The organism is Aristaeella lactis, assembly GCF_018118585.1.
Lineage (GTDB): Bacteria > Bacillota > Clostridia > Christensenellales > Aristaeellaceae > Aristaeella > Aristaeella lactis.
This window is the reverse complement of record NZ_CP069421.1, coordinates 919,576-977,246: the sequence shown is the minus strand read 5'-3', so window position 1 is coordinate 977,246 and position 57,671 is coordinate 919,576. Positions and strand designations below refer to the sequence as shown.

Here is a 57,671-nt window from a genome sequence, read left to right as displayed (position 1 = left end):
TCGGAAGCGCCGGCGGAAAGAGCGGATACCCAGGGACCCATCTTACGGCCGCCGAGGAAGTATTCCTTTTCACCGCTTCCACGGCCTTTGACGAAGAAATAGACACCGATACCGATCATGAAACACAGGTAGACAATGAAGACAACCAGTTCCGTATTCATAAAAACACCACTTTCCGCAGCCGGAAGCCGCATACTGTATACATACAAATTATATCGGTAAACCAATACAGGGCAAGGGCTTTACCGTTTTTTTGATGTTCTTACTTGTGGATTGGAAAGATTTGGAGTAAAATATTCATAAATTCGTAATAACGGAAGGGGAGAATCGATGAAAAAGCTGATCAGTATCCTGCTCATCCTGATTCTCTGCCTGTCCTGGTCCGTATCAACCGCGGAAAGAAAAACCGTTGAAAAGGATCAGTTTTACCTGGGAGCAATGCGCGTGATCCGCTGCAAGGACTATGTTTCCCTGCGGGAGACACCTGATAAAACCGGCAAGGTGCTGGCGAAGGTGCCGCTCAACGCAATCGTGCTGTACTGCTCCAACAATATCAGCAAGTATACAGGCGGAAAATACAAAAAGCAGAAAGAACTTTATATCAAGTGTGAATATGACGGGCAGGAAGGTTATATCCTGAAGAAATACCTGGAACCTGCTCCCGATTTCGAACCGGCGGAAAGCAAAGCTGACAGCAACATCATGACCCGGGATGAGATCATTGGCGGCGGGGATATTGTGCTGGACTGGCATGAGTTCAACGTATCCGTGCTCGCTGCCTACCAGGTGAGCGTTGATAACGGCGAAAACTGGGAGCACCTGAGGGTTGGCTGCTTTATCGATGATGAACCGATCTGGGGCTATACCGAATCCGTGAAACAGGCCGGCGAAAACAGCAGCCTTAAAGCATTTATGGGCGGTACGGAAGACGAACCGCAGGTTTATGTATATGACAGCCAGTACGGCCTGATGATGCTCGACCTGATGGACGGAACGGAAGTCTGGAATATTCCGAAGACAACCTGCCCGCTTGGAGACGCGGCGGTTTATACCGTTGGACCGGACACAGGAATCCTGTATATCACCGGTACGGAAGGACCCGATCCGGTGGCCATTTCCACAGAGGGCAACATTCTCTGGCGTTCCGAGATCAACGATCCGGATGTATACGGTCCCATGTGGATCACGCTGAATCCGGAGGATATCGAAATCATCTATGAGAGCGGATACCGGGTCCGGCTCGCTTACAACGGTGAACGGCTCAGCGTCAGCGGAATCATGGAATAAGACACAAAAAAAGAAAGCATGAAGCGAAAACGCTTCATGCTTTTTCTTAACCCCAGATCTGGGAAAGGGCCGGAACAATCTGTTTTTTCCTGGACAAAACCTGAGGCAGGAAGACATGGTTTCCATGGAGATCATCCACAGCAAAGGCGCTTTTAATTGCCTCAGGATCACCGGAGAACAGAATCTCAGAACCTTCCTTCAGAACGTTGGTTATCATAAGCAGGGCCAGGTCATAATGACGGTCCTTCCGGATCTTATCCAGGGATTCGATGAACGCGTCCCGGTTTTTCAGGAATGGTTCGGAATCAACGGTGGTGATCTGCGAAATCGTCAGGGAATGGGTTCCCAGGTGGAATTCCTTCAGATCATAACGGACCAGGTCATCCGGCGACATATCCGCGGAAGCGCCCCGGGAGAAGATCGCCTTGCCAAGCTCTTCACAGTTGACTCCCGCGTGGCGGGCAAGGCGTTCCGCCAGCACACGGTCATGCGGCGTGCAGGTCGGGCTCTTGAACATAACCGTATCAGAGATGATAGCGGCTGCCATCAGCCCGGCCAGGTTCCGGGAAGGCATGAGGCCGTGCTCCTGGTACATGGCGGCTATGATGGAGGTAGTGGAACCGACAGGCTCATTGCGCATGAACACGGGATTCCCGGTCTGGATATCCGCCAGGCGGTGATGGTCGATGATCGCGATGATATCCGCCTGCTCCAGACCGGCGACAGCCTGACCCATCTCATTATGGTCCACCAGGACTACTTTTTTCCTGCGGGGACGGATCAGGTGATAGCGGGAGAGCGTTCCGACCACCTTGTCCTCCTCATCGAGAACAGGATAGGAGCGGAAACGGCTCTGGATCACGGTTTCACGGACATCATCCAGATAATCCGTCAGGTGGAAGAAACGGAGTCCCTCCGTGCAGGCAATCCGTCCCACCGGAATGGCCTGGAAAATCAGCCTTGCCGCGCGGTAAGCGTCAAAGGGACTGGCGATCAGGCAGGTGGAGGATGAACGGCCACGGTAAGTCTCCGCAAGGGAGGAACCGCAGAAGATCAGGCAGGACGCTCCGTTGCTGATAGCGAGATCGGCCATATCCTTCTGGTTTCCGCAAAGGACAACGGAACCAGGACGGATCTGGGCAGATTCACCGGGAAGGGCGATGATCACATCGCCGGAAATCTCATCAAAAATATCCTTTTCAGCGTTGATAACATGTCCTTCCAGAGCACTGAGCAGGTTAAAAACCGGGATAGAGGAAACATGGGGATTCACGATGGAATCCATATCGCTCTGGGCCATGGCGCCGGCGGTAACCATGCCGAAAAGCCGGCCGTCCTCCTCGATGATCGGAAGGGCGGAAATGCTGTCATTCTGGCTGTGGAGCACGTTCCAGGCATGGGAAACAGGAATGCCGGCACCGATCATGGGAGGGGTATCATAGTCAATATCCAGAACCTGGGTACGGACACTCCGCAGGTGAACGGGCGGCTGGAAGCCAAACCGGTTCAGCAGGAAAGCGGTTTCCGTATTGACATGGCCGTAGCGGGCAGCTATGTAATGATGGCTGCCGCCCAGGGCATTCTGAAGGGACGCGTAAGCCATGGCGGAAACAACGGAATCGGTGTCCGGATTTCTGTGACCTACCACATAAATGGAATCCATCGGATCCTCCTGTTATCTGTTCATGAGGGCAAACCAGTCTTTCATCTTGAGCAGCAGCGCTGCGTTGGAATCGGTCTTCTCCATCATGGAAACCAGCTGGGGAATTGCCACAGAGGAGGAAGTGTTTCCCAGCATGGTACGGATCAGGGAAAGGCCTTCCTTTTCGCGGCTGTCCAGCAGGATATCGGAATTCTTGGTATAGCTTTGCTGCAGGTTCAGGGAGGGTGTTACGCCGGCCCGGGCCACATTCTGGTCCAGGGTCAGCTCCATGTTGGCGGTACCCTTGAATTCCTCCACAACGGAATCATCCACCTTGGAACCGGTGGCGATATCCATGGCGGCCAGAACGGTGAGGCTTCCGCCTTCCTTGCAGGAACGGGCGGCGCCGAAGAGACGCTTGGCGCGGAAAAGACTGGAGGGATTGACCATGCCGGGCAGGCTGCGTCCCTGCTGGGCAGCTGCGGTGGTATAGATCTTCGCCAGGCGGGTCAGGCTGTCCACGATCAAGACAACGTCTTTCTTCTGTTCAACCAGGCGCATGGCGCGCTCCAGCACGATCTCAGACAGGCGGAGATGGGCTTCCGGCGGCTGGTCAAAGGTGGAAGCAAGCACTGTACAGGGAACGGAATCACGGATGACCGTGACATCCTCCGGATTGACGTCGATCATGAGCATGAGGACATGAACGTCCGGATAGTTTTCACAGACGACAGAGGCGAAATGCTGCATGATTTCGGTTTTGCCGGTCTGGGGAGGACAGAGCATCAGGCCGCGCTGGCCGAAACCGAGAGGCGCGATCAGGTCCACAAGGCGCATATCCGGAAAAGACTTGCCGTCTTTGCTTTCCAGGGAGATCCTGCGGCTGGGATAGACGGGCGTCAGTTCATCAAAAGCGGGACGATTGAAGGCTTCTTCCTCCGGAATGTCATTGACACTGGAAATATACAGAAGCGCGGCGTATTTATCGCCCTCACGCTGGGGACGGATCTTTCCTTTAATGAAATCACCGGTGCGCAGTCCGAAACGGCGGATCTGTGCCATGGAGACATAGATATCCTTGGTGGAGGGCTGGAAACTGGTATTGCGAAGGAAACCGTATCCATCGGGATGAAGTTCCAGGATGCCGCCGCCTTCTTCATAATCACCGGCGGCAAGCAGTTCCTCCAGCGTGGGAGCCTGGATACCGGAATCCTGCGAAGGAACAGGAGGGAAGGAAGATTCCTGATAGCGCTGCACAGGCGTCGATCCCGGGCCGAAGGAACGGGGACCGAAACCGGCTTCAGGCGCGCGCGCGATCCGCTTCTCCGGAATAGGGGAAGCGACAGGGGCAGCGGGCTGTTCTGTTTTTTCTTCAGAGGAAGCTGTATGCTGTACAGGCGGCTGGGCCGCAGCAGGACCGAAGCGGGGAGTAAATCCGCCCGGACGGGTGGGCTGTACATGCTGCTGTTCCAGCGTCATATGCTGTCCGGAAGGAGAAGTGTTCTGCCAGGCAGGACGGGGTGCTGTGCCCGGGGCCTGATAAGCCGGACGGGCGCTGTACCTGGGGGCGTCTGAATTGTGCCAGGCAGCCTGGTACTTAGGTTCCGCCAGTGTGCTTTCCTCATTGGCGGCCTGAGCGGGCTCCGCATCATCGGAAAGGACAGGAAGAAGCTTTTCGATGATTCCGGCCTTATCAATTCCGGAGCCGAGAACCACCGAATTCTCTTTCGCGAGTTTGCGCAGCTGAAGTACCGTCAGTTGATTGAGTTCATTGTAGGTCATTTTACAGATTCCTCCTGTGTATTGAAAGCAAAGATGACATCCCGCATAACCGCTTGTTCGACTTCGTGTTTCAGGCTGTAAAACAGATCATTATCCGGCAGGGTAAAGCCGGCGTTTTCCAGCGCGGAACGGACAGATGACGAAGGCAGGGTAAAGGTATTAAAACTGAGGGCGATCACGCCGCCGGGTTCCAGACACTTTTTCCAGACAGGCAGTCCGCGTTCCAGGAAGCCCTGCAGGGTATCCGTTTTACCATTGGCCCGGGGCGCGTGCTGGACGCCGTAGGGAAGATCCGCCGCAATAATATGCGCGCGGGACTTTCGGAAAAGGAAAGGGGAATCAGCTGTGTCCGAGCAGGCAAGCCTGAGCTGACGGGTATTACCGGACTGATAATGCTCCTTCGTATCAGCAAAAATGAATTCAGAGACAGGAAGGGAATGCCCCTTCGCTGTGACAGAAACGGAACGTTCCGTATGTTTCAGCTTGTGAAACTTCAGATAACGGGAAAAATAGGAAACGGCCTCACCAATCTCTTTTTTGTTAATATCCAGGCCCACGGCATTCATACCGGCAACAGCGGCGCAGAAACAACCGGTGGCTTTCCCGCAGAGGGGATCCAGAAAGGTGAGGGGCTGCTCCTGTCCATGAAAGGCGGAAAGGGAAACAGCTGTATTGATCATCATGCGCGTAAAGGAGGCGCTGGTTTTCCCTTTGTATTTCAGCACCTCCGGAAGATCGTCGGGCAGGTATCCGTCTGTGAGTACAGGCAGGGGTTTCAGCATATCACCGTGTTTTTCAGCCATGAAAACAACGGAGCTGTGACCGGAAAGAAATGTAAGCTCCCCATCAGAGAGGGGACGGCATTCAAAGGTCAGAAAACGGGAAGCACCCATGGTCTCTTCCCGGATTTCACAGGAAATACCAAGGGAAGAAAGCATGGCAAACAACTCACAACGGGAAAGAACAGAAAGACAATCGCGATAACGTATATTTGCATGTTTGATCAGCTCAAACGAATAGACCATGACATCCTCTTTTCTTCAGAAACTAATTTGTATTATAGCAGATGAAGTCTTGTATGACAAGGCTCAGAGAGGATATATTTCCATGCGCGAAAGCAAAAAAAGGCAACAAAAAAACCCTTCTCCGAAGAGAAGGGAGTTTTGCTACATCACCATTTGCGCTTACGGGCGGCTTCAGCTTTTTTCTTACGCTTAACGCTGGGCTTTTCATAATGCTCGCGTTTACGCACTTCCTGGAGAACGCCGCTGCGGGCGCACTGCCGCTTAAACCGTTTGAGCGCACTTTCCAGGGACTCATTTTCGCGGATACGAACCTCGGACACTTGTTATCCCTCCCCTCGCTCAATACAATGGCCTGCGGTATTAAAGAAAACCGAAAACCGTATATTATTATACAGCCATTAACCGGTATAGTCAACTTTTTTTCCGGAAAACGTTTCTCAGGCCATCTGTTCCGCCATCTTCCGGCCGCCGAGAATATGGAAATGCAGGTGATGGACAGACTGGCAGGCATCGTCGCCGCAGTTGGAAACGACGCGGTATCCGCCGGCCAGGTTTTCATGAGCGGCAATAACGCGAATGGCACGCAGGCATTCCGCCAGTTCGGTATCCGTGGATCCGGCGGTATCATCCAGGGAGCTTACATGCTTCTTCGGAATCACCAGGACGTGGACAGGCGCCTGCGGATTGATATCACGGAACGCATAGACATATTCATTCTCATAGACTTTCTGAGAGGGAATCTCACCGCTGATGATTTTGCAGAAGAGACAATTTTCCATAACGTACCTCATCCTTTTCATTCAGATTCTTTTATCAGCTCACCGCACATGACGCGGGAACCAGCGTTCAGAAGCCTGACACGAACGGGCACACCGGACCGGCAGTCCCCGTGTTCCAGGCGCACACGGATGTATTCGGGCGTGTAGCCTTCCCAGCATCCGTCAACCATCTCCTCAGGCAGAAGGTCTGTTTCCAGGCCGATCCAAGAGGAAAGGTAATCTTTCGCGACCCGTCCGCCGAGGGCAATCAGCTCCCGTGCCCGTTTTTCCTTTTCCGCAGAAGACAGCTGACCGGGCATATCCGCGGCAGGGGTTCCGGGACGGGAAGAATAGGGAAAAACATGGATACGGGCAAAGCCTATCTTCTCAATGAATGCTTTGGTTTCCGCAAACTCTTCTTCCGTTTCACCGGGGAATCCGGTCAGGATATCGGTGGTAAAGGCTGCGTGCGGAAACTCACGGCGGAGATTTTCCACGCCGCGCAGGTACTGGGTTGTATTATAGCGGCGTCTCATCCTTGCCAGGACGGTGTCACATCCCGCCTGGAGGGCCAGGTGGAACTGGGGACAGATCTTATCCGCCTTTTTCAACTCGGAAGCAAATTCAGGCGTAGCGATGACGGGTTCCAGGGAACCGAGCCTGATCCTCAGGATCCCGTCTGTTTCCTGGATCAGCCTGATGACATCCAGCAGGGTAAAGGAAGGATCCAGGTCTCGCCCGTAGGAGCAGAGATGGATGCCGGTCAGCACGATCTCCCGGTATCCCGCCTCAGCCAGGCGATTCACTTCCGCCTGTATATCATCCAGGGTCCGGGAACGGATGGGTCCGCGGACGGACGGGATAATACAGTAGGAACAGTGATTATCGCAGCCTTCCTGGATCTTCAGTACAGCCCGGGTGTGTTCCATCTGTTCCGTGATGGTCAGGTTTTCGAAGGGCTGGCCCTTTTTCAGCGGCTCCACGGCACAAAGGGGATGACAGGAACGGGACACCTGATCATACAGTTTAACCACTTCATTCCGGCGCTGGGTTCCCAGGACCAGGTCAGCTCCGAGGGAAAGAAGATCCTCACCGCGCTGCTGGGCCATGCATCCGCAGACGATCAGCCCGGCGGCAGGATGCTCCCTGCGGATACGACGGATCAGCTGCAGGGATTTTTTATCTCCTGTACCGGTTACCGTACAGGTATTCACCAGGTAAACATCCGCGTCACCATCCATGGGCACAATACTATATCCGCTGTGCCGGAACAGTTCCAGCATAGCTTCCGTATCATACTGATTGACTTTACATCCAAGGGTGTGGGCGGCGATCGTTTTCATGTTTATTCCATTTCTCCATAAAGCGCCATCAAAGACGCGACTGCAGCCAGGCCGGCTGTTTCCGTACGCAGGATTCTTTTGCCCAGCGTGACAGGGATAAAACCGGACTGATTCAGGACAGCGATTTCATCCCGGTCAATCCCGCCCTCCGGCCCGATCAGGATACCCAGTGAGGACAGGCCGGGATGGGATCTGCTGAAAGCCAGGGGACCGTGTCCTTCACTCTCTTCCCAGGGAACGATATTGACATCCGGGAAAGCAGGAAGGGAAGGAAGGGAAGAAAGCGTACAGGGTTCGGTGATCTCAGGGGTAATGCAGCGGCCGCACTGTTTGCCGGCTTCCCGGGCGATCTTACGCCATCGTTCCAGCTTGTGGGACGCGTCCTTCGGATTCAGCTTCACAACGCAGCGGCTCATGATGACGGGAACGATCCGTGTGACACCCAGTTCCACGGCCTTCTGGACGATGAAATCCATTTTGTCAGATTTAGGCAGGCCCTGGTAAAGGGTGACGGACAGGGCCGCTTCTGTGGATGGGAGTTGGGAAAGCAGTTTCACACAGACGCCGTCGCGGTCCGCAGATGTAATTTCCGCATCATAACGTTGTCCTTCCAGGAAAACCTCAACAGCCTGCCCGGCTTTCAGGCGCAGTACGGACAGGGCATGGCGCGCGTCTTCCTCCGCAAGGAAAACGAGATCTCCGGAAGAGCGGGCAGGATCCGTGTAAAACCTGTGCATGATCAGTTCCTCCTGGAAAGGAAAGCAGTCCATTCGCCTTTGGTTTCCCGGCAAAGGATCTCGTAACCGGCATCCTTCAGGGCCTGAGCGACTTCATCTGCCCTTACGCTGACGATTCCGCTGCAGAGGAAAAGGCCGCCGGGACGGATATGGCTCATGAGCGGGGCAGCGAAGGAAATGATGACATCCGAAATGATATTGGCCACGCAGATATCGCAGACATCGGAAACCCGATCCAGCAGGTTGCCCTGCTGAACGGAAACAAGATGGTCTACGTGATTGTGCTGTACGTTTTCGGCGGCAACCTTTACAGCGTCCGGATCGATATCGATGGCCAGGACATGACCGGCACCGAGAAGGGCGGCACCGATGGCAAGGATTCCGCTGCCGGTACCCACATCGATGATCTCTTCTCCGCCTTTGATAATCTCCTCCAGCAAGGAAAGACACATACCGGTGGTTTCATGGGTTCCGCTGCCGAAGGCCATGCCCGGATCAATTTCAATGACCAGGTCATCGGGCCTGGGATCAAAAGGCTCCCAGGTGGGTTTGATCAGAAGATGCTTACCGGCATAGAAGGGTTTGTAATACTTCTTCCAGGTATCCTTCCAGGCTTCATCATTGACGGAAACCGTATCCAGGAGAAGGGACCCCATTTCATCCTTGGCGAAGGAAAGTTCCGCCAGCCGGTTCCTGATCTTTTCCACCAGGGAAGGAAGCTGCGCGTTGTTCTCAAACCAGGCATGGACAAGAACGTCCTCCGGCATGGTTTCCAGGAGCTTCGGATCAATAATCTCCCAGATGCCGTGAGGCTTGGAAGGATCCGGTATATCCGCCTTATCCTCAATCATTGTTCCGGAAGCGCCGGATTCCATCAGGATATCCGAAACCGGTTCTGAACCGGCTGTTGTGGTATGAATGATCAGTTCGATCCATTCCATTTCTGCATTCTCCTTCCAGACGTATCACGGTGTATAGGTTTCAATACCGCGCAGTAGTTCATATTCATGGATATCCCTGCGGGTTGTGTACAGATAGCGGGAAATAACACTGCCGGACCTGAAATACAGGCACAGGAAGGGACAGTCCTCCGTAAAGAGGGCCTGGATCTCCATGGCCTTCTCACGGAAACCTTCCTGGCTTGTCTGGGAACGGTACTGCTCGCAAAGCTCCGTCATGCGGCTGCTCTTATAACGATTATAGTTACCGGTATTGCCGCGCATCAGCATGAAACCGGGATCAGGACAGACATCCATGGAAAAAGCAACAAGAGCCAGGTCGAAAGAACCGGCGCGGAGCTTTTCCTTCATGTTGGCCATGGTCATGGCTTCGACCTTGCATTCGATACCGATCAGGGCAAGCTGGTCAGCGATCATATTGGCGGTTTCAAGCCTTACATCGTTATCAGGTTCCTCATAGACATAGAAGCGCAGGTGAAGGTTCTGCTGCTTGCCTTCGCTGTCCAGACGGTCGAGAAAATGATTCTCGTCGTAGTCCTCCCAACCGTCCTCCGCAAGAAGCCGCCTTGCTTCATCCAGGTTCATGGAGTACTGGGAGTCAAGGCTGTCATTATACAGCCAGGTGCCGGGATAGAAGGGGAAATTGGTCTGGACGGCCAGACCGGAATAGATGCTGTTGATGATCTTCGTCCGGTCTATCGCGTACCGGATGGCTCTCCGGGCATTCAGCGTAAGTTCAGAAGAAGCATTGTTCATATACAGGCATTCCAGCTGATTGGTGCGATAGGACGTACTGATGGTTTTGGCACCGGTTTTATACTGGGATCCGGCTGTGGCACGGGTAAAAATGATATCATCCTGTCCGTATTCATATCCCGTGATGACATCCTGCTTGGTTTCATACAGCGTGACAACCAGCTCCCTGATGGCGGGCTTGCCTTTCCACCAGTTTTCATTGGCGTTCAGATAAATCGTTTTACTGTCGAGGTTGAAATCGGTAATGACATAGGGACCGCTTCCCATTGGATTGTCAGAGGCAACCTGGGACTCCGGCACAACAGGGAAGGTCATTTCATAAAGAATGCCGTAATAGGGACGTTTTGTACGCACCACAACAGTACGGTCGTCCTTGGCGGTAATGTTTTTCACAAAATAGGCAAGGTTGCTGTAGAAACCGTGATCGGTGATGTTTTCGTCATTGGCCTTGTCCAGGATATAATTGGCGGAAGCAACAACGTCATAAGCCGTAACAGGCGTACCGTCGGAGAAATGAATGTCCGGTCTAAGGGTAAAGGTCCAGTACTTTCCGCTGTTGCTTTCCTCCCAGCTTTCGGCCAGGTATCCCTGGGGAGTATAATTGTCATCGATTGTGATCAGGCTTTCATAAACCTCATTGTAAATTGTGATGATATCCCTTTCCAGCGGTTCAAAGGGACGGATGGTTATGGTTTTGGTGCTCTGGATCCCGATATTGACACTGGAACCTATACTTTCAGCGCGGATTCCGTCAAGGGGCAGCAGAAGCAGCACTGCCAGGATCCACAGGATCAGTTTCCGTGAAATACTTCGCTTTGTATATACCATAATCTCTTATCACTCTCCCTGCGTATAGTTTGGTGGGGCCTTCCGGAAGCCTGTCATATTCCAGGGTTCTGCCATCCTGGCTGTAAAGCGGATTGGCAAGCCAGCCGTTGATTTCCCCCTGACCCGCGTGATAAGCGCATATGACGCAGAGCGGGTCATTGTTGAATAAGGAACCAAGATAATTCAGGTACCAGCTTCCGAAACGGATATTCGTTTCGGGCTTTTTCATTGATTCAAAAGAATAATGATCAATCTTCAGCTTGTGCGCGATCCATTCCGCCGTATCGGGCATCAGCTGCATGAGACCGCGGGCACCGACGCCGGATTCAACCTCCGGACGGAAGGAGCTTTCGTTCATGATCACTGCCGCGATGAGGGACGGAGACACATTGAACTCTGAAGCGGAAGCAAGGATCGAATCCTTATACATGATCGGGTATTTCCGGTCGATGGCCTGCTGTTCCTCAATGTGTTTTTCCTTCTGGCGGACCAAATACGAGTTCATCAGCAGCTGGGATGTAAAGGAAACCAACAGCACAGCAGCCAAAGCGATCAGCGCGGCTGTAAGCCAGCGGGGAAGCACCCAGGAAGCTTTTCTTTCGGCGGGTTTGCGCCTGAAAGAATCCGGACGTTCCACACCGCCGGAAAGATCCGGAACAGAAAGACGGGAAGGGACCGGATCAGGCCTGCGAACCGCGGCGGCATTAACCGGCGCGATGTTTTCCGCGGAAGTCCTCCTGCGCCTTGCGGTGGTGCGGGTGCGGTTCATTTCTGTTTCCAGCAGTTCGGAAACACGGCTGAGCGTATCCTCAACAGAACCGGAATTGTCAATGACAACCTGGGCCAGATCCGCTTTCCGGTCTGAAGACATTACAGCACGCATGCGGGAAAGAGCCTCGCCGCGCGTGAAGCCGTCACGCTTCATCAGGCGCTGTAGCTGCATCTCTTCCGGAAGCCATACACACCATACCGTGTCGCAGTAACGGTCATATCCTTTTTCATAGAGAAGGGGCATGTCAAGAAAACACAGCGGAGAACCGGATGCCCTGACATCCTCAATTTTCTGCATGACAGAATGATGAAGAAAAGGGGCCATCACCTGATCCAGGCGTTCACGCGCGCCGGGATCAGAAAACACAAGCTGTCCCATTAAGCGGCGGTTCATGGAACCGTCGGGATTGATATAGCTGTCCCCGAAAGCGGAACGGATCGATTCCACGGCAGGACCGCGGGATGAAGTCAGTTCACGGGCGATTTTGTCACCGTCTATTACGGGGAAACCCTGACGGATCAGCTCACGGCTGACGGTGGTTTTTCCGCAGGCTATGCTGCCGGTGATACCGATCACTCGCATCCGGGTCAGTTCCTCCTGTAAATGAATTGAAAACCGGCACGGCAATGCAGGAACATGCCGTGCCGGTTAATGAAATCGGATCAGATCCTGGTGGAAAGGAGCTTTTTCTTGAGCTCGGCTTCCATGGAGTAGAGGGTCTTTTCTGCCTCGATCCGTTTCGCGTGGCCCTGGGACTGGATCTCCATCACGTCATTGATGGTGTCGATCAGGTCCTGGTTGGTCTGGATCAGGGTTTCAATATCGATGATGCCGCGCTCCGCTTCCTTGGCGGTCTGGATGGTGCCGATCTTCAGCGCCTGGGCGTTCTGCTTGAGCAGCTCGTTGGTCATGTCCGTAACAGCGGTCTGGGCCTTGAGCGCTTCCTGGGAATGATGCATACCGAGAGCGAGGACCATCTGGCTCTTCCAGAGGGGAAGGGTGTTGGACAGCGTGGACTGGATCCGTTCCACCAGGAGGCTGTCATTGTTCTGGAGAAGACGGATCTGGGGTGCCATCTGGATGGCTACCTGGCGGGTAAGCTTCAGATCGTAGAGTTTCTTTTCGAAACGGTCGCACTGAGCGGCCAGGTCATTGGCCTTCTGAGCGTCCATGGCGTCTCCGCTGGCCGCGGCCTTGTCCATCAATTCCTTGAGTTCGTTCTCGCGGATCTGCTTGAGCTTTTTATCGCCGGCGATGATATACAGGGTCAGCTGGTGGAAATAATCGCTGTTCTGGTCATACAGACGGTCGAACATGGCGACATCCTTCAGCAGCTGGGCCTGATAGCCTTCCAGGGAGGAAGCGATGTTTTCAACATTGACGGATACTTTATTGTACCGGGCCTGCATGCGGGTGATTTTGTCCTCCGCCTTGCTGAACAGCTTACCAAGGCCTTTCGGTTCTTCTGTATCTCTCTTGAAGCCTTTCAGCTCGGCAACCAGATTGACCAGCATATTGCCGACAGCGCCGGTTTCCTGGGTCTTGACGGCATCCAGGGCGGTCTGGGAGAAATCGGCGATTCGCTTCTGGGCATCGGCACCAAAGAGCAGCACATGATCGGGATTGGTAACATCCACCTTGCTGATGAAATCTTCAATAGCTTTCTTTTCGGCATCAGTCAGCTGGCTTTCATCCAGGCCGGGAGCCTGCTCTTCGGGGGCGACAGTCTGCTGAATGCTTTCGGCAGAAGATTCGGTCACTTCCGGGACAGGAGCGCTGGGCGCGAGGGAAAGCTGAGGCATGGGATTGGATTCGGACATGGTTTTTTCCTCCTTCAATAATCAGGCAGTACTTGTTATTCGGACTGTATGGCATTTCCGGACGCGGAAGGAATATCGGAAGACTCTGATTCTACAGGGAAGTTCATCACGGGAGCGGAAGAATAACGCATCTGCGCTTCGGCGGCGGTACGGGCGGATTCAACAATCTCATTTTCCATAAAGCCGTCACGTTTGAGCATCTGCTCCAGGACGTCGATATCCGTGGAGATATCGAGCATATTGTCACGGTGGAGGTTGTCAATCTGTTTCTGACAGGCGGTCAGGATGAGGTTCATGCCGTGGACGGTTGTTTCACGGGCTTCCTTCATCTCACCGTAGGAGACACCGCGCTGCTGCATGGTGCGGTAGTTGGCCAGCATTTTCAGCGTTGTGGGCAGATAGTAGTTCATAAACTTCCGGACCTGGGGCGCTTTGGAAGGCGTTTCGGACACGGTACGGAAAATCTGCTCACAACGAAGGGCCAGGTTGTCCATCTGCTCGGAAAGCTCCTGGTCGGGAATGGCGGCATTCTCCTTGCGGATGGTGTCGAGCATGTTAATGCCGGTGGTGATCACCTGATCGGCGATCTTGTCACCGGTGAGAGGGATTTTGCTTTCTTCAGCGCGCTTCCTGGCTTCCGCTTCGGCGGCAAGGCGTTTTTTGTTTTCCTCTGCCTGGCGGCGGGCGGCTTCATCCTCACGGATCTGGCGTTCACGATCCCGGCGGTTATGGGTTGTGGTGTCAAGACCGCTGCCCATAATGCTGGTGATCTTTCCGATGCCGAGGCCGAGCAGAACGCCGGCGATGATCCCGCCAAAGGAAAAACCACTGAGTGAAGAGAGAATGAGCAGTGTAATGATAAATCCGGCCCCGCCGGATTTCTTGTTGCTGTTAGGGTTCTTCTTGCTCACGTTTCCGGACTCCTTGCTTATATATCACAAGATATTATATCACATGAAAAATGTAAAAGAAAGAAAAAACCGATTAAAAAACGCTAAGAATTCGTGCCCGGATCACCAGCAGAAAGCGGGGTTTCCTCCTTCTGCCAGAGGTCATAATGATCCTGCTGCAGGGCATGGAGGAAGCGCTCGTTCGCGTCAGGATAAATCTGCCTGAGCCTGCGCATCAGTTCCTTCATCTCCGCCCGGCGGGTATTGCCGTCAGCAGGACAGGGGGATTTGACAACCGGAAGATCAAGTACTTTTGCCATATGTTTTACATGGCTTTCCGGAAGGTAAACCAGGGGACGGATGACGGTGATACCGGTCCGGCTCATGGTTGTTTTCGGGTGGAAGGTGTGGAAACGTCCTTCATAGAACAGGGACATCAGGAGGGTCTCCACAGCATCTTCCCGGTGATGGCCGAGGGCCAGCTTGGTAAACCCGTTTTCCACACAGGTATTGGCCAGAACGGCCCTGCGCATTTTGGCGCAGAGCGCGCAGGGATTCTTTTCCTTCCTGTAATCAAAAATGATCTTCCCGATCTCTGTTTCCTTCACGATAAAAGGAATCTCCAGCTCGTCACACAAACTACGGACACCGGAGAGGTCAAAGGGTTCCAGTCCCAAAGTTACAGTGATAGCCGAAACGGAAAAGTCCTTATGGGAAAACTTCCTGTAAAGGCTCATGGCATGGAGCAGAAGCAGGGAATCCTTGCCGCCGGAAACACCGACAGCGATCCTGTCACCAGGCTCAATGAGCCCGAAATCATGATCCGCCTTCCGAAGGCAGCCAAGCGTTTTTTTCATCGTAATTATTCCTCAAGGATTCGTATACTGTCATGCTGGGTGTGACAGAGGAAAACCGTTTTATAACGGGAAGAGAGCTTTTCGAAGGCTTTCCGGGCATCCCGGGCGGAACGGAACACACCGAAAACCGCGCTGCCGCTTCCGGTCATAAGGGCGGTCTGTGCCCCCTCGGTTTTCAGATCAGAACAACATTTCGCGATCTCGGGACGCAGGGTTTCAGAAACAGGCTGAAGCACATTGCCGATACTGGAGCATAACAGATCCAGGCTGCCTGTTTCCAGGGCATGCAGGGCTTTATCGGTGTCGGGATGACCACAGGAATCCTGTTTCCAGAGGCTGAAGACGCGGGCAGTACTGAGCCCCGGACAGGGCTGGATGACGATCAGCCAGTAGTTATACTGATAATCACAGCTTTGCAGAGATTCACCGATACCGGTAGTCCTGGTCAGGCCTCCGCGCAGGCAGAAAGGAACATCAGCTCCAAGGGTAAGGCCAAGATTTTCCAGTTCCTCATTGGTGAGACCGGTGTTCCACAAGCGGTTCAGCCCGTAAAGCACACCGGCAGCGTCAGCGCTGCCGCCGCCCATTCCGGCGCCGATGGGGATCCGTTTCTGCACATGGATACTGACACCGCCGGGATAACCGGAAGCGTTTTTCAGCGCAAGGGCAGCCCGGTAGGCCAGGTTGGACTCATCCGCACGGGAAGGCGGCCAGCCTCCGGTGGATATGGAAAGGGAAGACGCCGGCTCAAGGGTGATCTCATCGGCAAGCGAAACGGGCTGCATCAGCATATCCATATAATGATAGCCGTCCTCACGCACACCGGTGATATCCAGCGACCAGTTGATCTTCGCGTATGCTTCGAGAAACATCTTGCCCTCCGTGTTATCCATGCATTACAGGCCCGGCAGCGCAAAAACGGGAACCGGTCACAGCCGGGTAAATCCTTTCGCTTGCCAAGCACAGGAATAGGATGTACACTTACTGTATCACCAGAAAGGAGACATGGCAAGGTGAAGCATAATACACCTGTATTTATCAACCTGCTGGCAATCGCAAGGTATGAGCAAATGCCGGATTATCCGATCCAGTTCATGACGGTCGGTAATCTTTCCTATACAAATAAAGACGAAGCACAGCTGGACTACGCTGAATCACAGCAGGATGAGGAAACGGGGGAGATCCTGACTTCCGATATCTCCCTGTCCCTCCGGAACGGCAAGATCACCATGGAACGGAAAGGGGATTTTTCCAACACCATGGTATTTGCCAAAGGACAGCGGTTTGAAGGCGTATACCATACGCCTTACGGCGAGATGGATATGGCGGTTTTTACAAAAGAAGCGGCCTGCAAATTCGGCAAAACGGAAGGGAACATCCACCTGAAATACCAGCTGAACATCCAGGGAAACTATACCTCCACCAATGAGCTGCACCTGGAATACAAAGCCGGCAAACAGCATGCCGAGCCGGAGAAAGGACAGTAACAAATGATTATCACGGTTGCGGGCGCCGGAACCTGGGGAACAGCCCTGGGCAGGATACTGGCGCTGAACGGACATGAAGTACGGATCTGGAGCCGGTTTCCAAAAGAAACGGAAAGCCTGTCCGCGGAAAGAAAGCATCCGAATCTTCCCGGCTGCGTGATCCCGGACAGCATCTTTTTTACTTCGGATATCGCGGAAGCAGCCGCAGGCGCGGATTATATCCTGATGGCTGTGCCCTCTGTTTATACACGGGAAACAGCCCATGATTTTGCACCGTATATTGACGAAAAAGCCATTATCATCAGCGCCGCAAAGGGAATTGAAAAAGATACGCTGATGACCCTGACGGAAGTGATCGGCGATGAACTGTCCCGGGCCGGAAAGAACAACACGGTGACAGCCATCAGCGGACCGACCCACGCGGAAGAAGTGGCCAAAGACCTTCCCACGCTGATTGTATGCGCCTGCGAGGATCTGGAGGCCGCGAAAAAAGTGCAGCAGCTTTTTGACGGAACCTGCATCCGGCCCTATGTGAATCCCGATATCAAAGGGGTTCAGATCTGCGGAGCACTGAAGAACGTTGAAGCCATTGCTGTCGGGATCGCCAGGGGACTGGGTTACGGCGATAATACCTGTGCCGCCATGATCACAAGGGGAATGGAAGAGATCCGCAGGCTTGGCCTGGCGATGGGATGCCGGGAGAAAACCTTTTTCGGACTGGCCGGGATCGGCGACCTGATTGTTACCGCGACCAGCCTCCATTCCCGGAACAATAAGGCCGGTTACCTGATCGGCCAGGGCAGGACTGCGGAAGAGGCAGCCAAAGAAGTAGGGATGGTTGTGGAAGGCATGAATGCGCTGCCGGCGGCTGTGTCACTCTGTGAACAGTTTGGCATGGATATGCCGATCATCAACGCGGTCCGCTCCATCATCACCGAACACGCGAAACCCTCGGATGTTGTCACTGAACTCATGAACAGAAGCCTGAAAATGGAATAAAACAACAGACAGGAACAGACGCCTATGCATACACTGATCAACGACGGATGGTTTTTTGCCAAACTGCCCTGCGGCAGCACACGGAATGACGCGGAAAAAGCTTCCTATACACCTGTGGATCTGCCGCATGACTGGCTGATCGGCCAGAAAGATCTGTATGAATCCGCTGATGCATGGTATCGCAGAATCATTGACCTGCCCGAGCATCATGACCCTGTGGTGATCGTCCGTTTTGACGGTGTTTATATGGACTGCGACGTTCTGCTGAACGGGGAAACTGTCTGCACACACGCATACGGATATACAGCATTTGACGCCGACCTGACCGGGAAAACCCGGCCGGGCAGAAATCTGCTGGAAGTCCATATCAGGCACAGGAGCCCGAATACCAGATGGTATTCGGGCAGCGGTATATACAGGGATGTTTATCTGGACATCCTTCCGGAAGATCATCTTGTTCCTGACGGTCTCTATCTTGTTCAGGAGGCAGGGGAACCCTGGAATCTCCTGATCACTGCCGAAACATCAGGCAGCGACGGGATTCCTTTTACCTGTACGCTGCGGGATCGGGAAGGGAAAACAATAACGGAAGCTTTCGGTACAAGCAGCGGGCATAAGATCAACTGTACAATGAAGATACGTGATGCCCGTCTGTGGTCTCCGGAAGACCCTTATCTTTATGCACTGTCGGTCTGCTATGCAGGACAATGCCTTTCCAGAAGAATTGGACTTCGGTCTGTTTCTGCGTCTGCTGATAAAGGGCTGCTGCTGAACGGAAAGCCTGTCAAAATCAAAGGCGTATGCCTCCATCATGACCTCGGGGCGCTCGGCGCCGCGTTCCACAGGAAAGCGGCAAGACGGCAGCTTCAGCTGATGAAAAACATGGGCGCAAATGCTGTGCGGACTAGCCATAATCCGCCTGCATCGGCTTTCCTGGACCTTTGCGATGAAATGGGTATCCTGGTGGCAGACGAAGCATTTGATATGTGGGAAGAGCCGAAGACGGAATACGACTATGCCCGCTTTTTCATGGAGTGGCATGAAAGGGACGTTGCTTCCTGGATCCGCAGGGACAGATGCCATCCCAGCGTGATCCTGTGGTCCATCGGCAACGAGATACACGACATGCATGCAGACACGCGGGGCACTGAAGTCACCAAAGAGCTGGCCCGACTTGTCCGGCTGCATGATCCGGACAGACATGCCCCGGTAACCTTCGGATGCAACTATATGCAATGGGAAGGCGGGCAGCGGTGCGCGGAATACGTGGATGTTGTTGGATACAACTATGGAGAGAAGCTGTACAGCGAGCATCACCGTAAGCATCCCGGCTGGATTATCTACGGCAGTGAAACAGGCAGCGTGCTGTCCAGCAGGGGGATCTATCATTTTCCAGTCACCCAGAGCATCCTCAGCGAAAACGACAGGCAGTGCTCGGCGCTGGGCAACAGCAATACCAGCTGGGGCGCCGAAAGCCTGACGAAGATCATCATTGATGACCTGCACCATCCGTTCAGCCTTGGACAGTTTATCTGGAGCGGCATTGACTATATCGGCGAGCCTACGCCGTATACAACAAGATGCTGCTATTTCGGACAGGCGGATACCGCCTGTTATCCCAAGGATGCCTATTATCTTTTCAGGAGTTTCTGGCAAAACGAAAAGATGATCCATATCGGAGTCTCCTGGGACTGGAATCCGGGACAGCGGATCGATATTCCTGTGATGACAAACTGCCGGGAGGCTGAACTGCTGCTGAACGGAGTATCCCTTGGCAGAAAACGCCCCGATTTCAGTGATCCGAAGAAATGCCTGCCGGTCTGGACTATAAAGTATGTTCCCGGCGTACTGACAGCCAGGGGATATGACAGGAACGGAAACCTTCTCTGCGAAAACTGCCGGTATACCCCCGGCAATACCGATTATTTCTCCCTGCGGTGCGAGGATGAATTCCTGCTTTCAGACGGACAGGATCTTGCTTTTGTGTCTGTTGAGGCGCTGGACAGGAACGGACATCCGGTGGAAAACGCGAGGGATTATGTGAAAATCAGCGTTTCCGGCGGCGGCTGCCTGATCGGAACAGATAACGGTGACTCAACAGATGAGGACAGTTTCCGGGCTGACTGCAGGAGGCTGTTTTCCGGCAAGCTGCTGCTGATCATAAGATCAAACGGCAGCCATGAGGACACAACAGTCCGGATCAGGACGAAAGACGGCAGGGATACAAGCCTGGTCATTCCCGTTCTGAAAGCAGAACCGGTCCACGGTGTCTCTCATATACAGAAAGCTTTCGATTCTCCCTTGCCGGAAACAACGCCGCCGCGAAAGCTGGAGATCGTTGCGTGTGAAAGCACGGAACTGACATGGGAACATTCCGAATGCTCCTTCCGGTATTCTGTATATCCACCGGATGCGGACGCCTTCATCCGGTGGCAGGTGACCAATGCTGCCGGGATCGAAACACCTTACGCAACTGCTGAACAACGAGGCGAGAAGGTTACGGTAAAAGCTTACGCTGATGGCGCTTATTACCTGCGCGGGTTATGCGGAGAAGATGAAAGATGCGATTTCATCAGCCAGATCGAAATCAGCGCGACAGGCATGGGCAGCCCGGCAATGGATCCTTACAGCTATCTGTCAGCTGGTCTGTATGATATTCATGAAGGCGATATCGGGACAGGTAATGAAAAGGGAATCGCTTTTTCCCGGGACGGGGAAAGCATGGCCGGCTTCAGCCGGATTGATTTCGGAGATACCGGAACAGATACGCTTACCGCGGATATCTTTGCACTGAACGGAGAACCATATGATATCGAGCTGACAGCTGCTGCCCCGGACGGAACAGTTGTACTCAGGCAGGTCCTCAGGTATCAGAAACCCAGCATATGGAATGTGTACCAGCCTGAAACCTGGAAACTGGAGAAGCGGCTGAAAGGGCTCCTGACCCTGCGCTTCCGGATGCGGGATAAAGTTCATATGAAAGGCTTTGTCTTTGAAAAACAGCTGAAGAGTTATCTTTGCCATGAGGCCGGAAGCGCGGACCTGATCTACGGAGACCAATATGAAAGGAACGGGGACAGGATCACAGGAATCGGCAACAATGTTACACTGACGTGGAACAATATGGATTTTGACGGCGAGAGAAAACCAATCCTGGAAATCAACGGACGGACAGGACACGCTGTGAACACGATCTGTATACGTGTCAAAAATGAAGCTGGTGAGGAGACTTCCTCCATAGCTGAATTTACCCGTGAGGGTGAAGCAATCCAGTGTTTTACTGTTACCGTACCGCAGGGAATATGCAGCGTATCCTTTGTCTTCCTTCCGGGCAGCGATTTTGATTTTCATGCTTTCCGTTTTTACAGGAGGATCACTGGACAGACAGCAAAGAATAAGTTATGATATAAGTTAGCGTGTCCCAATAAACGGTGAAAGGAGCAGACCATGAGTTCAGGACTCAAGAAATTGCTGAGTTTTCTGTTTATCGCTCTCTCCATCACCGCTGTTTTTTTCATCGCGTTCAGCAATCAGGATCTTACCAACGCCTTTGACGCGATCAAACAAATGAATATTGTCTGGCTGCTGTGCATTTTTGCCTGCTGGCTGGTATATACCGTATGCGACGGTATGAACTACTGGTTCTACCTGCGGGGGCAGGGATTCAAAATCAGTATCGGCCGGGCTGTTAACGTTGCCCTGATCGGTTTCTATTATTGCAACATTACTCCCAGCTCGGCCGGCGGACAGCCGATGCAGGTCAATTCCATGCGGAAAGCCGGAATACCCGTCGGTTACGGTACCATGGCAGTGACCATCCGCTTTATCACAAACCAGACCATGACGTCTGTGATTGCCCTTGTACTGTATTTCCTGAACCGTGACTTTGTTCACCAGCAGCTTGCGGGAGCCATCTGGCTGGTCCGGATCGGATGGATGATCAATTTTGCCGCGGTTCCGCTGGTGCTGCTGGCTGCTTTCAAGAGAAACTGGGTTCAGCGGTTTGCTGAAATGCTGATCAATCTGCTGGACAAGATCCATGTTGTCCGGAACAAGGAAGCCGCTATATCCAAGGTTACGGAAGTGCTGGATACCTATCATACGGCCCTGCTGGACCTGATGCATTCCCCCGGGCAGATCCTGCTTCAGTTTGCCTGCTCCACCATTGGGCTGCTGGCACTTTTCGGAACACCCATATTTGTGTACTACGCTTTCGGACAGTCCGGTACACCATGGTACCAGGTGCTGACCATCAGCTGCCTGCTGTTTGTCAGCGCCAGCTATACACCCCTTCCGGGGGCGAGCGGAGCCCAGGAAGGCGGATTCCTGCTTTATTTCCGGGATATCTTCAAGGACGGTACCATCGGACTTGCCCTGCTGATCTGGCGGTTCTTCACCTTCTACCTGTACCTGGTCGTCGGCGTTTTCACCATCCTGTTGGAGAAGCTTATCCTGAGGCGGGAAGCCAAAAAGAGGGCAGCTCCAAAAGCATAAAACCCATATTGTTTCCATTTGTTCCGTACAGCAAAAAAACTTGTGTACGGACTTTTTTGTTTATACAATAAGATATCAAACAGGATTCTCCGGAAGGGAGGATCCATAACGGAGGCAGTAAAATGAAAAAGTGTATCATGGTCCTGTTGTCCCTGGTGTTTTTGTTCACCTGTACCGTCGTCAGCGCTGAAGAAACCGGCGTGGAAGACGGCGTGCTGACAGTCGCTATGGAATGCGCCTACGCACCTTATAACTGGGCCCAGCCGGATGATTCAAACGGCGCTGTGCCGATCAAGGGAACCAGCCTGTACGCCAACGGCTATGACGTTATGACCGCCAAGGCTATCTGTGAAGCCAACGGCTGGCAGCTTGAAGTGATGCAGCTGGACTGGGATTCCCTGATCCCCGCTGTGCAGTCCGGTATCTGTGACGCCGTCATTGCCGGCCAGAGCATGACCTCTGAACGAATGGAATCCGTCGATTTCGCCGGACCGTATCTCTATGCCACTATCGTATGTCTTACCACGAAGGACAGCCAGTTTGCCAATGCCAAGGGCATCAATGACCTGGCCGGCGGCACCTGCACCAGCCAGAGCGGAACAATCTGGTATGACGTATGCCTGCCCCAAATTCCGGACGCGAAGATCGGAATGCCTGCCGAATCCGCTCCTGCCATGCTGATGGCTGTTGCCTCCGGCACTGTGGATTTCGTCTGCACAGACATGCCCACAGCCCAGGGTGCCCTGATCGCTTATCCGGACCTGGTCCTGCTGGATTTCGCCGGAAGCGGCAATGATTTCGAAGTTTCCGAAGAAGAGATCAACATCGGCGTGTCTGTCCGCAAAGGCAACACCGCACTGAAGGACGCCATTGACGCTTACCTGAAGGACAAGACCGCTGATGATTTCAATGCCCTGATGGAAGAAGCCATTAAAATCCAGCCCCTGAGCGAATAAAAGCCTGCAGCAAGGAAGTAAGAATATGTCTGGCAATCTGTTAACCGATATAGGCAGCATTTGGACCAAATACGGTTCAGTATACCTGGACGGTATCGCGAACACGCTGATCCTGGCTACCACAGCCACACTGATCGGCTGCATCATCGGTTTTTTCTGCGGTATCCTGCAGACAATTCCATACGGACCCAATGACTTTATCGTTAAAAGATTTATCCTGAAACTGGTGAGGATCATCATCCGGGCGTATGTGGAAATCTTCCGCGGTACGCCCATGATCCTCCAGGCAGTATTTATCTATTACGGTCTTCCATATTTCTTTAAAATCAATTTTACGGATATATGGGTGGTCAGTATCCTCGTTGTGTCGATCAATACCGGTGCGTACATGGCTGAATCCGTCCGCGGCGGAATCATGAGTATCGACAAAGGACAGTTTGAAGGGGCCAAAGCGATCGGCATGAACCACTGGCAGACGATGCTGTATGTTGTCCTGCCGCAGACGCTGAGGAATATCCTGCCGCAGATCGGAAATAACTACATTATCAACGTGAAGGATACTTCCGTGATGTTCATCATCGGTTTCCAGGACTTCTTCGCGGTACATAAGATGGTTTCCGGAGCTGTTTTCAAGTATTTCCCGTCCGCATTTATGGAGATGAGCGGATACCTGTGCCTGACGCTGCTTGCTTCCTTCCTGCTGAGAAGACTGGAAAAGAAACTGGCGGGAAAATCCAATTATGAACTGGTAAACACAGACCAGCTGGTGATGACCGCCGGCACCTACAGCTATCCGGAAGACACGGAAAAAGGCAAAGTGTAAAAGGAGAGGAAAGATGAAAGAACATATTCTTGAGATCCGCCACCTCTCCAAGGCCTTCGGAACAAACGCCGTGCTGAAGGATATCGACTTTACCGTGGACAAGGGTGACGTAACAACCATTATCGGAGCCAGCGGAAGCGGAAAATCCACACTGCTGCGCTGTATCAACCTGCTGGAGACGCTGACTGCCGGGGAAATCCTGTTCCACGGCACGGATATCACAAAAGGCGGTTTCAACTCCTCCGATTACCGTGCCAAAGTCGGCATGGTTTTCCAGAACTTCAACCTTTTCAATAACCTGACAGTGCTGGAAAACTGCATGATCGGCCAGCAAAAGGTACTGAAGACCAAAAAGGATGAAGCTCGGAAAAAGGCTATCTATTACCTGAATAAGGTAGGTATGGCTCCCTATATCAACGCCCGGCCGGACCAGATCTCAGGCGGACAGAAACAGCGCGTTGCCATCGCCAGGGCGCTGGCCATGGAACCGGAGGTACTCCTGTTTGACGAACCCACATCCGCCCTGGACCCGGAAATGGTGGGCGAGGTGCTGGAGGTCATGAAGAACCTGGCAACGAAGGACAGGATGACCATGCTGGTTGTGACTCATGAGATGTCTTTTGCCCGGGACGTCAGCACCCATGTGGTATACATGGCTGACGGGGTGATCGAGGAGGAAGGGGAGCCTTCCAAGATCTTTACGAATCCGGAGAATGTAAAGACCAGGGAATTCCTGAAACGAATCCTCAACAGCTGACATTCTTTACAGGAAAATGAAAAGGGGAGCCTATAAACGGCTCCCTCTTTTTGCGGGAAAAGGGAACGAAAAGGATCGTCCCTTTTGTTCACAAAGGCAGGATTATTCTTCTTCCTTGCCGCGCATTTCGGTAAAGCGCTGGAAAAGAATATCCTCAAGCTCTTCATCAGGCGCGTTGTAAACGTCGTTGCCATCCTCATCCTGTTCGATCTTCAGGAAAAAGACAGCATCGTCCTCTTCCGGCTCAGCCAGGGCCAGATAGACATCGCCTTCATACTCCAGCGCGTCCACAAAGATGAAGGAAACGGTTTCCCCGTCTTCGCCGACCATCTCGATGATATCGCCTTCCGTAAGGGCATTGGGATCTTCTTCCGGATCAAAACCTTCAGGATTATTGATCATTTCATCACTCATGATTATGCCTCCTTGTTTTTATGTTCTTCCAGCCACTGCCGGAGAATGACCGAAGCAGCGATCATATCCACCTTCTGTTTGCGGCCCGCTCGGGAAACACCGCCTTCGATGAGCGCGTCCTCCGCTGAAACGGTGGAAAGGCGCTCGTCCTGGAAAACTACCTGCAGACCGGCTTTTTCAAGCTGGCGGCAGAAATCCCTGACTTTCTGCGCCTGGAATCCTTCAGAACCATCCATATTCAGCGGGAGCCCCGACAGGATACGGTTGGTATCGTAGCGCTGGCAAATGGAAAGGATCTTTTTGGTATCCGGTCCCCATCCAACACGCTGTATAACTTCGACAGGACTGGCGATTGTTCCTGTCGGATCGGATACCGCAACGCCGATCCGAACATCGCCGATATCCAGGCAGACAATTCTCTCATTCATATTCCGTGAAAAAGAAGCGTGCCTCCGGCGGCATCATACCGAACCGGAGGCACAGCTGTTATCAGTCGTGATTGCTGGAACGGCGGGGAGGACGGCGGTTCCCGTCATGACGGGAGAAATCTGTTCCGGAAGTATATTCAATATCATTCCTGATCAGATTGATGCGGCCCTGAGCGTCGATCTCATTGACCTTGACTTCGAGTTCGTCACCGATATTGACGACATCCTCAACCTTCTCCACACGCTTGTTGTCCAGCTTGGAGATGTGGATCATGCCATCCTTGCCGGGAGCGAGTTCCACAAAGGCACCGAAGTTCATGATGCGGACAACCTTACCGGTGTAAACATCGCCGACTTCGATATCCTTGGCGATACCCTCGATGATGTGGCGGGCCTTGTCAGCAGCCTGCTGGTCGGGGGTGGAGATGAAGACGCTGCCGTCATCCTCGATGTCGATCTTCACGCCGGTTTCGGCAATGATCTTGTTGATCATCTTTCCGCCGGGTCCGATGACTTCGCGGATCTTTTCGGGATTGATGGTGAAGCGGATGATCTTGGGAGCATAGGGGCTCAGTTCAGCCCTGGGCTGTCCAAGGGTATCCAGCATGATCTTCAGGATGTGCAGGCGGCCTTCCAGAGCCTGGCGCAGGGCCTGCTGCAGGATGGCGCGGTTGATACCGGCAATCTTGATATCCATCTGCAGAGCGGTGATACCGTTCATGGAACCGGCGACTTTGAAGTCCATATCGCCGAGGAAGTCTTCCAGACCCTGGATGTCGGTCAGGACAGCCAGTTTGCCGGATTCCTTGTCGGTGATCAGGCCCATGGCCACACCGGCAACAGGAGCATGGATCGGAACACCGGCATCCATCAGGCTCAGCGTGGAGCCGCAGACAGAAGCCATGGAGGAGGAACCGTTGGAGGAAAGGATCTCACTGACCAGACGCAGCGCGTAGGGGAACTCTTCCTCACTGGGGATCACGGGGAGCAGCGCACGCTCCGCCAGAGCGCCGTGGCCGATCTCGCGGCGGCCGGGGCTCTTGAGGCGGCCGGCTTCACCGGTGGCATACGGCGGCATGTTGTAGTGGTGGATATAGCGCTTGAAGTCTTCATTGCTGAGGCCGTCAAGGGTCTGGCCTTCGCTTACGGTGCCCAGGGTGGTCACAGTCAGGGCCTGGGTCTGGCCGCGGGTGAAGATGGCGCTGCCGTGGGTGCGGGGAAGCACGCCGACATCGCACCAGATGGGACGGATCTCGGTCACTTTACGGCCGTCAGGACGAATTCCCTCATTCAGGATCTTCGCGCGCATAACCTCTTTGTTAAGGTAATACAGGGCATCCTCGATCTCGCTTTCGCGCTCGGGGAAACGCTCCGCCAGAGCGGCGAGGGTTTCTTCCTTGGTCTGGGCTTCACGCTGCTGGCGTTCGGACCGATCGAAGGTATCAAAGGTCCAGACGCACTTGTCGTACGCGAACTCACGAACGGCGGCTTTGATATCATCACCGGTGGTGATCAGCGGAACAACCTGCTTTTCCTTGCCGATTTCGGCAACGATCTGCTTCTGGAAGGCAACCAGCTTTTTGATCTCCTCATGACCGAAGAGGATCGCGTCCAGCATGGTTTCTTCGGAAAGCTCCTTAGCGCCGGCTTCCACCATCATGATGGCTTCTTCGGTACCGGCCACGTAGAGGCTCAGGTCGCTTTCGGCGCGCTGGGCTTCATCGGGGCAGATGACGAACTGACCGTTGACACGGCCGACCAGAACAGCACCGGTGGGTCCGTTCCACGGAATATCGCTGACAGCCAGGGCAACGGAAGAACCGATCATGGCGGGGATTTCCGGCGGGACATCCTGCTCCACGGAAAGGATGGTCACGACCACCTGAACGTCATTCCGCATGCCTTTTTCAAACAGCGGGCGCAGGGGACGGTCGATCAGACGGCAGGTAAGAGTAGCCTTTTCAGAAGGACGGCCTTCACGCTTGATGAAGCCGCCGGGGATCTTGCCGACGGAATACTGCTTCTCTTCCACATCAACAGCGAGAGGGAAGAAGTCCACGCCTTCACGCGGGGCGGGGGCCATGGTCGCGTTCACCATGACAACAGTGTCGCCCAGGTGAACCCAGACAGAACCGTTGGCCTGTTCGCAGTACCGGCCGAACTCCAGCGTCAGGGGACGTCCGGCAAAATCCATTGTGTACTTTTTGGATTCCATACGTTTCACTCCTTTTGTTATTCTTTTCTCCGGAGCGCCGTATGCTATCATATGAAAACCCCACCGGGGATTTTCAAGGGATAACATACGAAACTCCGCGTTCCGGGATATCTTTTAAAGCCGCCGGAGAGTTTATCTTCCGGCGGCTTTAAAAAGCGACTTGGTGTACCGGGAAACGGTAATTACTTACGCAGGTTCAGCCTGGAGATCAGGGTACGATAGCGTTCGATGTCCGTTTTCTTGAGGTACTCGAGCATGTTGCGGCGGCGGCCGACCATCAGCAGAAGACCACGGTTGGAATGATGGTCATTCTTGTTCAGCTTCAGGTGCTCGTTCAGGTGGTTGATGCGCTCTGTCAGCAGAGCGATCTGCACTTCGGGAGAACCGGTGTCGCCTTCATGCTGCGCATAAGCGGCAATGATCTCGGATTTGTTCATGGGTTTATCCTCCTTATCTGACCGGAAAGTCCGGTATTTCCTGTCCGCCAATTGCCGTGAACCCGGATTATCGTTGGAGCTTCGATCATCTGAGCAGACGGTTCATTTACGAACAACGGATATCATAACAAAAAACCGGGGATTTGTAAACTGTTTACAGACGAAAAACTCATATTTTTCAACAAACAGGGCCGGGGATGTCATAACTGATACAAAGCGACACCGGTTTTGCCGTCAAATTCATCCACCATAACCGAAACCACCTCGCTGTGGCTGGTAGGGATGTTCTTTCCGACATAGTCAGGACGGATAGGCAGTTCCCGGTGGCCGCGGTCGATCAGGACAGCAAGCTGTATGGAACGGGGACGGCCGTAATGGAAAACAGCCTCAATCGCCGCACGGACTGTCCGGCCGGTGTAGATCACATCATCCACCAGGATGACCTTCTTCCCTGAAATATCACAGGGAACAGACGTGGCCCCGGCTTCAGGAAGATCGCTGACCTCGGTAAGATCATCCCTGTACAGGGAGATATCGATACTGCCCAGGGGAACTTCCGTGCCTTCAAAACTGCGGATGTTATCCCGCAGCATGGCAGCCAGGGGCATTCCTCTGCGATGGATGCCCAGCAGGATGATATCCGAAGCACCGTTATTCTTTTCGATGATCTCATGGGTGATGCGTTTCATGCTGCGTACGACAGCCGCTTCATCCATAATGATTGATTTCAGTTCCATATGTGTGAAAAAGGCGGGGTACAGTTCAGTACCCCGCCGTACCTTTCATCTGATTTGAAGGCAGTTACTGATCATTCTTCGCGGGACGGTTGAACAGGACGTTCACGATCACGCCGAGGATCAGGGCGCAGGCAACTTCAGTCAGGGTAACAGAACCGATGTTCATGGTCATACCGCCGATACCGGCAATCAGGATAACGGAAGCGGTGAACAGGTTCCGGTTATCGTTCAGGTCAACAGGCTGGAGCATCTTCAGACCGGAAACAGCGATGAAGCCGTACAGGGTGATGCAGACGCCGCCCATGACGCAGGTGGGGATCGTGCTCAGGAAGGTGACGAAGGGAGCGCAGAAGCTGGCGGCGATGGCCAGGATCGCGGTGGTCAGGATGGTGATCACGGAAGCATTGCCGGTGATGGCCACGCAGCCGACGGATTCACCGTAGGTGGTGTTGGGGCAGCCGCCGAAGAAAGCACCGGCCATGGATCCGATACCATCGCCCAGCAGGGTGCGGTGCAGACCGGGCTCCTCGAGGAGATCCTGGTCAATGATGGAGGACAGGTTCTTGTGGTCGGCGATATGCTCGGCGAAAACCACGAAAGCAACAGGAATATAGGCAACCGCGATGGTGGCGATATATTTGCCGTCGATGGCGCTCAGGCCCTCAAAGGCCTTGATGAAGGTGAACTCGGGCACCCACTTCATATTGCTGAAGGCGCTGAAATCGAGGATCTTCAGGGCTTCATTGCCGTTGGCATTGCCGATCAGCGTGAAGACGAGGGCAACGATGTATCCGGCGATGATACCGAGGATGAAGGGGATGAGCTTCAGCATTTTCTTTCCCTTGACGGAGAAGAAGATAACGGTAAGCAGGGTAACGAGCGCGCAGATCAGGTTGACCCAGAGCGCACCGGACATGGTGTAGGAAGACTGGGGGCTGCCGAAACCGAAGGAGTTTCCGATGGCGTTGCCGGCCAGGGAAAGTCCGATGATGGCAACGGTCGGTCCGATGACAACAGGAGGCATCAGCTTGGCGATCCATTTAACACCGGCCACTTTGACAATAACCGCGATCACAACATAAACGAGACCGGCAAAGATGGCGCCGATGATCAGGCCGGCGTAACCGGCAGCGACAGAAACGGCACCGCTGAAAGCTGCGAACATGGAACCGAGGAAAGCGAAGCTGGAACCAAGGAATACAGGGCTCTTAAACTTGGTGAAGAGCAGGTAGACGATTGTGCCGACGCCGGCGCCGAAGAGAGCAGCGCTCTGGCTCATGCCGTTTCCGACGATGCTCGGGACGGCGATTGTGGCGGCCAGGATCGCCAGCAGCTGCTGGAGCGCGAAAACGATGAGCTGACCGAACTTGGGCTTGTCATTTACCTTGTAGACCAGATTCATAGGGATGACCTCCTTCTCATTTATCGGAGGGTCTTGTAAAGAAAAAGCCTGCCGGCATGAAAACTGGCAAGCTACGATCCTTACTTATATCAGCGGCCGTATCTTGTCGGTATCCCGTACCGTCTTAAAGACCCACCTGACATAATATACCACAATATGTTGTGGTTTACCATTTCACAATTATGACAAAAGAATAAATTAAATCGTAATCAAAAGCTGAAAAAAAGAGCTTGACAAACAAATTTGAATAAGATAATATACAAAAGCCGCTTGCGGAAAGCCGGGTCCGGAACGCATCGGTAACAGCAGTCGGGAGCATAGCTCAGCTGGGAGAGCATTTGCCTTACAAGCAAAGGGTCACAGGTTCGAGCCCTGTTGTTCCCACCATCAATCCGGCCCGGTAGCTCAGTTGGTTAGAGCGCCAGCCTGTCACGCTGGAGGTCGAGGGTTCGAGCCCCTTCCGGGTCGCCAATATAAGCCTTGGTAGCTCAGTCGGTAGAGCATGTGACTGAAAATCACAGTGTCGGTGGTTCGATTCCGCCCCAAGGCACATTTTATGCGGTAGTAGCTCAGTTGGTAGAGTGCCACCTTGCCAAGGTGGATGTCGCGGGTCCGAGTCCCGTCTACCGCTCCATTTTTTTACGGTGCCATAGCCAAGTGGTAAGGCGAAGGTCTGCAAAACCTTTATTCTCCAGTTCGAATCTGGATGGCACCTCTTCAGTCACCGGAGCAGAAGCTCCGGTGTTTCTTTTTTACCAAATATTGGCAGGATAAGTGTTAACGTTTGCATTTTCCTAAAAAAATGACTGTACAAAACAAAAACAACATGATATACTCACACAGTAAACCCAGCCCCCCTGGTCGTAACTACGGTTCATTTCCTCTATGGTTGTTTCTCATAACCATTGTCTGGAATGCAGCACGATTCATCACCAATGGCGCGGGTAAACAACATTTTTAGGAGGTTATGTTCCCATGTACGAAGACAAGACTTTGACCTGTCGTGACTGCGGCAATGAGTTCGTTTTCTCTGCCAGTGAGCAGGAATTCTTTGCTCAGAAGGGCTTCCAGAACGAGCCCAGCCGCTGCCCCGCCTGCCGCGCGGCCCGTCGTGCCCAGAACGGCAACGGTGGTGCTCCCCGGCAGATGTTCACCGTGATCTGCGATGGCTGCGGATGCGAAACTCAGGTTCCCTTCCAGCCCCGCGGAGATCGTCCCGTGTACTGCCGCGACTGCTTCGAAGCGCAGCGTCAGAACCGGTTCTGATTGAACACAAACAAAAAGGACTGCTTAATCAGCAGTCCTTTTTTTCGTATCCGCTATCCTGTCGATCATCTCCTGGAGAAGATCCAGGTTGTGTTCAGCAGCATTCTCACTGGCGGCGTTTGTGAAAAGGTAAGCCTTCAGTTTGGGTTCAGTTCCGGATGGCCGGACGATCACCTTGTCAGAAGGAGAAAGTTCAAAGGAAAGCACATCGCTTTTCGGAAGACCCGTATCATCATTCAGGTAATCAATACGGGAAGCATTTTTGAATCGGGGATCCGCAAAACTGTCCAGAGGGGCACGCAGTTCGGACATGATCCGGTTCATGAGAAGCGCGCCCTGTTCTCCTTCATACTCATAAGTCAGCAGGCGCTGAACATAGATTCCGTACTCTTTCCGCAGTTCCTGCAGGCGGTCCAGGAGCGTTTTTCCCTGTTCCTTCAGATCGGCAGCCATATCACACAGGAGAAGCACCGCGTTGACGGCGTCCTTATCCCGCACATCCGTGCCGGAAAGGTATCCGTAGCTTTCCTCAAAACCGAAAAGATAACGATCCCGCTGACCGGCGGTTTCAAGCAGGCCGATCTGCTCCCCGATGTACTTGAAACCGGTCAGGACATTGCGTAGCTCCAGTCCGTACTCACGGCAGAGGGCTGCGGCCATTTCGGTCGTGACGATGGTTTTGACCACAACAGGAGGAAGCGCGGTATCATTCCGTCTGTTCCGGCAGAGATAATCCAGCATCAGGATTCCCATATCATTGCCGGAGATGAGCGTTACATCACTGCCTGTCCGGACGCCGGCACCCATGCGGTCGCAGTCCGGATCCGTGGCAAAACAGAGGTCAGCGCCGGTTTCAAGCGTTTTACGGATGGCCAGCTCCATTGCTTCCCGGATCTCAGGATTCGGGTAGGGACAGGTGGGAAAATGACCATCCGGAAGTTCCTGCTCACTGACCAGGTCCACACAGATATTACCCAGGCGGCGCAGGATCTCGCGTACAGGCACGTTTCCGGCGCCGTTCAGGGGCGTGTAAACCACATGAAGGGGACAGGAAGATTCCTTTACACGCAGGCTTAAAACGGCCCTGTAGTAGTCTTCTACAGTCTCATCGGTGATATAACGGATTTTTCCGGAAGAAAGATAACCGGAAAAAGAGGGGAGCGTATCAGACAGATCCAGCTGACTGTCAATACTCTTCTGGATCTTTTCAGCGGCTTCCAGTGTGATCTGGCATCCATCAGCGCCGTATACCTTGTAGCCGTTGAAACGGGCAGGATTATGGGAAGCGGTAACCATCACGCCGGCAGAGGCGGACAGGCGGCGCACCGCGAAGCTGAGCATGGGGGTGGGCATGAGCGCAGGATAAAGCCAGACAGAGATGCCCATATCCGCCAGGACGGCAGCCGTAAGTTCAGCAAAATCCTTTGAATGGATCCGGCTGTCATAACTGACAGCACAGGATGGCCTGTCAAAGGTCTCCAGCAGATAGGCACCCAGGCCTCGGGTGGCTTTCATCACCGTAAAAAGGTTCATACGGTTGGTGCCGGCTCCCAGAACACCGCGAAGGCCGCCTGTTCCGAAGGCCAGGTTCCGGTAAAAGCATTCCCGCATGGAAGATTCATCCATATCTCGGAGCAGGTCAAGCAGTTCCGCGGGCATAGCGGGACAATTGAGCCAGGATTCATATTTTTCTTTTATCATACGCAGAGTTTCATCCCTTCAAAAAAGCGTGCCGTCAGGCACGCTGTGATGTCAGATAACGTTTTGTCTTCCGGAGGAATACAGCTGACCTTTCCGGAAGGGCCTGATCTTTTCCGTATCCCAGGTAAAACCGTCCAGTGTCATCCGTACGCCGCTTTCAGCAAAGAGGTTGGCCACGTCCTCAAACAGAACATACAGGTGACGGGTAAAGAAACCGGCCTGGGAACCGGCGGGCTGGCAAAGGAGATCGTTGATGCCCCAGACACGGATGGGCTCATAGCCATCGAAGGCAAAGGAGGAGGCATAAGGCGTCACGCTGGCGCCGCGAAGGTCACAGGGCGTATCCCCGAGCCAGCTGGCAGCGTTCCGCAGGAGACCGTAGAAACACTGAATGACACGGACGGGAAGGGAGAAACAAAGCTCATCCATAAACTGTCCGTGAACATCATAGGTGCTGAAGGAAAGGATACGGTTTTCATAGAGGATTACACAGAAACCGCCGTCCATCACACGCTGGTCCTGCATCAGGGGGCGGAATTTGTACTGAAAAACAGGTTTGCTGCCATAACCGGCAATCATTCCATATACCCCCTATCCTGAATCTTTTTCCTGTATATCATATCTAAATATACGATTCAGGTCAACATGTTTACACTACATGTTGTGGTCAAAAATATGAAATTTTTGTAACATTTATCTGATATTATCCATAAAAGCATCCCGGTTCTGGATCGGCGTTGTGGTGGGACGGCCAAGATCCTCACGGGAAGCGCAGGCGCATTTTACTTCGATAAGCACAGGCCCCTGAGCAGAAGAAAGACATTCAGAGAGGACAGAACCCAGCTGTTCTTCTGAGTCAGCGCTCCGGACAACCGGATATCCCGCCGCGAAAGCAATCGCGGGAATATTCATGGATCCGCAGCACACCGGCATGCCGCCGACGGTCTCGTGGGCACCGTTATTAATGACAATATGCACAAGGTTGGAAGGAAGCCGCCTGGCGATCACCGGCAGAGCGCCCAGGTGCATCAGGCAGGCACCGTCACCGTCCAGGCACCAGACCCTGCGGTTTACTTTTTCAGAAGCAATCCGAAGGGCTATCATCCCGGCATGCCCCATGGAGCCAACGGTCAGGAAATCCCGGGAATGATCCTCACCGCGGGCCTCACGAAGCTCAAAGACCTCCCGGGACAGCTTTCCGGTGGTGGAAACAAAGATATCATCAGGGGAAGAAGCGGCAAGAATAACCGCGGCGGCGTTTTCCCTGGTCATGGTATACGGATTGCCGTAGGACGGGGAAGAAGATGCTTTCAGCGCGCCTTTCCTGACAACAAAGGCAGCGGTTTTCCCAAGTTTCATCTCGGCCATAAGGGCCTCAAAATCAGCCAGGAAAGACTCTTCTGTTGTATCGGATGAAATGATCCTGTAGGGGATATCCAGCAGATCCAGCTGGCCCAGGGTAATTTTTCCCTGTTTTACATGCTGGGGCTCATCCTTCACACCTGGTTCACCGCGCCAGCCGATCACCAGCAGGCAGGGCATGGCATAGACATCCGGGTCCATCAGCGAAGCGAGGGGATTGACAGCATTACCCAGGCCGCTGTTCTGCATATAACACAGGCCCGGCCTGCCGGATGCCAGATAGTGCCCGGCGCAAAGGGCAATGGCACCGCCTTCGTTATGAGCGACAACATGCGTATCGGTATCAGTACCGTAACGGGCATATAATTCATTGCAGAGTCCCTTGAGAAGAGAATCCGGTACACCGGTGAAAAAGTCTATACCGGCTTTGAGACAGGTGTCCAGCAGGAAAGAAGCCAGCATATTCGATCCCTCAGTCTTTCCAGTCGAGCGGGTATTCAGAAACAGGATAATCCAGGTATTTACGGCCGTTATCCTTCAGCGTGTTGATGATCCCGTCGATCTTCATTCCGTCCGTTACCGGCGTGGGTGTATAATCGTTCTTATCCTTCATGGAGGTGATCCGGATCGGAATGATCCGGAAACCGGTATTGCTGATATCGCCTTCCTTGTCAATCCGGAAACGGGTCTGGAAGATAAAGGAATTCATGTCGGAAGGTTTATCGTTGCCGGAGAAGCAGAAGTTGCCCAGGGAATAACAGATATACACCCCGTTATATTCCTCAATGGGATTCATGCGATGGGAGTGATGACCGATGACCAGGTTCGCGCCGCTGTCCACGGCCAGACGCCCCATTTTCTTTTGGTTATCCGTAGGATAGTAATATTTTTCGATTCCCCAATGGAAGGAAACGATCACGATCGGATATTTTTCCTTTGTGGCCGCGATATCAGCAGCTACCTTCTCATAGAGATTATTATACCCGCCGACAGGCTTGTCATAGCGGTCAATACAGAGATAGCTCAGCATGGCGATCTGGATGCCTTTGACGTTGAAAACACCGATCTCTTCAGAGTTGGAATAGACAACGCCGGCGTTCCGGATCACTTCTTTTGTTTCGTCATATCCATCCTGACCGTGATCCATGACATGGTTATTCTCCAGGCTGACGGCTTCTATGCTGTTATCAGAGAGCACGGTAACATATTCAGGATCAATATTGAAAAGGAACTGGTTGCCCTTTTTATTATCCGGAACGTATTTGCTGTTAGTAAAAGTTCCTTCGAAATTGACAAGCGTCAGGTCATCCTTGCGGAATATATCCCGGACATTTGCCATGGTAAAACTGATGTTCTTATTATTCTTATCGAGCATGTCGTAGAACTTTTTACCTTTTTTGTGGAAGTTATCCCCGCCAATGGTCAGATCCCCGGTACAGGTGACTGTAATGGTCACAGAGCCATCAGCCGCAGGCGTATCCGAGACGGTATCTGTATCTTCCACTTCAATAATATCCTCAATGCTGAGATCATCCTCCTCTCCGGACATCAGCGCCGAAGCCGGAAACAGCAGCAGGAAAGCCAGAATAAGGGAAAGAACACGTTTTTTCATCATCAGGTATAATCCTCCAATAGTATCAGGAACAAGAGGAGATAAAGTCCGCTATCCGTTCCAAAGCAATATTGATCTTATCCACAGCGGTCGCGTAACAGCAACGGATGTGCCCTTCACCGGAAGCCCCGAAAGCATTACCGGGAACCGCAGCCACATTTTTTTCCTGTAGCAGGGCGGAGCAGAATTCCTCACTGGTCATGCCGGTACGCTGAATGGACGGGAATACATAGAAAGCTCCATAGGGTACAAAGCATTCCAGACCCATCTGGCGGAAAGCATCCACCATCAGTCTTCTCCGGCGGTCATAGCTTTCACGCATGACCTGCACGGACTCATAATTGTTTTCCCTGCCGATGCGCAGCGCCGCGGTGGCGGCCACCTGTCCCATACGCGGTGCGCACATAATGGCATACTGATGAATTTTGTTCATGACGGTAATGATCTCATCAGGGCCGCAGGCATAACCGACGCGCCATCCAGTCATGGCGAAGGATTTACTGAAACCATTAATGGTGATTGTCCGTTCAAACATATCCTGTATAGACGCAAAAGCCACATGGACATGATTGTCATATACCAGCTCTGAATAGATTTCATCAGAGATTACCAGCAGGTCATGTTTACGAATAACTTTGGCAATCGCTTCGAGATCTTCCTTTTCCATGATCGCGCCTGTCGGGTTGTTGGGATAGGGAAGAATCAGAATCTTGGATTTATCGGTAATTTTCTTTTCAAGCGTTTCAGCCTTCAGCCTGAAATCGTCTTCCTGCCTGGTTTCAACAGGAACCGGAACACCACCGGCAAAAACAACACCGGGAGCATAGGAAACATAGCTGGGATCAGGAACCAGGACTTCATCCCCATCTGAAATCAGGGCACGCAAAGCAAGGTCTATCGCTTCGGAAGCACCGATCGTAACCAGTATTTCTGTTTCGGGACGATAGGTGATATTATATCTTCCCGACAGATAGAGGGAGATTTCCTGGCGCAGCTCAATGAGACCGCGATTGCCGGTATACTGTGTTTCACCGTCAATAAGGGAATTGATCGCGGCATCACGAAACTGATAAGGGGTTTTAAAGTCGGGCTCGCCCACGCCCAATGAAATGGCGTCTTTCCGGGACGCGGCAAGATCAAAGAAACGACGTATTCCGCTGGGCGGTACCGCAGCAATCCGGCTGTTTAAATACTGATTGTAGTTCACGGAGAAATCACCAGCCTGTGATCAGCATCATCCGTTTCGAAAACGACGCCCTCTTCTTTGTACCTTTTCAGGACAAAACTGGTGGCCGTACCCGTTACTGTTTCAAGCGGGGACAGCTTGGCGGAGACAAAAGCCGCCAGTTCCTTCAGCGTGCGGGCTTCCACCAGCACAAGCAGGTCATAGGAACCGGACATGAGGTATACGCTTTTCACCTCGTCAAAGCGGTAGATCCTGCGGGCGATGGCGTCAAAACCCATATCACGCTGGGGCGTAACACGGACCTCGATCATGGCCTCCACCCGTTCACGGTCTGTATTATCCCAGTTGATCATGGGACTGTAACGAAGGATGATTTTACGTTTTTCAAGATCATCAACAGCCTGTGCGACTTCCTCAAGGGAAGCGCCGGTCATAACAGACAGTTTTTCAAGCGGGATACGGCAGTCTTCCCGGAGAATTTCCAGAAGGGATGTTTCCAGTTTCGTCATATCGGGAATCTTCCTTTCAAAAAACTTATAACTATTATATTTTACAACAGAAGAACATGGATGACAAGAATCAAAGGGAAGGAGCAAAGCACAGGGAAAGCGCTAAAGCAGCAAAAAAACAGCTTCCTGAAAATCAGGAAGCTGTAAAGTCTGGGTGAGAGGATTCGAACCTCCGGCCTCTTGAACCCCATTCAAGCACGCTACCAAACTGCGCCACACCCAGATATCCTCTTGCCATCCGCCGGCAGCAAACCGAACCGGACAACGTCAGATAATATATCACGCCTGCCGGCTGATGTCAATAGTTTTTCTTTCTCCTTTGAGATGAAAAAAGCCGCATTTCCCGGCAGGGAAAGCAGCCTTATGTGTAAAGAAAACTGAAACGGCATCAGGGCCGCGATTTTTCCAGCTCCGCAATTTCCTTCTGAAGCGTTTCAATATCCGCTTTGAGTTTTTCAGCGCTTTCTTCAGATTCCGTCAGGGACAGATTTGCTTCCTTCAGTTCATTCTTCAGCGTTTTCAGGTCCTGCTGGAGGAGTTCTTTTTCAGCGGCAATTCCTTCCCATGTTTTCTGGCTGTCCGCAACCTGGTCACGGATATTCATGAGCTGTTTATTCAGACTGAGATAATTTACGGAACAGAAGATCATTACCAGAAGGGCAAACGCGAGAACAAAACAAAGAATCAGACACAGTTTCTTATTCATGGGACTGATCTCCTTCCGCAGCTTCTGTATTCTGAGCGGCTTCCAGTTCCTTCTTTCTCTCACGCAGCTGTTTCCGTTCCGCTTTCAGGTTTTTCGCTTCTTCAGCGGCAGAGGTGGAAAGGGGAAGGATATTGTCCAGTTCCGCCTGAACTTCTGGAATGGCGGCAACAACCTCATCATATTCATGCTGTTGTTTGCGTTCACGCCCGCGGCTGGTTTCCAGGCTTTTACCTGCGTCGTCAAGCTGGAAACGGACCTGGCCGACAGCAGGAAGGTACCAGGCGACAAACAATACAAAAAGAAGCATGATGACGGCAAAAACAACCGCAAATGATCTGCCTGTTTTCAAGAACGGACGCCTCCTTCGGATAAATGATCAGGAAGATGTTGCTTCAGGAAAAGGATCACTTCATGCCACCAGGGGAAAAGGACATGGTTGACAGAACGGTATATTTCATGACGGGCTTCAGGAACCGGAATCAGACTTCCGTCGGGAATCCTGCTGATAAACTGTTCCTGCGGTTCAGGAAGCACGCTGAAATCAATACCGGCCGAAAACAGAAGGACAGGACAGGTGATCTTTTCAGGCTGTCCGGGCGCAAGGATCTTTCCGGTGACTCCAAGGGATTCCAGAGACCAGCGGTAAGAGGGCACACTATTTTGGAATAAGGGTTCAGATGCTTTGATCCGGTCATACCAGGCAAACCGTTCCGGATCTGTGGCACAGGATGTTTCGAAATCCTCCGGTCCGGCATAAGGTTTCATAAAGAAAGGTTTTTTCTTTCCCCTGCCTGCCTTGTCCGCCAGGAACGAAAGGGCAGACGCAAGCGAAACGGGAACGCCCCGGGTGGACGGCGCGATCATGGGAGAGGAAAGAACCGCCGCAGTGAACAGAGCCGGTTCCTGCTCCAGCAGGAGGGACGCAACAGCTCCGCCCATGGAATGGGCAAAGATAAACCAGGGACGCGGCATGATTTCACTGTATGTATCACAGACAGTCCGCAGATCCTTCACATAATCGGAAAAATGATCCACATGGGTTACGGAAGGATCAGGAACCCCGTCCGGACGCCAGGAGCGTCCGTGACCGCGCTGGTCATAGGCAATGACAGAAAAACGGAGATGCAGGAGGGACCATATCAGTTCGGAATACTTCAGGGTGTTCTCGGTAAAGCCATGGACTATAAGCACGGTTCCAAGCGGGCGGTCGGCCTGCCAGCTTTCACAGTACAGGGAGCGGCCGTCATAACCTGGGATCCGGCGGACATCCGCCCGTTCCTTCAGCCAGGGCAGGACAGTATGATCCATCACATCACTGTATGAGGATGACTGTACAAGGTAATCCTCATTGAACCGCGTATCCATATTGATCACCTCCCGGGAACGGAAAAGAATCAGTAGGCCCTGGTTTTAAAGTTTTTATGGATCCTGTAGGGATTGTAAAGGGTCTGGGGCGTATTGACAGCCGCATTCAGGGAACGGTTTTTAACCGCGTTCAGCACCAGGCCGACACCGCCCATGTTTGTCATCATGTTGGAACCGCCGTAGGAAAGGAAAGGCAGCGGTATTCCTGTGATCGGCATGAGACCGAGCGTCATTGCGATATTTTCCAGCACGTGGAAAAGAAGCATGCCCATCACGCCGATAATAATCAGTTTGCCGAATTTATCCCTGGTAAACCAGGCAAGGTACAGCATCCTGAGCAGGATCAGGATATAGCCGCCGAGCACAGCGATGCAGCCAACGAACCCCCAGGTTTCACCGATAGTGGCGTAAATGAAGTCCGTCCAGTCAGCAGGAACATAATTCAGCTGTGATATTGCGCCTGTGACAAACATGCCGTTGCCGGTCAGTCCGCCGGAACCAATGGTCATTTTGGACATGGTCTGCTGGTAAGCGTCAGAAGAAGAATATTCGGCAGGGTTCAGCCATCCGGTGATCCGGTTCAGACGATAGTCATCCACGCCGGCAATGACAACGAAAGCAGCCAGGGCAGCAATACCGATAACAGCCAGCCCGCCCAGAATTCCCAGGGTTTTCATGGAAACATTCGCGAAATACATCATGACCGCGAACATAAAGATAATCACCAGCAGTGAACCTGTTTCACCCTGCATCAGGATGACTATGCTGGGGATGATCACGATCAGGAAGATATGGATAAAGGACCGGGAATCGCTCATGGGACGGTCCTGCCTGGCAAAATTCTTGGACAGAACCAGGATCATAGCCAGTTTCATAAACTCCGAAGGCTGGATCGTATAGCCCCAGAGGGTATCAAGCCAGGCTTTAACACCGGCGGCCCTGTTGAAGATGGTGGTCACAGCCAGAAGGAAAAAAGCGGCCCAGTAAAACCATTCAGCGCGGCGTCTCAGGATATCAAAAGGGAACGCTGTGATAACACCCACAACCAGTGGCGCCAGGAGCAGGAAAAGACACTGGCGTTCGGCATAGGAAGATTCAAAAATATGGTTAAGAAGAGAGCCGTCTGTTGATGAATCAGGAGAAAAAGTAGCTACGCATACCGCTATGACGCCAAATAGAGCCATAGCAAAAACCATCGCGATCAGGATACCGTCCACATGAGCACGCGCATGCCGGTTCTCAGTGATCGTCAATAGGGGTCACCTCCTTCAGAGGACGGGAAAACAGCCGGCGAAGCAATGAGGGTTTCTTTTCGCCATAGCAAGGGAAAGGCAAAGAACGTCCGGCAAGTCTTGACGCCGTACGCATCAGGGCATTGCGTGCCTCACAGTCATAGGTGATGAAAAGCGAATGCTTTAGCGCGGCGCGAAGGACAACCGGGTCATCGGGTATCTCCCCCAGAAGCGGCAGATCCAGCACCTGGGAAACGGTCCGGGCGGACATCATACCGGCGGAACGGACCCAGTCGGCGTTGATCCGGTTTACGATGAGCCAGGGCCGGTTCAGCTTCTTGGAATCCATGACCTGAAAGGCCCTTTCCGCGCTGCGGACAGATATATCGTCAGGCGTAGCCACAAGGATTTCCTCGTCAACACCCGCGTTCAGCACATTCCGGAGACCGCGTTCAACACCCGCGGGACAGTCGATAAAGATATAGTCATAGGACTGTCTCAGGGAATCCAGGATTTTGCGAAAACGGTCCGGATCCAGTTTCCTGGCGCGGGAAAACTGCGCAGCGGGCAGCAGGAAAAGACCGCGGACGGAATCCACCGGCAGGACAGCCTGGTCGAGGGTGCAGTCTCCCTCCGCCAGGTCGATCAGATCGTAGACCACCCGGTTTTCCAGCGAAAGGATCGCGTCCTGGGAACGAAGACCGATATCAGCGTCGATCACAAGGACACGGGATCCTTCCAGGGCAAGGGCAGCGGCAAGATTGGCAGTCAGCGTTGATTTGCCTACACCACCTTTTCCTGAAGCGACCGCATAGCATTTAGACATCGTAAACCTCCGAATTGGGATTACGGCGCGAGAGAATTGCCTGTGGGAAGGACAATCTCAACATCGCGTACTTCCTTTTGCTCCATATACCATTCAATGAAGTCACGGGCGGCCATGGACGCTTCAGAACCGGAATAACCGTTGGGAATGAAGCAAACCACGGCGATTTCCGGATTCTCATAAGGCGCGAAGCAGACGAACCAGGCGTTGTTTTCCAGGTCGATGGAGGTAACCTGCGCGGTTCCTGTTTTCGCGGCGATCTGATCCTGGTAGGGCCAGTTACGGAAGTGCTTTTTGGCTGTACCGGCCTCGTCAACAACGCCCTTCATGCCTTTGCGGATCAGCGCCATATAGTTGGTGTTGCCATACGTGTCACCGGGTTCCGTTTCACAATGCTCCAGCCGGCGGATCAGACCGGGCTCCCGCTGGGCCAGGATTGTTCCATCCGGAGCTGTGATGGAATCGATAAGGGATACATTGTAAACATATCCGCCGTTGGCAATGGTACAGACATACCTAGCTACAGCGATAGGTGTCAGAACGGTAACGGACTGGCCGATACCGGTCAGGATGGTCTGGCCGCCACCCCACTTGATATCGTTCATGTAGTTGTAGGTATCACCGATGACGGACTGGAGGTAAACCATTTCCTTGGTCATGTTCAGTTCTTCCATCAGGATGGTGCGCATATATTCCAGCCAATTGGATTCATCGTTATCCACAGCCATATCCATCAGGCGCTTGGCGCACTTGGAGAGGTTTTCATCGCTGTAGTCAATACCCTTGTTGGCACCGCAGCTCCTGAGGTGCTTCTTGATGGAGTTGAAAACAATGATGGGCAGTGATGTATCCTGGTTTGCTTCATTCACCGGCTTGTTCTTGTCATACAGCGTGTTCTGGCAGCCGACAACGGAATGAACCTCACCGGGCAGGTCTATATCCGTTTTGGATGTCAAGCCAAAGAGGTTAGCATACTGATACAGCCTGTCCTCTTCAAGACGGGAAGATATCTCATAGAAGAAATAATTGCAGGAATGCTCCAGTCCCTCAACGATGGTCTGGTTGGCATGTTCACCACGGGCGTTTTTGCTGATCCAGCATTTAGGCGCTGTGCTCAAGTCCTTATTGTACTTTGTAAAATATCCCAGGTCTGAAATACGTTCGTCCCATTTCAGCAGCCCTTCTGACAGAGCACCCATACCGGTAACCATTTTGAAAATGGAGCCGGGCGTTCCGCGGGCATGAATGCCGTAGTTCAGCAAAAGATTGCGGTCGTCCTGCAGGATTTCCAGGGCGGCGTCTCCGCCCTGCACCAGGGCATTCAGGTCATAGGTCGGATAGTTGGCCAGGGCAAGGACACGGTCATACATATCCAGGACGATGAGGCAGCCGTGCTGTGCCAGCTGGAGCGGATACTGATCCCACTTGCGCTTATGGATATCGTTCTTGTTAGCTTCCAGCCAGGATTCATTTTTCAGTTTCTTTTCCTGTGTATCCCGGACTTCGTTCACATTCCGGGCAATGCACCTTTCAGCTTCCTGCTGATAAGCGGCGTTAAGCGTCAGCTTGATGTTGTTGCCGTCCTGGGGCTGGGTGGCCTCACCAATGTCACGGATCACGCGGGACATCTGGTCCCGTTCCACGGTGCGGTAGCCTTTCCGGAGGGAACTGTTCGCGGTAAGCCATTCCTCCATGGAGGATTCAATACCGTCACGGCCGATGGTATCATTATAGGAATATCCTTTGGCCTGCAGCTCCAGCCACATCTCACGGGTAGGGATCGCGCCGGTGTAGCCGATAATCTGGGAGGCCAGGGTGGAGCGGGGATATACCCGTTTAGTGCCCACTTCAATCCCCATACCGGGCAGCGTGGCGGAACGGGTTTCGATCTCGATCACGGTCTGGAAAGGAACATCCTTTGAAATAACAATGGGCTGTGAATTGAAGATGTTCATCTGCATTTCCGAGTAGATCGCCATGACTTTCAGCCTGGTCTCTTCGGGAATCTTTATATTTGATTCTTCTTCAATTACGTCGAACTGATACCGCTTCTGCAGGGCTTCAAGGCACTGCTCCGCGGTTTTATACTTTGTGGTGTTGGTCAGGTAGTTATTGGAACGCCACTGTTTTTCACGGGTTTCCAGAACGGTATCGGATACACCTGAACCAAAGTGGAATTCCCAGTCTCCGACAGCGATTTCCGGGTTGGGATCATATGTGGTTTTGATAATATTGCCGAACTCGTCCTCTTCCTCAACTTCCTTCAGTTCAGGTTTGCGGCGTATGACATAGGAAACGTCAATGGTGCTTCCGTTTCTTTCAATGATTTCAATGGTATCAAGAATGGACTGCGTATACTGTTTATAGAGCGCTTTCGTATTCGCTGTGGCGTCCTTCTGGAATGTAACGTTAAAGATCTCAACGTCTTTCGCCAGCACGACAGAGTCTGCGGAGCTTATGCTTCCGCGTTTTCCGCGAAGCGCGATGGTTTTGGTGCGGGTCTCTTCCGCTTTTTCCTTATATTCTTCAGACTGCTTCAGCTGAAGATTCATCAGGCCTGAACTGAGCCAGATGAAAATGCCGAACAGCACGAGAAGAAAAGCTGCATATCTCCAGAACTCGGGTGTTTTTTTCTTCTTCTGATCCAATGATTACACTCCTTTCAGGGAAAAGATACAGGCAGACTGACAGGAATGATCAGCCGCGCTGGAAGGTAACCGGGGCACTCTTGAGGACAAGGACCTGCTTTTTGGGCCCGAAGATCATTCTCCGTACGGGGAAAAGCAGACCGAAGCAAAGCAGGGAAGTATACAGGATGCTCAGGAAAGCTTTCACGAAATGATGCAGACGCAGGGCATTACCGCCCAGGTAAATATAGGTGACATTGACAACTTCATAGACCAGGATGTTCAGCGCGGTGCACAGAAGCGTCCTGAGCCAGGCTGGCAGTTCTTTTTTATGCTGGTTGGTGGCTCTTTCATATTCCAGCGTTTTCAGGGGCTTGTCCGCAAAGGCAAAGGAACAGAAAAGCGTTGAAAGGGGATAGACTGCCAGGTTTACAAAAGGAACAGACGGAAGCATGATCTCCATCAGCAGACCGAAGATCATCGCAACCCAGAAAGCACGAAGTTTGCCGTAAGCGACCGTTACGATACCGATCACTACATACAGCAGGTTGGGGGCAACGCTCGCTATACTGCAGTACGGAATAACGCAGACCTGGCACAGATACCCCATGACAACCAGGAAAGCCAGCATCAGATACCTGCGCAGAAAGCTGGCCTGATATCTTGCGGATACGATCTTCTGCATGGATCAATCCTCCTCATCGAAGGTCATATCGTCAGGATCAGGCGTGATATACGGGGTGGCAGTGGGGACAGGGCTCGGCGTCGGCGTCGGGGTCGGCTCGCTAAATGTATTCACGGAATGATAAACAAAGGAAGTGTGATCGGGAGTGGGAGACGGAGAAGGCGTGGGTACAGGTGTCGGAGTAGGCGTCTGGTCAGGCGTGGGGGAAGGAGTTTCCTCTTCCGGTTCCTCGTCTTCATCTCCTTCACCGGTGTCATAATCCAGTTCATCATCGTCCTGGGATTTGTAGACGGAAGCGACTTCCGGAACCCGGGGCGAAGGTCTTGCGGTTTCCAGCGGAACAAGTTCTATATTGGCGTCCGCGTTTTCACGGCGCTCAATGGGTTCCGCGTAATCCGGCTTATAGCGGAAAACAATAACCGCTTCCAGGTGAGAGAAATCAACGATGGGAGTGATTTCAATATACTGGTTTTTTTCCTGCATACCGCGGGTGCTGGCAGTAACGGTGCCGATCGGTATTTCACGGATAAAATCCATAGCAACCCCGGACGTGACGACCAGGTCACCGGGACGGGGCAGCTTTTTGGTGGACATGTAGTACATGCGGCAGATCGGCGTTTCATCAATACCGAGCGTTCCCTTTACATTTCCCTGGTCCCGCGTGCTGTCGATAACCGCGGCGATGGAAGCTGTTGAGTCGATAATCGTACGGACAGTGGAAGTGCTGTATTCAACACTTTCGGTATAACCGACCAGCCCGCCGCCGGAAACAACGGCACAGTATTTCTGCACACCGTCTTTCCAGCCCTTATTGATCGTGAAGGTGCTGAAATAATTGGAATCGGATTTTCCGATGATATTGCAGAAGAGGGGCTGCAGATCCTGGTTGGCAAGCATCTCATCCTGTATGTCCCTGTACATGGACAGCTCCTGTTCCAGCTGGTCCACACGCATGGCTTTATAGGCAAGTTCCTCATTTTCCGCAACCAGTTCATTGTAGGCGGTCTCTATATTGGAACGCAGCTTCAGGGTCCGAAAATATCCGAAAATGGTTTCGGTCAGGCCTGAGAAGAAGCCCTGTACAGGAGTGACCGCGGAGCTGATCGTGTTTTCAGGCACAGAAAGGATCTGCGGGGAGTTTTCCATGGAATGATTAAAGATATACGCTGCGGCAGCCAGGATCAGCGACAGGGTGATCAGCACCAGGATAAAGCCGCGGATGACCGGATGAGAACGGCGTTCGCCGGATTTCTTCCGGCGGAAAAAACTGTGTTTTTTGTTCTGTTTTCCGGAACCTTCATCAGATTCCTGCGGACGGTCCTCCGCAAGACCGGATAAATCATTATTGTCTGAACGGGTATCCCGGGAAGAGCTGCCTTTCAGTTTCCGGATTGCTTCCTCCGGCGTATCGGAATATGCACTGTCCGTTTCACTGCCGGACTGAGGCTGAATGGGATCATCGTAAATAAAGTCATCCGTCACAACCGGACGGCGGTCTTCAGACGCGCGTTCCAGACGCCTTTTTGCGGACATCTGCGGAACACCCCCTTTCGGATCGAGAAAATCATTGTTTGATTGACGGCCTGGAGCGTTTATCCTGCGGTGTGACAAGCTGGATATTCTCGGTCAGGTAACCGATACCGAGAATGCAGCAGTCTCCGGGATCACGGGCCAGAAGCACAGGCATACCGAGGCTTTCGGAAATATAACGGTCCAGCGCAAAGAGCTTCGCTCCGTCGCCGGTCAGATGGATGCCGCTCTTCATAATATCAGCGGCCAGCTCAGGCGGCGTTCTTTCCAGAACCCAGCGGATGGCTTTGACAATGGCACCGCAGGGGTTTTTTACAGCGTCATAGGCCTGGTCTGAAGTGAAGGAAACCGTTCCGGCGGATGTGTTCAGCTGATTGACTCCGCGGACCATGATGGTGCGGGTTTCATTCAGCGGAAGTGCAGATGCCAGGTCTTTCTTGATATTATCCGCTGTCTGGCTGCCAATCAGGATGTTGCATTCACGGCGGAGATAATCGGCGATGGCTTCATTGAATTTATTGCCGCCCACCTGGACGCTCTGGGAGACAACCAGGCCGCCGAGGGAGATCACAGCGATATCCGTTGTTCCGGCGCCGATATCCACCACAAGGCTTCCGATGGGATCGTAGACTGGCAGACCTGTACCGATGGCAGAGGCAAAAGGCTTTTCGATCAGGAATACATGCCGCGCTCCCGCCATCCGGATCGCCTCCGTGAGCGCTTTCCGGTTAACGTCATCCATTCCGCAGGGAACGGAGATGATGATGCGGGGCTTTCCGAGGTATGAAACACCGACAGCTTTCCGGATAAAATAACGGAACATAAGCTCAGCAATGTCAAAATCAGCCACCTGGCCGTTGCGGATCGGAGAGACCGCAATCAGCGTATCCGGAGAACGTCCGTAGAGGAACCGGGCTTCGTCACCCACGGCACGGATGGTATTCCGGTTTTCCTTTGAAAGCACAACAAGGGTGGGTTCGGAAATGACGATACCCCGTCCGCGGACATAAACATTGATGTTCTCAGTGCCAAGGTCAATTCCTATATCGGGAGCCAGAAAAGGCATACATAATCATCCTTTGATCGTTTGATTCAGGTCAATCTCCCGCACGAGCGGAAAACCGGACCGGGTGAGAAGGGAACGTACCAGATAAAGGGGAAGGCCGATCACAGAAGATTCCGAACCGCTTATATGCGTGATCCACATACCGGCGCGGCCCTGGAGGCCGTAAGCTCCGGCTTTGTCAAGGGGATCACCGGAACGTACATAGGAGAGGATCTCCTCATCCGATATGGTGTCAAATGTGACATCGGTGCGGTCGTATCCGGTCAGGATCTGTCCGTCCGGGGAAATGACGGTGACACCGGTGTAAACCTGATGGCTGCGGCCCGAAAGAAGGTGCAGCATCCGGACAGCGTCATCAGCGTCCGCCGGTTTGCCGAGAATTTTATCCTCCAAAGCCACCAGTGTATCAGCCGCCAGAATCGTGCAGCCGGGATTCCGCACCGCGCAGGCAGAGGCTTTGCGGCGGGACAGGAGACTGACAGCTTCCGGCGCCGGGAGGGAACATTCCTCATCAACATCAGGAGCGTCTGTCCGAAAGGATAACCCGAGCCTGTGAAGGAGTTCACTACGGCGCGGGGAACAGGACGCGAGAACCAGACCAGACAAACAGACCATCCTTTCCAGGCTAATCTAAAACTTAGCAATTATATCATAAGAACATTCAGAAAAAAAGTAAAATTGACAAACAACAGCAGTGATCCTTATAATAATATGATTATATTTCCCGGAGGAGAAGTTTTATGACAAAAGCGCTGATTTCCGTGACAGGCCTTGATTCCACCGGCATTATAGCCCGGGTGGCCACAAAGCTCAGTGAGATGAATATCAATATCCTTGATATTACACAGACCATCCTGGGCGGTTATTTTACCATGATGATGGTTGTGGACCTGGACGGTGCCCATCTTCGCTTTGATGAGATAGACCGTGAGCTGCAGCCTGTACGGGACGAACTGAAAATGACCATCCATATCCAGCGTATGGATATTTTTGATGCCATGCACCGCATCTGAGGAGGACTGAATATAATATGATAGAAACCGGAGAGATCCTCCAGACGATGCGGATGATCCAGGAGGAAAACTTTGATATCAGGACGATCACACTGGGTATCAACCTTCTGGACTGCTCCGATCCCGATCCGAAGCGCTGCGCGGACCGTGTATATGACAAGATCTGCAGGGTAGCTTCCAACCTTGTCCATACAGGACAGGAGATCGAACTCGAATTCGGGATTCCGATTGTCAACAAACGCATCAGCGTGACGCCTGTCAGTATGATCGCACAGGGAGATCCCGTGCCGATCGCGAAAGCGCTTGACCGTGCCGCCAAAGAAGTCGGCGTCAATTTCCTGGGCGGATATTCCGCACTGATGCATAAAGGCGCCACCAACGCGGATGAACGCCTGCTCGCGTCCATTCCGGAAGTCCTCAGTGAAACCAGTTTCCTGTGCTCCAGCGTCAACGTCGCGTCCACCCGTGCCGGAATCAATATGAACGCCGTCAGGGAAATGGGACAGATTATCAAGAAAACAGCCGAGCTGACTGCCGATTCTGACGGACTCGGATGCGCCAAGCTGGTTGTATTCGCCAACGCGGTGGAAGACAATCCTTTCATGGCCGGCGCGTTCTGCGGTGCCGGAGAACCCGAATGCGCCATCAACGTGGGCGTTTCCGGCCCCGGTGTTGTGAAAGTTGCGCTGGAAAGCGTAAAGGGAGAGCCCTTTGACGTTGTCGCCGAAACCATCAAACGCACTGCGTTCAAGATTACCCGTGTGGGACAGCTTGTTGCCAAGGAAGCCAGCAAGAGGATGAGTATCCCCTTCGGCATTGTGGACCTCAGCCTGGCACCGACTCCCGCAAGAGGCGATTCCGTAGCCCATATCCTGACCGAAATGGGACTGGAATATGCCGGAGCCCCGGGCACAACCGCGGCGCTTGCCCTGCTGAACGATGCCGTGAAAAAAGGCGGCATTATGGCCAGCAACCATGTGGGAGGACTCAGCGGAGCCTTTATTCCCGTCAGCGAGGATATCGGCATGATCGAAGCCGCGGCTGCCGGAGCACTGACGCTCGAAAAGCTGGAGGCCATGACCTGCGTATGCTCTGTCGGACTGGACATGATCGCGGTGCCGGGAGATACGTCCGCGGAAACCATCAGCGGTATTATCGCGGATGAAGCGGCTATCGGCATGATCAATAATAAAACGACCGCGGTACGCGTGATTCCCGCCGCGGGAAAAAAGGCGGGGGACACCGTGGAATTCGGCGGGCTGCTTGGACACGCGCCTGTGATGCCTGTCAATGAATTCAGCAATAAGGACTTTATTGCCAGGGGCGGGAGAATCCCCGCGCCGATCCACTCCATGAGAAACTGATGAGAGTAAGGGGCTGACTATGGGTAACTTTGTTGACCGTGTAAGAATCACGGTAAAGGCCGGAAACGGCGGAAACGGATCCACTTCCTTCCACAGGGAAAAGTTTGTGATCAACGGAGGCCCTGACGGCGGTGACGGCGGTAACGGCGGAGATATCCTGATCTACGCGGACGTGAATATGCATACGCTGCTGGATTTCCGTTTCAAAAGCAAATATACCGCCGAAAACGGGGAGGACGGAAAGGCTAACCGCTGCACTGGAAAACGGGGAGATGACCTGCTGATCAAGGTTCCCGTCGGGACGGTCATCTATGATGACCAGACAGACCGCGTGATGGCGGATATGGATATACCCGGCGAAACCCGGCTGCTGCTGAAGGGCGGCAAGGGCGGATGGGGCAACCAGCACTTTGCCACACCCACAAGGCAGGCCCCCAATTTCGCCAAGCCCGGGATCAAAACAGATATCAGGACACTGCGGCTTGAACTGAAGACCATCGCCGACGTCGGACTGATCGGTTATCCCAATGTAGGGAAAAGCTCCATTCTGAGCGTTGTGACCAGCGCCCGACCGAAGGTGGGCAATTATCACTTTACAACCCTGACCCCTAATCTGGGCATTGTTCGTCGCTTCGGGAAAGACATCGTGCTGGCGGATATTCCCGGACTGATCGAAGGCGCTTCTGACGGAGCGGGCCTGGGACATGATTTCCTCCGCCATGTGGAAAGAACAAGGCTCCTGCTGCATGTGGTCGATATTTCCGGCAGTGAAGGCAGGGATCCGATCGATGATCTGGACCAGATCAATTCTGAACTGGACCGGTACGGAAACCTCAGCGAAAAACCCCAGATTATCGTGTGCAACAAAACAGATCTTCCGGGGGCTGAGGAAAACCTGACCAGGATGCGTATTATTGCTGAAGGAATGGGCGTTCCGGTATTCGCGGTCAGCGCCGCGACCCACCAGGGCTTTGACGAACTGCTGGATGAAACCGCAAGACAGCTGGAGGAACTTCCGCCTATCCTGCATTATCATGAAGAGGAGATCCCCGAGGAGACCGTCGACAGGGATGCCTTTGAAGTGACGGTTGAAGACGGCGTGTATGTTGTATCAGGTCCCGGCATGGATCACCTGATCAGCAGCGTCAATTTTGACGATCAGGAAAGCCTGAACTGGTTCCACCGCACCCTTCGCAGAACAGGCGTCATAGACGCCCTGAAGGAAGCCGGAGCCGGAGAAGGTTCCACGGTACAGATTGCCGATATGGAATTTGACTTTATCGAATGACGACCACTGAAAATACGGAGGAGAAAAAATGACAGGCAAGCAAAGAGCCGCCCTCAGGAAAATGGCGAATCCCCTCGAGACGATCATTTATATAGGTAAAGAGGGAATTACCGACAGCGTTGTGAAAGAGGTATATGACGCGCTGGAAGCCAGGGAACTGATCAAAGGCTGCGTTCAGCAGGGAGCCCCCATGGACGCCAGAAGTGCCCTGACGATCCTGTGTGAAAAAACCGGCGCCGAACCGATCCAGTTTATCGGACGCCGCTTTGTTCTGTATCGTCCGAGCCGCGAAAATCCGCGTATTACGATTGAATAAAAACAGGAAGTGACAGCAGGGATGAAAACCGGCCATATCAGGAATATTCCCGGCGGACGGATCCATATGATCGGCATTGGCGGCAGCAGCATGAGCGGCCTGGCTGAAATGCTGATCGACCAGGGATATACTGTCACAGGCAGTGACCGGGATGAAACGTATCTGGTCCACTTTGTCCGGGAAAAGAACGCGGTGGTTCATATCGGTCATAAAGCTGAAAACGTACACGGAGCCGACCTGGTTGTATATTCAGCGGCCATCAGGGCTGACAACCCTGAAAGGCAGGAGGCTGAACGGCTGGGGATTCCCTGTATCGAAAGGGCTGTGCTCCTCGGCCAGCTGATGGAAGGTTACGGTAAGGCAGTGGGCATCTGCGGTGCCCACGGGAAAACCACCGTGACGTCCATGCTCAGCCAGATGCTGCTGGAAAACAACATGGATCCCAGCATCGCCATCGGCGGCAGGCTTGACGCCGTGGGAGGCAGCACAAGGGTCGGACACAGCGATATATTTGTCGCGGAAGCATGTGAGTACAACAGAAGCTTCCTGCATCTGTACCCAACGATCGCGGTGGTGCTGAACATAGACGCGGATCATTTGGATTGTTACAAAGATATCGATGAGATCGAGGCTACGTTCGGGCAGTATCTTTCCCTTGTTCCCCAGAGCGGAGCTGCCATCGGCAACGGTGATGACGAACGTATCCGGCGTCTGTTCTCAAAGCTGGAATGTGAAACTATCACATTCGGCTTCGGAAAGGAAAATGACTGGTATCCTGAAAACCTTCAGGAAGATGAACGGGGATACGCTTCCTATGACCTGTATTTCCGCGGACAGAAAGCCGCGTCCGTGAAAATGGGCGTTCCCGGAACATTCAATGTGATGAACGGTATGGCAGCCATCGCGGCGGCTTACCGGACAGGACTGGATCCCGAAAAAGCCGCGGAAACACTTTCCAGGTTTGTCGGTGCACACCGGCGCTTCGAACTGACAGACAGAATAGACGGCGTGGATATTTACCACGATTACGGACATAATCCCGCTGAAATGAGGAACGCGGTTTCCATCGCCCGCAAAAACTGCAGAGGCAGGCTGTGGGCTGTGATGCAGCCCCATACCTTCAGCCGCGTCAGGACATTGTTTGACCAGTACCTGACCTGCACGGAAGAAGCGGATTTCACCCTTGTGACGGATATCTGCGCGGCCAGGGAAGCCGATCCGGGCGACCTGAACAGCGGTATGATCACGGAAGGAATGAAGAAGAACGGAATCAACGCCGTATGGACGCCTTCCTTTGATGATACGGAAGCCTATCTGAAATCCCACTGGCAGCCGGGTGATCTTGTCATTACGATGGGATGCGGTGATATCAACCTGCTGAACGACCAGATCCACCGGCATTATACAGAAGAGAAGGCGAAGAAAAATGTCTGTGATCCAGAGAAACACAAGGACAATTGATCTTTCGGCCATTGAAAACAACATGAGAGCCATCCGCGCCTCTGTTCCGCCCCAGGCCAAAGTGCTGGCGGTAGTGAAGGCGGACGGATACGGACACGGTGCCGTGGAAACTGCCCGCGCAGCCATCAGAGGCGGAGCGGAAATGCTTGCTGTTGCCGCGGTCAGCGAAGGGATACAGCTGCGGAAAGCGGGAATAGAGATCCCGATCCTTGTCCTCGGTGCCGTATCGCCTTTTGATGTACAGGCCGGAACAGAATACAGCCTGATCCAGACCGTCTGTTCTCCCGAAATGGTATACCTGTGTGAAGAAACGGGAGATGCCCTGGGAAAACAGACCGAAGTCCATATGAAAATCGATACGGGAATGGGACGCATCGGTGTCAGGAATGAGGAGGAACGTGATCTTGTCCTGAAAGCGGCAGGGGACTGTCCCCACGTAAAGATCACCGGTGTTTTTACACATTTTTCAGACGCTGACGGCAATGAAGACGGAATCGCCTTTACAAAAGAGCAGTATAAGAAATTTCTGAAGCTTACAGAATCCCTTCCGGAAACGGTCCTGCGGCACTGCTGCAACTCGGCAGCCATTCACAGGTTTCCGGAAATGGCCCTTGATATGGTACGGGCCGGAATCAGCCTTTACGGCTATCCGCCGGTACCGACGGAAACAGAACTGAAACCCTGTATGACATGGACCGCGACCGTCAGCTATGTCAAGGAACTGCCAGCCGGATCCTTTGTCAGCTATGGCAGAACATACCAAAATGACAAGCCCGTACGCGCCGCAACCGTAACCTGCGGTTATGCGGACGGATATTTCAGATCCTGCGGTAAAGAGGGATATGTACTTATCCGGGGTAAACGTGCTAAAATAATCGGCAGAATATGTATGGACCAGATGATGGCTGACGTTACCGACATTGACGGAGTCGCTGCCGGCGACGAGGTTGTCCTGATGGGTCAAAGCGGTAACGAATCCATTGACGCCGAGGAGATCGCGTCCTGGACGGGAACGATCAGCTACGAGATCCTGTGCAGTTCCGCCGGCCGCGTAGACAGACAATATTTCAATCATCATTGAAACAGGATGGTATACAGATGAACACGGAAAGCAAAAAGAAAGCTCCCCAGGTAAAGGAAATCGTTAAACCTTTTGTCAGGGGGGATGCCCTGGATGAAAACACAGCAAAGGGAAGCCTGAAGTTTTTCGGGACCCTCGTTGTGATCATCCTTGTTTCATTCATTGCCTGTTCCGCTACGGCATTTGGAAGCACTGTGCTGCGCCTGGGCCTGAACCTGGCGGTTATTGCCGTACAGATGATGCTTTATTTCAATTTCGGCACCAACTACGGAACAGACGCGGTATCCCGGGGGGAGATCCTGTATACAAGAAAAGAACGGAACCAGGAATACAGCGAATCAGAAAGAAAAGTCTGTTACCATCCGGCCAAGGGATTCATCAACGCCGCCATCGGTACGCTTCCGATCCTGATTCCGGCGCTGATCCTTGCTTTCCGGACAACAGTGCTGACAACGGAAGCGGGGACCCTGCCTTCCTGGATGCAGGCCTACGCCGGCCGCAGCGAAATCGGCGACGCGCTGATCAATTATACGCAGCCGGAAGCAATGAACGCTGTAGATTATATAAGGGCATTGATCCGGATATGTATCATGCCCTTTGTGAATGTGATCGGACATGACAACAGTAACGGCATGTTCCTGCTGGAAAGAATCAGCCCCCTGATTGTGATGCTGCCTTCCGTTTTCTTCGGTTTCGGCTATATGAGCGGTAAGAAGATCCGGACCAGGATCCATACCGTTATCTCTGAAAATGACAAAAGCCGGATCCGGAAGGAAAAGAAAAGGATCAGGAAACAGAACAACCAGGTCCGCAGGCGCGAACCTGAACAGCTGAACTGATTTCGGAGAACCTGAAGATATGCGAATCATTGCAGGTGAGGCACGCGGCAGGCAGATCATCGCGCCGGAAGGCCGTAACACCAGGCCCACCCTGGACCGGGTCCGGGAGAATATTTTCAATATGCTCCAGGCTGAGGTTCCCGGAAGCAGGGTGCTGGATCTTTTTGCCGGAAGCGGCGCGCTGAGCCTGGAGGCCATCAGCCGCGGCGCTGAGTCCGCTGTCATGGTGGATTCCGACCGTAAAGCCCATATGGTCCAGAAACGGAATATCGAAACCCTGCGGTACACCGAAAAGACGCGAGTCCTTTTGTATGACTGGAAAAGGGCCGTCAGGATCCTGCAGGAGGAAGGACAGATATTTGACCTTGTTTTCCTCGATCCGCCGTACTGCATGACAGACCTGCGCGATGTGTTTGCCTCACTGATCCCCATTACAGATGCTGATACACTTATTGTGCTGGAACATGAATCCGGTAAAAGCATCACCGCAGCGGATCAGTATGAGGTAGTCCGGCAGAAGGAATGGGGATTCTGTGCAGTTTCTTTTTACAGGCTTAAGACCTGAAGGAGGATGAAAATGGTATCATGCGTTTTTCCCGGCTCCTTTGATCCTGTGACCAAAGGGCATATGGACGTGATCGGGAGAGCTTCAGAGCTGTTTGACCATGTTACCGTCACAGTCATGGTCAACATTGCCAAAAAGAGTGCCATACCGCTGGAAGAACGGATTCAGCTCCTGAAAAAAGCCTGCAGGAAATACCCCAATGTGGATGTGGACAGCTGGGACGGACTCCTTGCAGACTATATGGCTGAGAAAAAAGAAAAGATCGTTATCAGGGGTGTTCGGAACACACCTGAATATGAACAGGAAATAACTGCTGCCTGTGCAAACAAAATGCTGAACAGCTCAGTTGAAACCATACTGATTCCCACAGATCCCGCACTGGCAGGCGTTTCATCTTCCGCTGTACGTGAAATCGCCTCATTCGGCGGGGATATCAGCGCGTTTGTTCCCCAAACACTGATAAAGGATATAGAGACTCTGCTGTCGAAAAAGACAATAAAATAAGAATATAAAGGAGAAAAAGAGATATGCCGTCAGATATCCGCAGCGCCGGTGAATGCCTGAAAGCGATCGGGATCCTTGCCGATGAGCTGAGAAACGCGAAAAGAAGCCTGATCAACAGCGAAGGCTGCATTGTCAACAGAAACCTGATGCAGACCCAGCTGGACCTGCTGGAACAGAACCTGCCTGATACCGTTAAAAAAGCGGCAGCGATCGTTGAGGAAGAGGAAACGATCCGCAATGAAACGGAGCAGAAGAGAAAAGAGATCCTTGAAAACGCGTCAAACCAGGCTCAAAGCATGGTCAATGAGGCGGCCAAGAATGCCCAGCAGATGGTGGACCAGGCACACCGGGATGCCGGAACAATGATGGATCAGGCCAACCAGGAAGCGCAGGCCAGGGTGGAACAGGCTTCCGCCGAGGCGGCACGCATGCTGGACGACGCTGAAAACAAAGCCAGGAAGCTTGTTGAGGAAGAAAGCATTGTCAGGCGCGCGCGGGTTGAATGCGATGAACTGAGGGAAAGTGCCCGGCAGGAAGCCGCGGAACTGCACAAAAACACCCTCGATTACATGGATTCACTGCTGGCAGAAACAGATCGCAAGCTCAGTGAACTGATCAACAGCATCCGCCTGGAACGGAATGAGATCAGGAATCACAGATAATCATTGTGAAATATGTACAAAACAAAAAAGGAATTCTTGTGCAAACAGGCAATTCCTTTTTTTTCTGCCTGCGGCTATAATACAGGTAAAAGGGTAAAACCCACAAATCAAGGAGGATTACAGATATGGCAAGTGTATCCCTTCAGCACATCTACAAGGTCTACACCGGAAATGTGACCGCCGTCAGCGACTTCTGCCTGGACATCGAAGACAAAGAGTTTATCGTTCTTGTCGGACCTTCCGGCTGCGGTAAATCCACCACCCTGCGTATGGTCGCCGGCCTGGAAGAAATTTCCGACG

Annotated in this window: 57 protein-coding genes and 6 tRNA genes (2 of these 63 only partly in view); 25 read left to right on the top strand and 38 right to left on the bottom strand. The window is 52.9% G+C overall.

Going from position 1 to position 57,671, the window contains the following annotated elements; all coding sequences use genetic code 11:
• Window positions 1–161, bottom strand: partial view of a sodium/proline symporter gene (locus JYE50_RS04700; protein WP_084094718.1) — the 5' end (the start) only. Its footprint begins 1,345 nt before the window's first position; only the first 161 of its 1,506 coding nucleotides appear in the window; its start codon is at window positions 159–161; the stop codon falls past the left edge of the window.
• Window positions 162–330: 169 nt separating this feature from the next.
• Between JYE50_RS04700 and JYE50_RS04695 the strand changes: the two genes are divergently transcribed.
• Complete coding sequence (locus JYE50_RS04695) at window positions 331–1,287, top strand: SH3 domain-containing protein (protein ID WP_084094717.1); 957 nt, start codon at window positions 331–333, stop codon at window positions 1,285–1,287.
• Window positions 1,288–1,333: 46 nt separating this feature from the next.
• Here the strand turns inward: JYE50_RS04695 and JYE50_RS04690 are convergent, their stop codons facing one another.
• From JYE50_RS04690 to ispE, 14 genes are all read right to left on the bottom strand, one after another.
• Window positions 1,334–2,950 carry a putative manganese-dependent inorganic diphosphatase gene (locus tag JYE50_RS04690; RefSeq protein WP_084094716.1) on the bottom strand — a complete coding sequence of 539 codons (1,617 nt, stop codon included), beginning with the start codon at window positions 2,948–2,950 and terminating at the stop codon, window positions 1,334–1,336.
• A 12-nt stretch (window positions 2,951–2,962) separates the two neighbouring features.
• A complete protein-coding gene (gene rho / locus JYE50_RS04685; RefSeq protein ID WP_084094715.1) occupies window positions 2,963–4,711 on the bottom strand; it encodes a transcription termination factor Rho in 1,749 nt (582 codons plus the stop codon).
• Complete coding sequence (locus JYE50_RS04680; RefSeq protein ID WP_084094714.1) at window positions 4,708–5,649, bottom strand: TRM11 family methyltransferase; 942 nt, start codon at window positions 5,647–5,649, stop codon at window positions 4,708–4,710. Before JYE50_RS04680 ends, rho begins: the two co-directional genes overlap by 4 nt.
• Window positions 5,650–5,882: 233 nt before the next feature.
• Complete coding sequence (gene rpsU / locus JYE50_RS04675; protein WP_084094713.1) at window positions 5,883–6,056, bottom strand: 30S ribosomal protein S21; 174 nt, start codon at window positions 6,054–6,056, stop codon at window positions 5,883–5,885.
• A gap of 117 nt (window positions 6,057–6,173) precedes the next feature.
• Window positions 6,174–6,515 carry a histidine triad nucleotide-binding protein gene (locus tag JYE50_RS04670; RefSeq protein WP_084094712.1) on the bottom strand — a complete coding sequence of 114 codons (342 nt, stop codon included), beginning with the start codon at window positions 6,513–6,515 and terminating at the stop codon, window positions 6,174–6,176.
• Window positions 6,516–6,532: 17 nt separating this feature from the next.
• Entirely contained in the window at window positions 6,533–7,837 is a 1,305-nt protein-coding gene (mtaB, locus tag JYE50_RS04665; RefSeq protein WP_084094711.1) for a tRNA (N(6)-L-threonylcarbamoyladenosine(37)-C(2))-methylthiotransferase MtaB, read from the bottom strand.
• A gap of 2 nt (window positions 7,838–7,839) precedes the next feature.
• Window positions 7,840–8,574 (bottom strand): 16S rRNA (uracil(1498)-N(3))-methyltransferase, encoded by a 735-nt coding sequence (locus JYE50_RS04660; RefSeq protein WP_179138216.1) that lies wholly within the window; start codon window positions 8,572–8,574, stop codon window positions 7,840–7,842.
• Between the two features lie 2 nt (window positions 8,575–8,576).
• Window positions 8,577–9,515, bottom strand: coding sequence for a 50S ribosomal protein L11 methyltransferase (gene prmA / locus JYE50_RS04655; protein ID WP_084094709.1), 939 nt, complete (start codon window positions 9,513–9,515; stop codon window positions 8,577–8,579).
• A gap of 24 nt (window positions 9,516–9,539) precedes the next feature.
• Window positions 9,540–11,117, bottom strand: a complete 1,578-nt coding sequence (locus JYE50_RS04650; RefSeq protein WP_084094708.1) for an ABC transporter substrate-binding protein — start codon at window positions 11,115–11,117, stop codon at window positions 9,540–9,542.
• Window positions 11,041–12,471: a dephospho-CoA kinase gene (gene coaE / locus JYE50_RS04645; protein WP_084094707.1), complete on the bottom strand. Its 1,431-nt coding sequence runs from the start codon at window positions 12,469–12,471 to the stop codon at window positions 11,041–11,043. The genes JYE50_RS04650 and coaE overlap by 77 nt, the downstream gene beginning before the upstream one ends.
• An 80-nt stretch (window positions 12,472–12,551) precedes the next feature.
• On the bottom strand, window positions 12,552–13,709 hold the full coding sequence (locus tag JYE50_RS04640) for a toxic anion resistance protein (protein ID WP_084094706.1): 1,158 nt from the start codon (window positions 13,707–13,709) through the stop codon (window positions 12,552–12,554).
• Between the two features lie 35 nt (window positions 13,710–13,744).
• On the bottom strand, window positions 13,745–14,620 hold the full coding sequence (locus JYE50_RS04635; protein WP_179138215.1) for a 5-bromo-4-chloroindolyl phosphate hydrolysis family protein: 876 nt from the start codon (window positions 14,618–14,620) through the stop codon (window positions 13,745–13,747).
• 83 nt (window positions 14,621–14,703) lie between these two features.
• The gene (locus tag JYE50_RS04630) at window positions 14,704–15,456 is read right to left on the bottom strand and encodes a tRNA 2-thiocytidine biosynthesis TtcA family protein (RefSeq protein WP_084094704.1); all 753 of its coding nucleotides are present in this window, start codon (window positions 15,454–15,456) and stop codon (window positions 14,704–14,706) included.
• 5 nt (window positions 15,457–15,461) lie between these two features.
• Entirely contained in the window at window positions 15,462–16,328 is an 867-nt protein-coding gene (gene ispE, locus JYE50_RS04625) for a 4-(cytidine 5'-diphospho)-2-C-methyl-D-erythritol kinase (RefSeq protein ID WP_179138214.1), read from the bottom strand.
• A 141-nt stretch (window positions 16,329–16,469) separates the two neighbouring features.
• Between ispE and JYE50_RS04620 the strand changes: the two genes are divergently transcribed.
• From JYE50_RS04620 to JYE50_RS04590, 7 genes are all read left to right on the top strand, one after another.
• Window positions 16,470–16,943 (top strand): YwiB family protein, encoded by a 474-nt coding sequence (locus tag JYE50_RS04620; protein ID WP_179138213.1) that lies wholly within the window; start codon window positions 16,470–16,472, stop codon window positions 16,941–16,943.
• Window positions 16,944–16,946: 3 nt separating this feature from the next.
• On the top strand, window positions 16,947–17,942 hold the full coding sequence (locus JYE50_RS04615; RefSeq protein ID WP_084094702.1) for an NAD(P)H-dependent glycerol-3-phosphate dehydrogenase: 996 nt from the start codon (window positions 16,947–16,949) through the stop codon (window positions 17,940–17,942).
• A gap of 24 nt (window positions 17,943–17,966) precedes the next feature.
• Window positions 17,967–21,347: a glycoside hydrolase family 2 TIM barrel-domain containing protein gene (locus JYE50_RS04610; RefSeq protein WP_084094701.1), complete on the top strand. Its 3,381-nt coding sequence runs from the start codon at window positions 17,967–17,969 to the stop codon at window positions 21,345–21,347.
• 42 nt (window positions 21,348–21,389) lie between these two features.
• Complete coding sequence (locus tag JYE50_RS04605; RefSeq protein WP_084094700.1) at window positions 21,390–22,436, top strand: lysylphosphatidylglycerol synthase transmembrane domain-containing protein; 1,047 nt, start codon at window positions 21,390–21,392, stop codon at window positions 22,434–22,436.
• A gap of 122 nt (window positions 22,437–22,558) precedes the next feature.
• Complete coding sequence (locus JYE50_RS04600; protein WP_084094699.1) at window positions 22,559–23,392, top strand: transporter substrate-binding domain-containing protein; 834 nt, start codon at window positions 22,559–22,561, stop codon at window positions 23,390–23,392.
• 25 nt (window positions 23,393–23,417) lie between these two features.
• On the top strand, window positions 23,418–24,215 hold the full coding sequence (locus JYE50_RS04595) for an amino acid ABC transporter permease (RefSeq protein WP_084094698.1): 798 nt from the start codon (window positions 23,418–23,420) through the stop codon (window positions 24,213–24,215).
• Between the two features lie 13 nt (window positions 24,216–24,228).
• Window positions 24,229–24,972, top strand: a complete 744-nt coding sequence (locus tag JYE50_RS04590) for an amino acid ABC transporter ATP-binding protein (RefSeq protein ID WP_084094697.1) — start codon at window positions 24,229–24,231, stop codon at window positions 24,970–24,972.
• Between the two features lie 102 nt (window positions 24,973–25,074).
• Here JYE50_RS04590 and JYE50_RS04585 read toward each other — a convergent pair whose 3' ends face one another.
• From JYE50_RS04585 to JYE50_RS04560, 6 genes are all read right to left on the bottom strand, one after another.
• Window positions 25,075–25,386, bottom strand: a complete 312-nt coding sequence (locus tag JYE50_RS04585; RefSeq protein ID WP_084094696.1) for a DUF1292 domain-containing protein — start codon at window positions 25,384–25,386, stop codon at window positions 25,075–25,077.
• Window positions 25,387–25,388: 2 nt separating this feature from the next.
• Window positions 25,389–25,814, bottom strand: coding sequence for a Holliday junction resolvase RuvX (gene ruvX / locus JYE50_RS04580; RefSeq protein WP_084094695.1), 426 nt, complete (start codon window positions 25,812–25,814; stop codon window positions 25,389–25,391).
• Window positions 25,815–25,875: 61 nt separating this feature from the next.
• The gene (locus JYE50_RS04575; protein WP_084094694.1) at window positions 25,876–28,029 is read right to left on the bottom strand and encodes a polyribonucleotide nucleotidyltransferase; all 2,154 of its coding nucleotides are present in this window, start codon (window positions 28,027–28,029) and stop codon (window positions 25,876–25,878) included.
• A gap of 182 nt (window positions 28,030–28,211) precedes the next feature.
• On the bottom strand, window positions 28,212–28,466 hold the full coding sequence (rpsO, locus tag JYE50_RS04570; protein ID WP_084094693.1) for a 30S ribosomal protein S15: 255 nt from the start codon (window positions 28,464–28,466) through the stop codon (window positions 28,212–28,214).
• 200 nt (window positions 28,467–28,666) lie between these two features.
• Window positions 28,667–29,203 (bottom strand): bifunctional pyr operon transcriptional regulator/uracil phosphoribosyltransferase PyrR, encoded by a 537-nt coding sequence (pyrR, locus tag JYE50_RS04565; protein ID WP_084094692.1) that lies wholly within the window; start codon window positions 29,201–29,203, stop codon window positions 28,667–28,669.
• 64 nt (window positions 29,204–29,267) lie between these two features.
• On the bottom strand, window positions 29,268–30,605 hold the full coding sequence (locus JYE50_RS04560; protein ID WP_084094691.1) for a uracil-xanthine permease family protein: 1,338 nt from the start codon (window positions 30,603–30,605) through the stop codon (window positions 29,268–29,270).
• A 311-nt stretch (window positions 30,606–30,916) separates the two neighbouring features.
• Between JYE50_RS04560 and JYE50_RS04555 the strand changes: the two genes are divergently transcribed.
• From JYE50_RS04555 to JYE50_RS04530, 6 genes are all read left to right on the top strand, one after another.
• A tRNA-Val gene (locus JYE50_RS04555) sits at window positions 30,917–30,992 on the top strand.
• 7 nt (window positions 30,993–30,999) lie between these two features.
• Window positions 31,000–31,076: transfer RNA gene (locus tag JYE50_RS04550), tRNA-Asp, on the top strand.
• A gap of 6 nt (window positions 31,077–31,082) precedes the next feature.
• Window positions 31,083–31,155: transfer RNA gene (locus JYE50_RS04545), tRNA-Phe, on the top strand.
• A gap of 8 nt (window positions 31,156–31,163) precedes the next feature.
• Window positions 31,164–31,239, top strand: a tRNA-Gly gene (locus JYE50_RS04540).
• A 9-nt stretch (window positions 31,240–31,248) separates the two neighbouring features.
• A tRNA-Cys gene (locus JYE50_RS04535) sits at window positions 31,249–31,320 on the top strand.
• Window positions 31,321–31,580: 260 nt separating this feature from the next.
• Window positions 31,581–31,871, top strand: a complete 291-nt coding sequence (locus tag JYE50_RS04530; RefSeq protein ID WP_084094690.1) for a zinc-ribbon domain containing protein — start codon at window positions 31,581–31,583, stop codon at window positions 31,869–31,871.
• A gap of 24 nt (window positions 31,872–31,895) precedes the next feature.
• Here the strand turns inward: JYE50_RS04530 and JYE50_RS04525 are convergent, their stop codons facing one another.
• The 17 genes from JYE50_RS04525 to JYE50_RS04445 all read right to left on the bottom strand — a co-directional run bounded on the left by JYE50_RS04525 (window position 31,896) and on the right by JYE50_RS04445 (window position 48,884).
• Window positions 31,896–33,572, bottom strand: coding sequence for a phospho-sugar mutase (locus tag JYE50_RS04525; protein WP_084094689.1), 1,677 nt, complete (start codon window positions 33,570–33,572; stop codon window positions 31,896–31,898).
• Between the two features lie 51 nt (window positions 33,573–33,623).
• The gene (locus JYE50_RS04520) at window positions 33,624–34,151 is read right to left on the bottom strand and encodes a hypothetical protein (RefSeq protein ID WP_084094688.1); all 528 of its coding nucleotides are present in this window, start codon (window positions 34,149–34,151) and stop codon (window positions 33,624–33,626) included.
• 114 nt (window positions 34,152–34,265) lie between these two features.
• A complete protein-coding gene (aepY, locus tag JYE50_RS04515; RefSeq protein ID WP_084094687.1) occupies window positions 34,266–35,396 on the bottom strand; it encodes a phosphonopyruvate decarboxylase in 1,131 nt (376 codons plus the stop codon).
• Between the two features lie 10 nt (window positions 35,397–35,406).
• Entirely contained in the window at window positions 35,407–36,549 is a 1,143-nt protein-coding gene (locus tag JYE50_RS04510) for a CapA family protein (protein ID WP_084094686.1), read from the bottom strand.
• Window positions 36,550–36,571: 22 nt separating this feature from the next.
• Window positions 36,572–37,753 (bottom strand): aminotransferase class I/II-fold pyridoxal phosphate-dependent enzyme, encoded by a 1,182-nt coding sequence (locus JYE50_RS04505; protein WP_084094685.1) that lies wholly within the window; start codon window positions 37,751–37,753, stop codon window positions 36,572–36,574.
• Complete coding sequence (locus JYE50_RS04500; RefSeq protein ID WP_084094684.1) at window positions 37,750–38,241, bottom strand: Lrp/AsnC family transcriptional regulator; 492 nt, start codon at window positions 38,239–38,241, stop codon at window positions 37,750–37,752. The genes JYE50_RS04505 and JYE50_RS04500 overlap by 4 nt, the downstream gene beginning before the upstream one ends.
• 149 nt (window positions 38,242–38,390) lie before the next feature.
• Window positions 38,391–38,464 (bottom strand) — tRNA-Pro (locus JYE50_RS04495).
• Window positions 38,465–38,629: 165 nt separating this feature from the next.
• Window positions 38,630–38,947, bottom strand: coding sequence for a DUF3450 family protein (locus JYE50_RS04490; RefSeq protein WP_084094683.1), 318 nt, complete (start codon window positions 38,945–38,947; stop codon window positions 38,630–38,632).
• Entirely contained in the window at window positions 38,940–39,296 is a 357-nt protein-coding gene (locus tag JYE50_RS04485; protein WP_084094682.1) for a hypothetical protein, read from the bottom strand. The genes JYE50_RS04490 and JYE50_RS04485 overlap by 8 nt, the downstream gene beginning before the upstream one ends.
• A complete protein-coding gene (locus JYE50_RS04480; protein WP_084094681.1) occupies window positions 39,293–40,312 on the bottom strand; it encodes an alpha/beta fold hydrolase in 1,020 nt (339 codons plus the stop codon). The genes JYE50_RS04485 and JYE50_RS04480 overlap by 4 nt, the downstream gene beginning before the upstream one ends.
• 29 nt (window positions 40,313–40,341) lie before the next feature.
• Entirely contained in the window at window positions 40,342–41,565 is a 1,224-nt protein-coding gene (locus tag JYE50_RS04475; RefSeq protein ID WP_084094680.1) for an FtsW/RodA/SpoVE family cell cycle protein, read from the bottom strand.
• A complete protein-coding gene (minD, locus tag JYE50_RS04470; RefSeq protein WP_084094679.1) occupies window positions 41,552–42,370 on the bottom strand; it encodes a septum site-determining protein MinD in 819 nt (272 codons plus the stop codon). Before minD ends, JYE50_RS04475 begins: the two co-directional genes overlap by 14 nt.
• Before the next feature lie 20 nt (window positions 42,371–42,390).
• Complete coding sequence (locus JYE50_RS04465) at window positions 42,391–45,018, bottom strand: peptidoglycan D,D-transpeptidase FtsI family protein (RefSeq protein WP_084094678.1); 2,628 nt, start codon at window positions 45,016–45,018, stop codon at window positions 42,391–42,393.
• Window positions 45,019–45,067: 49 nt separating this feature from the next.
• Window positions 45,068–45,682: a hypothetical protein gene (locus tag JYE50_RS04460; protein ID WP_084094677.1), complete on the bottom strand. Its 615-nt coding sequence runs from the start codon at window positions 45,680–45,682 to the stop codon at window positions 45,068–45,070.
• A 3-nt stretch (window positions 45,683–45,685) separates the two neighbouring features.
• The gene (gene mreC / locus JYE50_RS04455; RefSeq protein ID WP_084094676.1) at window positions 45,686–47,215 is read right to left on the bottom strand and encodes a rod shape-determining protein MreC; all 1,530 of its coding nucleotides are present in this window, start codon (window positions 47,213–47,215) and stop codon (window positions 45,686–45,688) included.
• A gap of 31 nt (window positions 47,216–47,246) precedes the next feature.
• Window positions 47,247–48,278 carry a rod shape-determining protein gene (locus tag JYE50_RS04450; protein ID WP_084094675.1) on the bottom strand — a complete coding sequence of 344 codons (1,032 nt, stop codon included), beginning with the start codon at window positions 48,276–48,278 and terminating at the stop codon, window positions 47,247–47,249.
• A gap of 6 nt (window positions 48,279–48,284) precedes the next feature.
• Complete coding sequence (locus JYE50_RS04445; RefSeq protein WP_143763509.1) at window positions 48,285–48,884, bottom strand: Maf family protein; 600 nt, start codon at window positions 48,882–48,884, stop codon at window positions 48,285–48,287.
• A 134-nt stretch (window positions 48,885–49,018) separates the two neighbouring features.
• On the opposite strand from JYE50_RS04445, the gene JYE50_RS04440 reads away from it, so the two are divergent.
• The 11 genes from JYE50_RS04440 to JYE50_RS04390 all read left to right on the top strand — a co-directional run.
• Window positions 49,019–49,291 (top strand): ACT domain-containing protein, encoded by a 273-nt coding sequence (locus JYE50_RS04440; RefSeq protein ID WP_084094673.1) that lies wholly within the window; start codon window positions 49,019–49,021, stop codon window positions 49,289–49,291.
• A gap of 20 nt (window positions 49,292–49,311) precedes the next feature.
• Window positions 49,312–50,655: a DUF711 family protein gene (locus tag JYE50_RS04435; RefSeq protein ID WP_494545863.1), complete on the top strand. Its 1,344-nt coding sequence runs from the start codon at window positions 49,312–49,314 to the stop codon at window positions 50,653–50,655.
• 19 nt (window positions 50,656–50,674) lie between these two features.
• Entirely contained in the window at window positions 50,675–51,943 is a 1,269-nt protein-coding gene (gene obgE, locus JYE50_RS04430) for a GTPase ObgE (protein WP_084094671.1), read from the top strand.
• Between the two features lie 28 nt (window positions 51,944–51,971).
• Window positions 51,972–52,259, top strand: coding sequence for a YhbY family RNA-binding protein (locus JYE50_RS04425; RefSeq protein ID WP_084094670.1), 288 nt, complete (start codon window positions 51,972–51,974; stop codon window positions 52,257–52,259).
• Window positions 52,260–52,280: 21 nt separating this feature from the next.
• On the top strand, window positions 52,281–53,720 hold the full coding sequence (gene murC / locus JYE50_RS04420; protein ID WP_084094669.1) for a UDP-N-acetylmuramate--L-alanine ligase: 1,440 nt from the start codon (window positions 52,281–52,283) through the stop codon (window positions 53,718–53,720).
• On the top strand, window positions 53,686–54,801 hold the full coding sequence (gene alr / locus JYE50_RS04415; protein ID WP_084094668.1) for an alanine racemase: 1,116 nt from the start codon (window positions 53,686–53,688) through the stop codon (window positions 54,799–54,801). Before murC ends, alr begins: the two co-directional genes overlap by 35 nt.
• A gap of 17 nt (window positions 54,802–54,818) precedes the next feature.
• Entirely contained in the window at window positions 54,819–55,640 is an 822-nt protein-coding gene (locus JYE50_RS04410; RefSeq protein ID WP_084094667.1) for a hypothetical protein, read from the top strand.
• A 19-nt stretch (window positions 55,641–55,659) separates the two neighbouring features.
• Window positions 55,660–56,205: a 16S rRNA (guanine(966)-N(2))-methyltransferase RsmD gene (rsmD, locus tag JYE50_RS04405; RefSeq protein ID WP_084094666.1), complete on the top strand. Its 546-nt coding sequence runs from the start codon at window positions 55,660–55,662 to the stop codon at window positions 56,203–56,205.
• Between the two features lie 12 nt (window positions 56,206–56,217).
• Window positions 56,218–56,709 (top strand): pantetheine-phosphate adenylyltransferase, encoded by a 492-nt coding sequence (gene coaD, locus JYE50_RS04400; RefSeq protein ID WP_179138212.1) that lies wholly within the window; start codon window positions 56,218–56,220, stop codon window positions 56,707–56,709.
• Window positions 56,710–56,732: 23 nt separating this feature from the next.
• A complete protein-coding gene (locus tag JYE50_RS04395; protein ID WP_084094664.1) occupies window positions 56,733–57,371 on the top strand; it encodes a hypothetical protein in 639 nt (212 codons plus the stop codon).
• Window positions 57,372–57,496: 125 nt separating this feature from the next.
• Window positions 57,497–57,671 carry the beginning of an ABC transporter ATP-binding protein gene (locus JYE50_RS04390; RefSeq protein WP_084094663.1) on the top strand. The gene runs 947 nt beyond the window's last position, so 175 of the gene's 1,122 nt are visible here — the first part of the coding sequence; its start codon is at window positions 57,497–57,499; its stop codon lies beyond the right edge, outside the window.

Coding starts and splice junctions, on each gene's coding strand:
- JYE50_RS04425 (WP_084094670.1), top strand. CDS start 51,972: ATGACAGGCAAGCAAAGAGCCGCCCTCAGGAAAATGGCGAATCCCCTC.
- mreC (WP_084094676.1), bottom strand. CDS start 47,215: ATGTCCGCAAAAAGGCGTCTGGAACGCGCGTCTGAAGACCGCCGTCCG.
- coaD (WP_179138212.1), top strand. CDS start 56,218: ATGGTATCATGCGTTTTTCCCGGCTCCTTTGATCCTGTGACCAAAGGG.
- JYE50_RS04460 (WP_084094677.1), bottom strand. CDS start 45,682: ATGCAGAAGATCGTATCCGCAAGATATCAGGCCAGCTTTCTGCGCAGG.
- alr (WP_084094668.1), top strand. CDS start 53,686: ATGTCTGTGATCCAGAGAAACACAAGGACAATTGATCTTTCGGCCATT.
- JYE50_RS04395 (WP_084094664.1), top strand. CDS start 56,733: ATGCCGTCAGATATCCGCAGCGCCGGTGAATGCCTGAAAGCGATCGGG.
- JYE50_RS04680 (WP_084094714.1), bottom strand. CDS start 5,649: ATGCTTTCTTCCCTTGGTATTTCCTGTGAAATCCGGGAAGAGACCATG.
- rsmD (WP_084094666.1), top strand. CDS start 55,660: ATGCGAATCATTGCAGGTGAGGCACGCGGCAGGCAGATCATCGCGCCG.
- rpsO (WP_084094693.1), bottom strand. CDS start 28,466: ATGAACAAATCCGAGATCATTGCCGCTTATGCGCAGCATGAAGGCGAC.
- JYE50_RS04500 (WP_084094684.1), bottom strand. CDS start 38,241: ATGACGAAACTGGAAACATCCCTTCTGGAAATTCTCCGGGAAGACTGC.
- ispE (WP_179138214.1), bottom strand. CDS start 16,328: ATGTTTCTCGAAGCATACGCGAAGATCAACTGGTCGCTGGATATCACC.
- JYE50_RS04600 (WP_084094699.1), top strand. CDS start 22,559: ATGAAAAAGTGTATCATGGTCCTGTTGTCCCTGGTGTTTTTGTTCACC.
- JYE50_RS04575 (WP_084094694.1), bottom strand. CDS start 28,029: ATGGAATCCAAAAAGTACACAATGGATTTTGCCGGACGTCCCCTGACG.
- minD (WP_084094679.1), bottom strand. CDS start 42,370: ATGTCTAAATGCTATGCGGTCGCTTCAGGAAAAGGTGGTGTAGGCAAA.
- coaE (WP_084094707.1), bottom strand. CDS start 12,471: ATGCGAGTGATCGGTATCACCGGCAGCATAGCCTGCGGAAAAACCACC.
- JYE50_RS04520 (WP_084094688.1), bottom strand. CDS start 34,151: ATGATTGCCGGTTATGGCAGCAAACCTGTTTTTCAGTACAAATTCCGC.
- JYE50_RS04590 (WP_084094697.1), top strand. CDS start 24,229: ATGAAAGAACATATTCTTGAGATCCGCCACCTCTCCAAGGCCTTCGGA.
- JYE50_RS04525 (WP_084094689.1), bottom strand. CDS start 33,572: ATGATAAAAGAAAAATATGAATCCTGGCTCAATTGTCCCGCTATGCCC.
- ruvX (WP_084094695.1), bottom strand. CDS start 25,814: ATGAATGAGAGAATTGTCTGCCTGGATATCGGCGATGTTCGGATCGGC.
- JYE50_RS04660 (WP_179138216.1), bottom strand. CDS start 8,574: ATGCACAGGTTTTACACGGATCCTGCCCGCTCTTCCGGAGATCTCGTT.
- JYE50_RS04695 (WP_084094717.1), top strand. CDS start 331: ATGAAAAAGCTGATCAGTATCCTGCTCATCCTGATTCTCTGCCTGTCC.
- JYE50_RS04595 (WP_084094698.1), top strand. CDS start 23,418: ATGTCTGGCAATCTGTTAACCGATATAGGCAGCATTTGGACCAAATAC.
- JYE50_RS04440 (WP_084094673.1), top strand. CDS start 49,019: ATGACAAAAGCGCTGATTTCCGTGACAGGCCTTGATTCCACCGGCATT.
- JYE50_RS04670 (WP_084094712.1), bottom strand. CDS start 6,515: ATGGAAAATTGTCTCTTCTGCAAAATCATCAGCGGTGAGATTCCCTCT.
- JYE50_RS04630 (WP_084094704.1), bottom strand. CDS start 15,456: ATGAAAAAAACGCTTGGCTGCCTTCGGAAGGCGGATCATGATTTCGGG.
- JYE50_RS04480 (WP_084094681.1), bottom strand. CDS start 40,312: ATGGATACGCGGTTCAATGAGGATTACCTTGTACAGTCATCCTCATAC.
- JYE50_RS04450 (WP_084094675.1), bottom strand. CDS start 48,278: ATGCCTTTTCTGGCTCCCGATATAGGAATTGACCTTGGCACTGAGAAC.
- JYE50_RS04690 (WP_084094716.1), bottom strand. CDS start 2,950: ATGGATTCCATTTATGTGGTAGGTCACAGAAATCCGGACACCGATTCC.
- JYE50_RS04510 (WP_084094686.1), bottom strand. CDS start 36,549: ATGATGAAAAAACGTGTTCTTTCCCTTATTCTGGCTTTCCTGCTGCTG.
- aepY (WP_084094687.1), bottom strand. CDS start 35,396: ATGCTGGCTTCTTTCCTGCTGGACACCTGTCTCAAAGCCGGTATAGAC.
- JYE50_RS04585 (WP_084094696.1), bottom strand. CDS start 25,386: ATGAGTGATGAAATGATCAATAATCCTGAAGGTTTTGATCCGGAAGAA.
- JYE50_RS04610 (WP_084094701.1), top strand. CDS start 17,967: ATGCATACACTGATCAACGACGGATGGTTTTTTGCCAAACTGCCCTGC.
- mtaB (WP_084094711.1), bottom strand. CDS start 7,837: ATGAAAACGATCGCCGCCCACACCCTTGGATGTAAAGTCAATCAGTAT.
- JYE50_RS04490 (WP_084094683.1), bottom strand. CDS start 38,947: ATGAATAAGAAACTGTGTCTGATTCTTTGTTTTGTTCTCGCGTTTGCC.
- prmA (WP_084094709.1), bottom strand. CDS start 9,515: ATGGAATGGATCGAACTGATCATTCATACCACAACAGCCGGTTCAGAA.
- JYE50_RS04615 (WP_084094702.1), top strand. CDS start 16,947: ATGATTATCACGGTTGCGGGCGCCGGAACCTGGGGAACAGCCCTGGGC.
- JYE50_RS04530 (WP_084094690.1), top strand. CDS start 31,581: ATGTACGAAGACAAGACTTTGACCTGTCGTGACTGCGGCAATGAGTTC.
- murC (WP_084094669.1), top strand. CDS start 52,281: ATGAAAACCGGCCATATCAGGAATATTCCCGGCGGACGGATCCATATG.
- JYE50_RS04640 (WP_084094706.1), bottom strand. CDS start 13,709: ATGTCCGAATCCAATCCCATGCCTCAGCTTTCCCTCGCGCCCAGCGCT.
- pyrR (WP_084094692.1), bottom strand. CDS start 29,203: ATGGAACTGAAATCAATCATTATGGATGAAGCGGCTGTCGTACGCAGC.
- JYE50_RS04650 (WP_084094708.1), bottom strand. CDS start 11,117: ATGGTATATACAAAGCGAAGTATTTCACGGAAACTGATCCTGTGGATC.
- JYE50_RS04605 (WP_084094700.1), top strand. CDS start 21,390: ATGAGTTCAGGACTCAAGAAATTGCTGAGTTTTCTGTTTATCGCTCTC.
- JYE50_RS04410 (WP_084094667.1), top strand. CDS start 54,819: ATGAACACGGAAAGCAAAAAGAAAGCTCCCCAGGTAAAGGAAATCGTT.
- obgE (WP_084094671.1), top strand. CDS start 50,675: ATGGGTAACTTTGTTGACCGTGTAAGAATCACGGTAAAGGCCGGAAAC.
- JYE50_RS04560 (WP_084094691.1), bottom strand. CDS start 30,605: ATGAATCTGGTCTACAAGGTAAATGACAAGCCCAAGTTCGGTCAGCTC.
- rho (WP_084094715.1), bottom strand. CDS start 4,711: ATGACCTACAATGAACTCAATCAACTGACGGTACTTCAGCTGCGCAAA.